The following is a 57,671-nucleotide window of genomic DNA, read 5'->3' on the forward strand; positions in this document are numbered from 1 at the left end:
GTACCCTATATCTTTACGAGGGAATACTCGTGATGTAAACACAGTTTCTCCGTCACATAGGAAGATTTCAACAATGCTTTGATCTACGAAAATACGCATTTCCATTGTATCTTGGATCGGAATTTGTTTACAGCGTTTGTAACCATATTCTCCTCCAAAGCGGTGATGAAAGCTTCCGCGCTCAATAGAAACGATCCCTTGATCGCGCTGAAAAGTAATCGAAAATGACTCTTCATGATAATGGAATAAGGAAATACCAAAAACATTTGCCTTTTCAGATTGTAATCGTACTTCTAATTCGTAGGAGTGTTCTTTGAAAAGGTCAGTTAATACATATGTTTCATTCTGTAAACAACCTGACACTGTTTTAGAAGATGTACGTAATTTTTTTAATTCACAAATAGGACGTTGTTTTAACACGTTATTTTCAAGAGTTAACTCGCGTGGAATCGTCAAACAATGTGCCCACATAAAATCATCTGAAGGATACGTAATTTCACTTGATCCCGCCCACGCAAACATAATGCGGCGTCCAGCGGGATCTTGCAATGTTTGCGGTGCGTAAAAATCAAACCCTTTATCTAACTCATAATAAGAATCAACGTGGAAGTATAAATTTTCTAAATCTAATGTCCCAATGGCGTAAATAACATTATAAACATTTTGATAGCTATCCTTTGTTGCTTGAATACCTTGCGGAGAAAAAATAAGAATATCTTTTCCATCTAAATGAAAATAGTCCGGACACTCCCACATAAAGCCGAAATCTTTTAAATTTGTTTGTAGTTCTCCTTGTAACTTCCAATCATACAAGTCTTCTGATTTATAGATAAGAAGTGTACCTGTTTCGTTTTCCCGTTGTGCGCCGAGCAACATATAATAAAAATCATCAAAATTCCAAATTTTAGGATCACGAACATGTCCCGTATATCCAGCAGGAACACTCCGAATAATTGGATTATATTCTGCTTTTTCAACCTCATATTGTTTATTCATAAAAGCAACACATTGATTAGCGTCACGCGAGCCATCGGTATGTTTTACATTTCCTGTATAAAACAAGTGAAGTATATCATCTTTTACGAAAGCTCCTCCAGAATACGCACCGTGGGATTCATAACTTTCAGTAGGAGTAATTGCCACAGGCATACGTTCCCAGTGAATCAAGTCTTTAGATTTTACATGCGCCCAATGTTTCATTCCATGAATAGGAGCAAATGGGTACCACTGATAAAACACGTGATACTCATTATTATAATAAGATACACCATTTGGATCATTCATTAATCCATATGGCGGATGAATGTGATAAGTGGGCTTCCAAGAGTCTTGATTTGCAATTTTCTCTAGCGAAGTCAATTCACACCCTTTTGCCTCTCGTATTGTTCTATATTTATCCATAGGGAGTTCACCTCAAAACATTAGTTCTTTTCTTTATATAGAAGCATTGTTGCAATAAACGCTGTAATAATAGCAATAGCAAACCCAATTACATAATGAACTACATTCATCATTCCTAACGGGGCCACAATCGTAAGCATCGGAATCCCTGTTAAGCCATAGGCATTTGCCACAACATTCGTAAACACAACGTATGCCCCGCCTAAAGCTCCGCCAATCCCTGCGGCAATAAAAGGTTTTCCTAGCTTTAAATTCACACCAAAGATTGCAGGTTCTGTAATTCCTAAGAAAGCTGAAACAGCAGAAGGAATTGCAATACTTTTTGTTTTTGCATTTTTTGTTTTAAAATAAACTGCTAAAGCTGCCCCGCCTTGTGCAACATTTGCCATAGACCATATCGGTAGTAAAAAGTTTACACCAATATCTTTATTTGCAAGTAACCCGGCTTCAATAGCGTGGAAACTATGGTGCAGACCTGTTAAAACGATAGTCGAATATAGCCCGCCAAAAATAAATCCAGCAATTGGCCCAGCAACTTCATATACATTATTTAAAATGTACGTAATACCATCACCAAATTTATAACCGATCGGACCGATAATAATTAATGATAGAAAACCTGTAATCATAACAGTTAAAAAAGGTGTAATTAATAAATCTAAAGAATTTGGTACATGTTTTCGTAACTTTTTTTCTATTAAACTCATTACATATACACATAATAAAACAGGAAGAACTGTTCCTTGGTAGCCAATCATATCAATGTCCATACCAAGAAAATGTAATACTGTCGGTTTGGCATTCGCAAGTGTCCAAGGATTCGTTAATGCAGGGTGAGTTAAAATACCCCCGATTACTGCTCCTAAGAAAATATTACCGCCAAACTCTTTTGCAGCACTAACACCAAGTAAAATCGGTAAAATAATAAACGCTGTACTTGAAAATATATCAAGCAATTGAATGAGAGCATGATCAGTCGGTACTAATTTAAACGCCTTCAACATCCCGAGTAAGCCCATTAATAAACCGCTGGCAACAATGGCCGGAATGATTGGCACGAAAATATTTGATAATACTTTTGCTAACCGAGCAATCGGATTCATTTTTTTCTTTACAGCTTCTGTATGTGTTTGAGGATCGATTTCAGATAAGCCGATAAGATTTGCAAATTGTTCATATACTTTGTTAACAATTCCCGTTCCAAAAATAATTTGATACTGCTCACCTGTAGAAAAAGCACCTTTCACGCCTTCTATGTTTTCAATTTCTGTTTGTGTTACTTTTGATTCATCTTTTAAAACAAGACGAAGACGTGTTGCACAATGAGTTGCACTTATAACATTTTCTTTTCCGCCGATATGCTGTAATACACTAGCGGCAGTCTCTTTCATATCCATTCAAATTCCCCCTAATTCATTTTTACGGAACCGGTTCCGTAGATGGTTAAAATAAAAGACAGGTATTTCATATACAAAAGAAATCCTGTCTTCATTTTTCAAAACACGGAACCGGTTCTACAAAGAATTATAAAACGCTTTCACATTTTGTCAATACTTTCTCGAATTTTTAATGCATATCTTGAACTTACTATTTTTGGAATATCTTGATTTCCAACTAACTGTATGATAGATGTAGCAGCAACCGTTCCAGCGTAATGGTAATCAAATGAAACAGTTGTTAAACTAGGATGAATCATTTCAGAAATATCATAACCTCCAAATCCTGTAACAGAAATATCTGCTGGTACAGAAAGGTTGCTTTCATGAATGACCTTTATTGCACCAATAGCAATGTTATCTGTTGCACAAACAATAATAGTAGGACGGTTATTTTCCAAAATACATGCTACTTGCTCTATTGCATCTTTGACATGAAAAGTTGTTTCATAATACGTAACATTGCACGATGGAGCGAAAGTTTGAACTGCCTTTTGAAAACCTTGTTTTCTCTTAACCCCAACTGAGACATCTTCTTCCGTTACGCCTAAATAAGCAATATGACGGTGACCTTGTGATAAAATGTATGATCCTAATTCAAACGCTGCCTCAAAATCATTGTGAATGAGACAATAATGACCTTCGTATTGTTGACCAACGAATAAAACAGGAATTTTTAATGTATTCAAAATTTTATTATGTTGCTCTGTTAATTTTGTTGTTAATAAAATAATCCCAGCTACTTTTTGTTTTGCAAAGTTTTGAATTGCTTCAATCTCTATTTTTTGCCTTTGATTTGCGTTTGCAACAAGCATTTGATAACCCTGATCACGAAGTGAATTGTCTATTCCAATAAGAGTTTTTGTCGTAGCAAAAGAGTCTAAACGCGGAACGATAACTCCAATTAAATTTGTTGTTTTTGCTTTTAAACTTCTCGCGAATGTATTAGGAGAAAAATTTGTTTCTTGAATAATCGCTTCAATTTTTTCTCTTGTTTTATCACTAACATACCCACCATTCAAATAACGAGAAACGGTACTTTTTGCGACACCTGCTAATTTAGCAATGTCTGATATATTTTTTGCCATTATTTTCTCCTCTTTAATTAAATTAATGAATGTATGAAACTGTTGCATACTATTCATTCATATTAACTCATACGAGACAAATTTTCATTTGTTATTACTTATTTTGGGTATTTTCAAAACTGAAAATGTGTTGTTATTTTACAATTCCCACTACATATTTTTAGTAAAAGTATATATAAGGGGTCACCATACATCGCTATCAAGCTAAGAAATACAAATACCCCCAAAGCGAGAAAATTGACATCTTCATGTGGAAATGTACAATTTTTTGTTTTTGGGGGTTATAAAATTCTTAAGTTGATGGATGTGTGGCGAGACCTCAATACCAACTATGTTTTATTTGATACAGTCTGAAAGCCCCGCATCATCTTTATATTATGTAGCCTTGGCAGATATCCATAGCAGGAGGGAGATTCAATCAACGATTCGCACTAGTTGTAAAATGAAGGAATGAAGTTTATCAGAATTTTCCATCAATATATTAGGTATGCCTCTTCTTATATCCTCTTTTTCATTTGATTAAACAAACGTTTGTTTAAAACAGAATAGATATAGAAATTATCTTGGATGGCCCCTCATCCCCTATATTGTCTTCACATTTTAATTGGAAAAGTTCTCACGGGATTTTTAAAAAGTCTTTAAAATTAGTTGTATTATAATTTTTGCATTGAATCTGTTAACTTTGAATACCCTCTAATAATAGTGTAACGTTTTTTCTTAAGTAACTCCGCCTCAATAGATTCCTCATTTTATTAAAAAAAGCCAAGATATTTTATCCCAGCTTCTTTTAGTAAAATCAATTTATTTTATAACATACTTCGATCCCTATTTTACTTCATTGGCAACAAAGAAATGCTCACATACACTTGAAATACGCTTTAAGTCCACATTCCCACCTGAAATAACTGCTACTACCTTTTTACCATGTACATATTTATCAACTTTTCCAGCAAGAAGAGCAGCTGTGGCTAACGCTCCAGCACCTTCTACGACAGCTTTTCCACGTTGCAGTAAGTCTTTCATCGCTACTTCTAATTCTTCTTCCGATACAGTTACAACGTCATCTACTAATTCTTTCACAATTTCAAAAGTTAAATTCCCTGGTATTTTAACTGCACAACCATCTGCTATAGTTGGGGCTTTATAATGTGATACAATTTCTCCGGCATCGTAAGAAGCTTTCATCCCGTGTACATTTTCAGCTTGAACTCCAATAATATTAATGGAAGGATTAAATGATTTCAGTGCAACAGAAATCCCAGAAATAATACCTCCCCCACCAACAGGCACAATTACAGTATCAACATCCCACATATCATCCAAAATATCTAAACCAATTGTCCCTTGACCAGCCATTACCTCTACATCATCATATGGATGTAGGTATGTTTCGCCTGTTTCTTGTATAATTTCTTCACATTTTGCTTTTGCATCATCAAAGGTATCACCATATAAAATAACCTCAGAACCATATCCTCTCGTCGCATCCACTTTAGCTTGCGGTGCAGAGGTCGGCATCACAATTTTGCTTTTAATTTTGAGTAAATGAGAAGATAATGCAACACCTTGTGCATGATTTCCAGCTGAACAAGCGATCACACCACGTTCTTTTTCTTCATTTGTTAGTTGGGAAATTTTATTAAATGCACCACGAAATTTGAATGACCCTGTTAACTGCATGTTTTCTAACTTCAAATAAATTTCTCCACCGGTTTTACTGGTTAAATAGAAAGATTTAACCAAAGGCGTTTTTCTAGCATTTCCATCTAAAATTTTTTGTGCTTTTTTTATATTCCCAATGTTCAGTGGTAAAATCTCATTACTCATATTAACACTTCTTTCAATGGCTTATAATCTAATTCTAGTGTTGTACCTAAATTCTCATAAGTTATTGTACCCTTGTAAATATTTATCCCCGTCACCAAAGCCGGTTTATTTTGGATTGCATTCTCTAATCCATTTTTAGCTATTTCTAGTAAATACTCAATATTTCCATTTGCTAAGGCCATGGTAGAAGTACGTGGAGTAGCACCAGGCATATTTGGTACTGCATAATGAATTACATCATGTTTAACAAATATAGGATTATCATGAGTTGTATAATGATCGACTGTCTCTACTGTACCACCCTGATCTATTGCAATATCCACAATAACACTTCCAGGCTTCATGGATTGAACCATATATTCTTTTACAATTTTCGGTGGTTTAGATCCTGGTATTAAGATTGTTGAAATAAATAAGTCAGCTATTTGTATATGTTTTTCTAAGTTTTGAGTATTAGATTCAATAACTTCAACAGGATCATTTATATATCTCTCTTTTAAATATGTTATTTGTGTTTGGTTCAGTTCTAAGATAGTTACACTACACCCAATTCCAATAGCCATATCACATGCATTAATCGCAGCATTTCCTCCACCTAAAATGACTACATTTCCGGCAGGGATTCCCTCAATACCTGGTAATAAAATCCCTTCTCCTTGATGTTGTTTTTCTAAATAATATGCTCCCATAAATACTGCACGACGACCAGCAATCGCACTCATAGGCTTTAATAGCGTCAAAATACCATCTTCACTAATTGTTTCTCCTGCAATTGCAGTAGTTCCTGCGTTTCTCATCGCCTCCACACATTCTTTAGAGGCAGCTAAATGTAAAAACCCCCAGACTATAAGGTCTTTTTTAAAGTAATGATACTCTTCAGGTAATGGTTCTTTTACTTTTACTACCATATCAACTTCCCAAGCTTCTCCTTGTGCTACCAAATTTGCTCCTGCATTTATATATTCATCATTTGTATATCCAGAACCTACACCGGCATCTTTTTCTACTAAGATTTGGTGCCCTCCTCCAACTAACTTCCGAACATTTTCAGGGGTCATTCCTACACGTGCTTCTCCTTTTTTTATCTCTTTTACTACTCCAATTCTCATTTCTAGCACATCCTTTTACAAACGATTTGATTTACATAGACTTACCTGCGAGTGAAAATAGGTAATGGCTGAATACACCAAACTTATTATGTCCATTTATACTATTCTTATCGCCTGTTTGCCCTTATAAGATAGAAACATTCAAAATCACATGAATTCATATCTGTTTGTAATTATTTTCATTCATTATAAATTTTTAAAACAATATTAATGTAGCTTCCTTTTATATAAAAATACTCCTTAGGTAAAAATCAGATTAAAACAAGAAATAATATTCTATACAAGGTAGGAGATACTATCTAATTATCAACAGAAAAAGCTTAAATTTATTACAAATTGTGTTTATTTGTTTATAACAGGAGTGATTGTTTTGTCAAAACAACAATTAAAAAAAGAAATTGGCTTCTTTGCTGCTCTAACTACTGTTATTGGTACTGTAATCGGAGCTGGAGTTTTCTTCAAACCGACTGCAGTATATGGTGTTACTGGAACAGCAAGTTTAGGGCTACTTGCATGGGTAATAGGTGGAATATTAACCATTTGTGCAGGTTTAACAGCAGCTGAACTATCTGCTGCTATTCCTGAAACGGGTGGAATGATGGCATATCTAAAACGGACTTATGGTAGCTTAACTGCTTTCCTTCTTGGATGGGCACAAACTGTCATATACTTCCCTGCAAATATTGCAGCACTTGCTATTATTTTCGGGACCCAAACTGTTAGTTTGTTTGGACTAAATGCTAATGATAACAAAATGATGATTGTAGGAATCGCAGTCGGTATTGCAACCTTTGTAACCCTTATGAACTTTTTAGGTGCGAAAGCAGCTGGAGGCATTCAGATGGTCTCCACCATATGTAAACTACTTCCTTTAGCCCTTATTATTATTTTCGGTTTGCTACACAAAGGGGATGTACCTTTTCAATTGTTCCCAATTGAAGCTGGAGCAAATAAACCTTTTATATCTGCTCTTGGTTCTGGTTTACTAGCAACAATGTTTGCCTATGATGGATGGATTCACGTTGGGAATATTGCTGGAGAAATGAAAAATCCTAAAAAAGATTTACCTAAAGCAATCGTATCGGGATTATCAATTGTTATGGTCGTTTATTTATTAATTAATATTGCATTTCTAATGGTGATGTCTGCAACAGCACTTGCAGGAACTGATACTCCTGCATCCGAGGTAGCAACGATTATTTTTGGTACTTTAGGTGGAAAATTAGTTAGTATAGGTATCTTAATCTCTGTATTTGGAACAATTAATGGATATATTATGACGGGGATGCGAATTCCTTATGCAATGGCAATAGAAAATAAATTACCTTTTAGCAAATGGTTTGCTACATTATCTAATAGAAGCATCCCTTATAATTCTGGGGTATTTATCCTATTTATTTCTGTTATTATGATGCTCGTAGGTGGGTTTAATACATTAACAGATATGTTAGTGTTTGTTATATGGATTTTCTATACCATGACTTTTTTAGCTGTTTTTATTTTGCGTAAAAGAGAACCTGAGCTCCTACGTCCTTACAAAGTACCTCTATATCCATTTATACCGACGATAGCTTTAGTAGGTGGATTATTTATTGTTTTTAACACCCTGTTTACTCAACCGTTACTAGCATTGTATGGAATAGGATTAACTGCTTTAGGTCTCCCTATTTACTTTATAATGCGTGATAAGCACATCAATATACAGAAAGAAAAGGCGTGATCCATTTATCATTTTAGCCAATTGATCTCCCTCCTCAAAAAACGTGAAGGATATATCTCCGTGAGTAGGAGGGAGATCAATTGGGCTTTTTTCGTTAGCAAAAAAATGTGGTGTTTCGGTTCATACAATAAACATCATGCGCTGGGTTCATGAACTATCAAATGTGAAAAAGAAAAAATAAACACGTACAACTGTCTTAGAAATTGGATAAGACCTATAAGAATCAAAGGAAAATGGCGTTACCTAAATCGTACGATTGATAAATAGGGTTACACATTGGATAATTAACTCCGTAAAAAACATTGCTTTTATGGTTGGGATTCATCTTGAATCGAGAGATTCACAAGAAAACGTCATCCTTTCTAATCTAGCTTTTTTAGAAAGAAAAACGTTTTTTTGTACTTAAGGGTATTAAAATTTCTTAAGTTGATGGGCATGGGCCATTTCATCTAATGGATTAAAAACTACAAATTAGACAAAAATAGCCACAGTCTATTGATAAATAGGCTGTGGCTATTTTGAGTAATCTCCAAAAGAAGTAATCGTTGCCGTGCTCCTTATATAGCTAACAGATAAATTGTAATTATTTGTAAAAATAATTACAATTTATCTTAATTTCAGGAATATATCATAATATTCCTATTAAAAATCAAGAGATTTTAATACATCTATGTGTTACTTTGTATTAAAAATTACATTTCATTATAGTAAATACTAGTTATTAATGTATACATTTTATAAAATTGCCTAAAATTGTGTCATTATATACTATGAAGCTATGAGTTATATGTTTTCCGTACCATTAAATTCGTTATATCGTATGTTTAGGTGAGCATAACATTTACCGTTTTGGATGATGAAGAAAATCTAAAGCTAGTCTTTGTATTTTCAGCATCTACTAATGGAATCTCTGTCTATTGCATATTTATTTTTGCAATACCTTCTTTATGAAAAATCTTATAAGAATAGGAGCTATACCATGAAAAAAAATAAAAATATAAAAAAAGAATAGCCGCTACGTCTTCTATTATTACTTTAGCTACATCATTTGCATTCACATCACCTGAATTAGCAAATGCAGATTCCATTAATATTAATAGTTTTGAAAAGCAACAGCATTCTATAGTCCCTGAATATGTTATACCTGAACGTGAAGATGTTAAAGGGTTTGAAGATTATCTCACAGAAACAGATACGTTATTATCAACTTTACAAGGTCTTACCAATTGGAATGTAAAGAAAATCACTGCTTACCAATTTATATATTCTAAATTTCCTAGTTATTCTGTTGAAGTAGTTCCAAATACAAAAAAAGATGAATTACTTTCTCCTGAATTTGTAGGAACGAGTGAATTATCCCATACTGGGGGAACAAATGAACAAACATTATATTCATCATCGTTTTCTAAAGCAATTACATCTACAGTGACCTCTACTACCACTCACGGTGGAAAAGTAGGATCAAAAGCTGGCGGAAAACTTAAGCTCCCTCTTGTTGCAGAAGGATCTGTAGAATTAACTGCAGAGTATAATTTTGCACAAGCAGGTTCTAAGACTGATACAGAAACTATAACATATACGGTCCCTGCACAACCTGTAAAACTTAAGCCTAATGAAAAAGCAGTAGTAACCGCAACTTTAAAGATGATGGAAAGTACAGGAGATGTAAAACTTCGTACAGCATACAGTGGAGAAATAAACACAAATTATATAAATTATGCAGACCAAAAGATGGAACATAGTGAATTAATGGGCAATTGGGTAAAAACGCTATTAGCTCAAAGAGAAAATCAAGGATTAAATGGGGTTCTAGATTATTCTCGAACAGAGCCAAATGTTGCATACCAAGATGGTAAAGGAACATATCAAGCGAAATATGGATCTAAAATGACTATAGAAGTAAATATTTTACCCAAAAATACAAAAACTGCAGATAGCACACCAATTAGGAGTTACTCATATGAAGTAACTCCAGAAATCATAGAAAATAATTAGTCTTTTTAGAGAGTGTTGCAAAATTGTTTTAGTACAAGAATTGAACTTACCCCTATCTCTCCTCTAATCGAGCTTGAGGTGGGGTGTTCTAGTGTTTCTGTCGAAACAAAAACCTTCCTCTCGATAAATTTTTTGTTTTATCCTGGTTAACATACTGTATAAGCAGAGCTATAGGTTTTTGCTTCTTCAGGTGTATCTTTATCACGTGGGTGAACATAGAATTTACCTTTTGCTGTACCAACTCTCTCTAGGTCATTACTATTTCGAGATAACCCATCTAAACATTGATTTAGCGAGTCTATACACTCCATTAAATATCCTTCAACTCTGAGCGGGACCCCTAATACAATTACTGTACCAGAGCTCCTTTCAGTATTTCAAACTATAAACGATTTTTCCACGCCACTTGTTAATTCAATACTGACATAACTTCTTATCTTTTCAGTTTTATAATTCAAATACTTTTATTCTTGTAGATACTGTATAGCATGTTTTGTCTTTTCTAATTGCTCCACTGTGAATTCATATTGCGAAGAAGAGTATGTAAAGAAGACAACATCGATTACTAATAGTTGAGCAAATCGAGAACTTGTTGCTGCACTACGAATTTCCGCTTCAGGTGCACGTGCTGTAAATAAAGATACATCTGCTAAATCAGAAATTTGACTATTCCCTAAACGAGAAAGACTAATTGTTTTCAGCCCAAGCTCTTTTGCTGTTTTCATTAGTTCTATTACATCTCTTGTTTCTCCACTATAAGAAATTCCCCAAAATAATGCATTTCCTGATTGAGTAGCCATCGCTACTGCTAACAAATGGCGATCTGAAATTGCATAAGCTTTTTTACCTAGACGAATCCATTTCTGCGCTACATCCTCTGCAATAAGAAAAGACGCCCCTATTCCATAAATATAAATAACTTCTGTAACTCTTAGAAATCCAACTGCTTCTTCAATAGACTTTGTTTCTAATTGCCCGACTGTATCATGAAGAGTTTGAACTGTATTAGATAACGTCTTATCAATAATTGATTGCACTTTTTCATTAGGTTCAATATCAAAATATCCTACATGATGTATATGCTCTACTTCAGCGTATAGACGCGCTTTCAAATCTGGAAAACCAGTTACTCCTAATGATCGACAAAAGCGAACAACAGCCGCACTACTTGTTTCTGCTTCTTTTGCTAATTTATGTATTGTCATCTGGGTTACTTCTTTTTTGTGAGAAAGAATATATTCTCCTATCTTTTTCTCTGAGACAGGTAACCCATCTAAAACTAATTCTATTTGTGTTCGAATACTATGTATCGCCAATTATTTCAGCTTCTTTCTATTTATACTTTTCCTCTTGAACTTTAGCGTTTCGCTTCCTTTATAAAAAATTTATACCGTTTTTCGCGGACGTTCATACTCCCACCTCAAATTTCGGCGAAGAAGTTAAGTGGAGATAATGAAGAACCTCCATTGACTAAAGATTGACTTTATCTATTACTTGTACCTAAATTATTAACAACTTTCTATGTTTATTATATAAAAAAAGTACGACTATCCAAAGGATTAATCGTACTTTCACAAAATTCCGCACTATTATTCTTGTTCCACCATTGCTTCTTTTGGTACACCAAAGAAATATGTGAGAATAAATCCAGCAGCATACCCAGCAAATAATCCAATGACATAGTTCAACCATGCTCCATTTGAAATTAATGGAACTAAAGCCATACCCGATGGTCCAATTGCAATTGCTCCAACTTGACCCAATAAACCAATAACTGCTCCGCCAATACCTCCGCCAATGCAAGCGGTAATAAACGGACGTCCTAGTGGTAATGTCACACCATAAATAAGCGGTTCACCAATCCCGAGGATACCAACTGGAAGCGCACCTTTTATCATATTTGTTAATGACTTATTCTTTTTACAGCGAACCCATAACGCAATTGCTGCTCCAACTTGCCCGGCACCTGCCATTGAAAGAATGGGAAGTAATTGTGTCGCACCTGTTGAATTAATCATTTCAATATGAATTGGTATTAATACTTGATGTAGACCTAACATAACAAGTGGTAAAAACGCCGCTCCAAGCACAAACCCTGAGAATACACTACCATGTACTAATACCCAGTTAATTGCACCAATTAAATTATTTGATATAAACCCAGCGAATGGCATGATTAAGAAAATTGTAATCAATCCTACTACTAGCAATACAATTGTTGGTGTTACAATAATATCTATTGCATCAGGAACAAATTTACGTAATTGCTTTTCAACAATTGATAAAATCCAAACAGCTAATAGAACTCCAAGTACCCCACCTTGGCCTGGTGATAATGGCTCACCGTTGAATATATTGTTTATTTGAAGGTCAGCTGTTACTCCCGTTAAAAGGGTTACACCACCGATGACCCCACCAAGAGATGGTGTTGCTCCAAATTCTTTTGCCGCATTAATCCCTACATAAATAACCAAATAACTAAATATTGCATTTTTAATAACATTAAAAATAGTTACATACTCCTGCCAAGTAGCACTGTCTAAATTCCCTGCAGTAATATTATTTGACAAAATCGATGCAATACCCGCGATTAAACCGGCTCCAACAAAAGCCGGAATTAAAGGGATGAATATATTCCCGATTTTTCTTAGAAATGTTTTAAAAGGTGTATTATTTTTTTTCTTTTGTTCAGCCTTCATTTCTGCACCTTTAGCTTGTAGATCTTCAGCGGAAGGTGTTGTTGAGCTAACAGACTTTTCTTTCCCTTGTGCTAAAACAATATCGAACTGTTCAGCTACTTTTGTAACAACACCTGGCCCAAGAATAATTTGATAGGTTTCATCATCAACAACTCCAAGAACTCCGTTAATTTTTTTTACAGTTTCTTCTTTAATGTGGTCTCGATTTACCGGTGTTATCCGAAGACGTGTCATACAATTTGTATAAGATGATACATTATTACTTCCACCAATAGCTTCTAATATTTCTGATGCAATATTATGATATTTACTCATGATAAACACCTCGCTCGTTTTTGGTTATTTAACTGCTTGACGAATAAAACCTTGAGTCTCTTTTAATCGCTGTATAGCTTCTTCTTTGGAAAAACCTGCTAAGATCATTACAATTGCAATCTTAGGTTTATTATCAGCCTTTGATAAATATAATTCAGCTGTTTCATAGTCACAAGACGTAGCTTCCATTACAATATGTTTTGCACGTTCTACAAGCTTTTCGTTTGTTAATTGTAAGTCTACCATTAAATTTCCATATACCTTTCCTAACCCAACCATAGATGCTGTTGAAAGCATATTACATATTAATTTTTGAGATGTTCCCGCTTTCAATCGAGTAGACCCAGTTAATACCTCAGGTCCATTATTAACTTCAATCGCAATATTTGCTTCTCTTCCAATTGCCGAACCTTTGTTACAACTTACTGCCACTGTTTGTGTTCCAATAGAATTCGCATACTCTAAACCACCAATCACATAGGGAGTACGTCCACTAGCAGCAATTCCTACTACAATGTCTTTATTTGTTAGATTGATGTCCTTTAGATCTTGAATTCCCAATCCCTTATTGTCTTCTGCACCTTCTACTGCTTTAATGAACGCTTTCTTGCCACCAGCAATTAATCCAATCACCTCTTCAGACTCTGTACCAAAAGTTGGCGGACATTCAACAGCATCTAGTAAACCAATGCGCCCGCTTGTTCCAGCACCAATATAAATTAAACGGCCACCTTTTCTTTTTGCTTCTACAATTGCCTCTACTGCTTTTGCGATTTGTGGAATTGCTAATCTTACTCCGGCTGCTACTTTTGCATCCTCATCGTTCATTACTTTAAGAAATTCTATTGTTGACATTTCATCTAAGTTCATCGTTTTTTCATTACGAGTTTCTGTTGTTAAATTTTCTAACATATATACCACCCTTTTTTATCGGAATTTTTTATTTGTATCATTTCGCGAAAACGTTTTCTTAATTACAAATATAGAATAGCATTTATGAAATAAAGTTTCAACATTTTTATATTTTTTATGAAATTAAATTTCGGAATTGAACACAGCTATAATATTCCAAACAAAAAAATGTGGATTTATCATGCTATATAGTAAATCATCAGTTTCTAACGCTGATTAATAAATTATTCTCCTAATAATGAGGCAATTTACATTGGGGACTCTATATACGATATGCAATGTGCAAAAAGTGCTAGTGTAAAATTCGCACTCGCTTTATGGGGTTCAAAGACAAAGGAAGGTTTTGAAAAAGCTGACTATGTATTAAATACACCAAAAGATATTTTGGTGTATTTAACCAGGCTCAATTCTAATAAAAAAATTAAATTACTCATTCAAAAGCTATGCTTAACGTACAAAATTCTTGTCTTGTTGGTGCTATCTTTTTGGTAAAGTTTTTTTAATATTCTTGGTTTTTTAAAACATAAAAACACCTTAACTCTTGGCAACTTTATGCTTCTTATTAAAAATTCCCGGCAAGTTTACGGGTTACTAATTAACTTACGGCCAATTTATAGGTAAAGTGACATGGAGAAATTGCAATACCTCTTGGATTGTTCCATATATATGGCAAAATTATATATGAGATAATTTGGTCAATTGCAACCTCATAAACGCAGATGTACTTGTATTGCTTGTTAAGAAATCCCTTCAAAGAAAAAAGCCCTGATTAGGGACTCTTATTCTGCTTTTACAGCAAGGCTATCCAAGAAATTGCTAATTGAAGAAGCTTGAAAGATACGTAAATTAGAAGAATTAATATCATAATGCTTATCAGTAATAATAAGGATTGACGGAAAGAATTTAGATCCTTTAGGCTGCCACAATTCTTTATGCCATTCCTGACTGTAAAAGTATAATTCATACCTGTTGATTTTATCTTGCATAACTTTTTTACTGTAAACTGACTTCTGGACCTCAATGAAGAATGGAGACCTGCGCCAGATTGTAAATGCATCAGGTTCCATATAGTCCTTGCCATACTTTGGCTCAACTTTAAATAGTTTTGGTTTTTCATACTGAATGAGTTGCTTGTATACGTCCACAATGCCGAGAAAGTGGGGAATCTTTTGGCTAGTTTTCCGAAGTGTGCTAGGTTGAGGAAAATAAATGTATGGTTGCTGCGAAATATTTGCATCCACATGGCCATCTCTTCTTAATCGTTTCATTACCGTATTACAGCAAGTAACTGCATTCTTTAATCCTTGGAAATGCAAATCTATAATATTATCACGGGACATGCATCTAAAACGTTTCAAATCATTCAAAATGGTTTTATCTCTACTCATCATAATCTAATACCCCGAATAATTGATTCTCTTCTTGTGGAGGATTATGAAGCCTCATATCATCTTTCGGAACGCGGTAAGGTTCAACAATTTGTTTCGCTTTGCTTAATTCTAAATAAGGAGCCTGAACTTTTTTTAATCCATTTAACTTTACTATCATTTGTCCAGATTGTTTCAAGTGTTCCGATCCAGGTGTACCCATGATATTACTGTTAATCGTACTATCACATTTAAAGCCCATTCTTACTGTCATGTTGAGTTTCAACTTACCATCTAATACTTTTGCATCAGGTCTCTGCATACTAAGCATCAAAAAGACTCCAAGGGCCCTACCGACTGCCGATATCTTTTCGACTGTAGTCATACATTCCTTTTCGTCTTGCAACATGGCTACCTCATCAATCGCAAGTAAGATATACGGTTTCTGATTGCCTGAGTTCAGTTTGTTGTATTCATCAATGTGATCCACTTCATATTCTTCCATCAGTTTTCTACGTTCGCGTATTTCCTTCCACACTTTCTGCAGCATGATCTTCATTTCGATTTCTTCCATACAAACCTCTTTTACGTGTTTCACTCTTCGTAAAAAGTGAAATTCAGAGTTTTTCAAGTCACCAAGGTACAAATGTAATGTATCAGGGGACATGTATTGAATGAGTGTAGACAGCACAACGCGAACCATGCTACTTTTTCCGCTCCCTGTTTCTCCTGCGATTAATAAATGTGGTGTATTTGAATCAACCATGTCATAGACAATCATATTTCCGAATTGATCTCGACCTACTACGACAGGAAGACGATATTTTTTCAATAGTGACTCCCATTTCTTATAACTGTAATTGTAGGGCTTCAGTCCTGCATCCGAATGAAATACATTAAGTACAAATCGTTTAATGTCACCTTCAATCGCTACATTGCACCCTAATATTTGTTGAAAGCAAAACCACTTCTTTTCGATAGTCTTCGGATCCAAACCGTTTGGAATGGTAAATATATATCGAACTTTTTCTTTCGAGGAAGTAATGTCATGTATCTTCGGATAAATTGGCACTTTCCCACCTCGTGTTTGATGATCCACATATAAACCTGCTTTTCCAAATACCTCTATAAGTCGATTCTTCAAACTTTGTTTGTGAAGCCAATCCTTTACAATCCCCATGCGCTTCCCTCCTTAAAACATCATTACAATTCGGATAAATACATAACCAATAAAACAAACTCCGCCTATTCTCATTCCGTGATACATTCCATCGCTTACAAATTTAGCTGCCGCAACGTGATCATTTTTTACAAGATGCTTTTCTAATATCACCCCTCCAATTGTAGTTACACCTAAAGCTCCTAATGAAATAAATGTAGTTAACATGTAAAACGCCCCTTTATTAACATAATTTGAAATGCTTATGATACATGGGTTTACAACATCAAAACCTTGGTAGTGTTACTTTGGTAGCTACTTTGGTAGCGACCTTGATACATCATATTGAGGACGGCTTGTACAATATGCAAAATCTTTTGTGCAATTGCGTATAGTTTTTTGCGTTTTGGACAAGGATGGTTAAAAAGGATTATGGAGGAGATTCACGTGTGGGGTAGAGGTATTGGGAGACATAAAACAAAGCTAGCTAAATTTTTAGCTAGCTACGATTACTCAATTCAAGATTTTTCAAAAGCTAGTAAGGTAAACAGAAATACATTAGGTCAACTGTGTAATGACAAGCATTATGTGCCGTCACCAAATACAATGCAGAAAATAATGAAGATAGTTAGAAAACATGATCCACGAAAACAAGTAACTGACTTTTGGCATATGTAGAGATAATAATCTCACTATTCAATAATGTAATACAACGAGAAAAAGAAATTAACTAAAGTAATGGATGAAATGCGCACTAAGTTCGCCAAGAACAGCATATTAAGAGGAATTTCATATACAAATAGCGCAACAGCAAGATACAGAAACACATTGTTAGGAGGACATAAAGCATGAACAACGTTAATATGCCAAAAGGAAGAGGAATGGTGAAGTGGCAACCGTTCGCCAGAACAGTTTGTGGAGATTATAGACATACTAAGTGATTTACATAAAACAACAAAACCGATGGTTTCTGAATATATGAAAGAATAAATTGGACGAATCTTCATCCACTCAATACAAACTCATGAAGAAAAATCAATTTCATATTATTGTGATGGAATAATTCAAGACATGTATATCAATGTATTACATATAGAACCGATGCTACAAACCTTGTATTGTACGGATGCATTTGGATTAAATAGAGAATTTAAATTTGAAGAGTTAGCGAGTATAAAATAAAAAGCGTTCAATTAAGGACGGTTCTTAATTTTCAGATTGAGAGAACATTTCGTCATAAATATTCTCATCAAGATTTTTCCAAATGTCTTCTAGTCGAGCACGCAGGCCTGCCGCTTCAACAATCAATACCTCAACTACCATGAGAGTATATTTTTGCATATCTTTCTAAATCCGTTTAAGTCTTTGTATTTCCTTTTTCACTCAGTCCTCTTTTGCTAACACTTTTTTTATCGCCATCAATGGCACCTCATTTCTTGCGTTTTTGAGTAGGCTGGGTCACGCGAAATGACCTGTGTGTTACATGAAGATCCCCTCTTGTTCTTCCTATGAGCCTTTAATTTTTTTTTGAAAGTGGAGGATTGTTTTCTTCAATTAAATCATTAATAAATTTGTCTAGTACACTTCCTGCTGCTTCTCTCATTTGATTTGTTGTTGAATTATTAAACACCTTTTCTATCTCCTCAAGTAGTTGTTTTAAAGAATGATTGTCTTTGCTATTTTCTAGGAATTCCTCACCTAATCCTTGAACAAATGTACTAATAACAATTACCTTTTCCAATTTAGTTAGTTCCATCTCTATTCCTCCTAATCAGATCACCATTCTCATCAAACATGACATCTTCTCTAATTAATACAAACGTACCAAACGTCTTTGTGTTATGACAATGTAGATTTTCATGAATCAATGTGGTATCTCGGCTGTATATATTCTGTGGTCTACAATCAATGGTATCTTTTCCATTATCTTTCTTCTGTTCTTTATCATAAATATGTGAGATGTCATTAAGAAAAACTACAGAACCTCATTAAAAATTTACTCATAAAAACTTGATTACAATTTTTGATTTATTCCTATTTCATGAGACATTTACCTATCTTATTAAGATTGCATATGCAAATATACTCTTTTTAATTATTATTAAATACGGATTTTGTTTAATTTCTATTCATCTTTTTGATTCCTTTGAATACATAGTTATCACAAGGGATTTCACCGGCTTCTCTGGTCAAGTTACCTTGAATTTCTTGCACACTTTTTGGAAATAACCCGTTTTAAATAGCGGGTTATTTTACTTTTAATCATACAATGGTTATTTTGTTAAAAATAGTTATTGTATACAATGTCCCTACGCTTATACAAAATCCAAAATATAATTTTTTTACCTAAGAGTACCATAATCTCTAAAGGTATTCTTTTAAATTCAAATCACACCTTTGTTAGGATCTATAAATCCATTTTTTTGGACAAATTTACCGGATGAATTAGCAGAAATTTTGTGTTATTCTGAACTTGTTGAATATCCCAATACATTCAACAATGCTCAAGATTGCATAATTATTATGCAACCATCCATCCAGATACCTTAGCTAATACTTCTCCCTAATTGTCGTTATTGCTAAGGTATCTTTTTAGATGCCCTGTGTGCAGGGCTTTTTTATCCCAGTGATATAGCTATTTTCCTCATCATATTATCAATACTTTTAGTACACCTTTTTAACAAAATTCAAATTTGGTATTTTTACTAACCTTTACTTTATATATAGATTTTACGTTTTCAAGTTTGGTCCTTACCATTTTGAAATCCTATGCTAAAATCTAAGCATATTTTTGCGGCTACTAGACTAATGTATAAAGTTTAAGTAACAGACTTTTATATCATTTTAAATGGTTGCCATAAAGATAAGGCAAATATCCAAGTAGGATCTCCATTTCCTTGATAGCTTTGAACCGCTTCATAAAATTTCCCTTGATATTCTACTTTGTCTCCTTTTGTATATGCCTTTTTCGGATCCCATTTTTCATAAGTTACATTTTGACTCTTTGTTGTTACTGTAAGGATGTTGCTTTGAACCGAGATATTTCCAGCCGCATCTACAGCCTTTACAGTATATTTATATTCTTTATTAACTGTAAGGTTTTGATCAGTAAACATTGTTCCTTGTACAGTTTGAATCAATTGTCCATCGCGTAACACCTGATATTCCTTTACACCCACATTGTCTGTAGAAGGATTCCATTTTAGCTCTACACTGTTTGATGCAACATTGCTTGCATATAATCCTAGTGGCTGTGTTGGAGCTTCTGTGTCCGGTTTCGGATTAACAATTTGACTTACTTTCTTCAGACCATCCTTTGTAACTTCATATATTACTTTTTTATCAAAGCTTTCGCGTTTATTGTTATCTAAATTTGTTAATGTTGCTCTCTCTCCACCTTCTAGGTGTGTAAGTTCAATAAAATTGCCCACTTTTACTGGGACTGTTTTCGATTCAGCATTTTGTCGGTTATTCCCATAAACCTCTTTGTTATATACCACTTTACCTGATGTATCCTGTACTTTAATACTTGCATACGTACTATCAAAATAATTGTGTGGTGTCCCTGCTATTAAATTAACGTGCAATTCTTCTGTTGATTTATTTAAATTGACTTTTGCAAATTCAAAATCTCCTATACCTTTCATCGACCATGCAAACTTATCCCCTTCTAAAATGTTTGGAGATTGATTTTTGATTTGTACCTTTTTTTCCACAGTTTGATCAAATATATCCGTTAATACAATTTTTGCATAAGCATTTGTTGGTAATGATATAGATTGACTGATTCCATTTTGATAAGATTTAATATCATCAATTACGTTAATAGGTTGGCCCGTCATATTTTCATTATTATAAATTTCAATTTTCCCCTTAAATTGAGGTGTACTACTCTCTTTTAGTTGCCAAGATATATTTAATTTTTCATTTTCATAATACATAGACTTTATATCATAATCTAGTTTTCCTATTTCAGGTTGGCTAGGTTGATTTAAAGTGAATGTTTTTCCTGTACCAATAGTTGATTGAGAGTTCCCCCCAGCCTTAAACCAAAGATATTCTGAAGTAGCTCCCCCATCCCAATTATTATTCAATGGCTCTTGCCCATCTATTGATTGAGTATTCCAAGATATCCATTTTTTATCTGAGATATTTCTTCCATATCCATTTTTTACACGTGCCTCTCTTACATCTTGTCCATTACCAGCCCAATCTTCCTGAAACAGCGTTTGTCCGTAGTTGAATGTAACGTTTGGAACTGGAAAGTCCATAATCCCAATAAGCTTCCATTGATTTTTTGAAACATCTTTTAACCACTGTCCAAATTTTGTATGTCCATTCTCTTGCCAAGAACGCATTGTCATGCGATACCAATTATAATTCTTCCAATCATATGTCGTCTGAATTTTAAGACCCGTTCCTTCCCCACCAAAATTACTTGCAACTGATGTAGGGGATACATATTCTGCTTTTATTGCTTCCTTAGTGGAAATAGGATCCCAAACTGCAAAGTGTAAAGTACGCTTTCCATTTTCATCAAAACCGCTTTGTTGTTGGAATCCAGCATACCCACCAGCTTCTCCTCCCTGGTTCCAGTTATGTACAGCCCAATATGTATAAGGTGCTGTTTGAACAGGAGACCAGTCTATACTAATAATATCTGAGGAAACACTGTTTTTAGGTGTAACATAAACTCCTGGAGCGTTCGTATGAGACGCCGCCTCTATGCTAGAAATTGATGATCCAAACATCGAAAACATTGTGCTAGCAGCTGTAATTGTTAGGATTTTTTTGACGCCTTTTCTTGTTCTTTGACTGAACATAATTTTTCCTCTCCTCCTTCATTATTAATAACCTTTTAAAATAATAACTCTGTATATACAATTAAACAAATTTCTTAAAAATATAACACTCTCTAAATAAAATGAATATGTTTAATGTTATTTTCACTGTTATTCAATAAGTAATTGTAGTATTTCATTATAATTTTAAGTTATATATCGCTGAATTTATCCTATTAACAACCGAAAGATTCATAAAAATAAAAATATTTCAGAACTTTTCAAGCACTTATTAATTAAAAACCCCCATTTTTTACAAATGAGGGCGTAACGAGTTAAAAATCTTATAGTTTAATTTCTACATCTTACTTGTCTACAAAATATTGAATTTATTTTTAAGTATTTGATGATATTGCTTCTCTGTTATTTCTTTTTTAGTTTTCTTTCCATGCCGGGTTTCTGTAAAACTTTGCTTAGTAAGTGCAATATGCCCGTGTTCAATTAATTTGCAAATAATATTCCCCTTATTTACTGGCGATTCTGGATGCTCTATAACCATGTTTTGTATAGCATTCACTTTCTTTTCATTAATTGCATTTAAATAAAAAGCATAACCGATAGACCAGGTATCACTAAGATCCGAATCAAAAAAATGTGAAGTTTCTCCATTTTTTCCTTTCTTCATTTCTAATACATGGGTTCCTTTCTCCGTATTTTGTTTACGAACACGGTATTCGCCCGTTACAGAAGTCACGCTTTCACCATGAAAAGGAACAGGATGTAAAGGAAGATAGGATGCGAAACCGGCGTCTATTATATAGTTTTCATATTTGTGTTGTAAAACGATAAGTGCGTGGCCATCATCAGGGTTCCACTTTCTTGTTTTCGGATCATAAAGTGTTCCAGCTATTCGATACACATTGAATCCACAATCACACAAAAAATAATATAATAAAGAATTAATTTCATAACATAATCCGCCACGATTCTTTAAAAGCAGCTTTTCTTCAATATTTTCTCTAGAAAATTCTTTCGTATTTCCTTCCATGATGTCTATGTTTTCATAAGGTAATAAGTACCCCATCTGTAAAAGAATTGTGTGTAAATCCTCAAATTTTAAATTTTCTCTTGGTGTAATTTTTAATTTTGAGAAAAACTTTTTTTGTAATTCAGTTAACATTATATATGTCCTCCATTTACTGAAATTATATGCATTTAACAATATATTAAGACTATTAATTATACTTGACGTACAGCTTGACTAATACCTTTCAGAAGAGTGTGTAGCACTAAACATAAGCTACCATTAAGGAGCAAGTGCTCAAAAATCACTTAATAGTTATTCAAATTTATGTTTTTGATATTTTGGTATCTTTGCTGATCCCCCAAAGCTTAGTTGATAAGAATTTTATATGCGCTCTCCAAAAATATACTTTGTGATAAATCAAAAAATAGAGAATCTTAGATACAGTTATTATTCAGATAAATAACTATATAGCCGCTAATCCTTCTATTTGTACATATAATACTCTTTATATCGTTCAAACTTCGATTTCTTTGTTTTTTCTGGTATTATGGACGACCTTACTGATTTAGAGGGTGCTACTTGCTTTGGCATTTGTAATACTCCACGTTTCTTGAGTTCTCTATACAAACTACTCACTTTGCACCCTACTATTTTCGCAATATCTGGATATTCTGTCCCTTGATTAAATAATTGAGCTGCTTGTTTACATCTTTCATTCCATTTTTCTTCTGTCGCTCGATTTTTAACTAATTTGCTGTCTAGCTTGATACACTCCCTTTCTATATTACACCGCTCGGCACTATACTGTTCTGCGTCTGCTTGAAGATTACAATGCTCCTCCCCTTGTAAGGGTATCATTTGTACTTCTTTCGCAACTGCTTTCATATTTCATTCACCTCATTGTGTTTGATAAATTCTCGCGTCCTACTGCGTTATCTGCAATTCTTGCTAGTTTCTCAGATAATTCTTTTAAGCAGGCCATTAATGCTTTTATTCCTTATCCCAACTATCACAACTTTTAATTTATTATTTTCAAGCCACATTGATTTAGCTGTTTACGCAAACTACTTACGTGACATCCAAATTGGTATACATTTTTTATATGTAAATATCCTTTTCTTCTTAACACAAGCGCTTGCTAGCAAATGTAATCCCACTTCAATTTTATTTTTCTTTTAGCGTCCTTTTCATCAAAAATCAATTCCGTTCCTAATTGATATACTTCTTTTCCAATTTTACAATCATCAATACAATATTTATGTACATTACTAGTATGATGATCTTGCAAATCTTAAATACAAATTCTCATTTCTCTATTATTCATAATTCCAATCTCTTCGATATAATAGTTTCCTATATTAAACTCCTAATGATAGCGCTTTCTAATGTTAGTAGATTTGATTCATCTCATTTAAACCAGTCTATCTATTTTTGAACCTAAACCCAAACAATCCTACAATTCCTTTCATATAAAAAGGTGCTTTAGTCTGAATTTTCAAATTGAATTTCCGTACAAATGTTGATGATGTGATAAAATTATAAATGAAAAAGAGTATGGATTTAAAAGAAGCCAATGAATATAAAAATTGGCTTCCTTCTTGATGGCATTTGAAGCCAAAATCTATTTAAATCTTTATTAGGGATAAGTTTTAAAGAAAAATCCACCTTGGTTATAGTTTTACATAATTGTAAACTATAGTAAATTGATATTATTAATATTGAATATTCTTAACATTAATTCCGTTTATACACATCAACAAACAAAACATTAATATTAATTTCTACTAGTTTTTTGTAAACATAATAAATTATAACTTTTCTAATGTGTTTTTTTCATTATTAAATTTATATATTCTCTTTTAATAAAATTAATACCGTTTTACATTAAATATTTAATATTTCTTTTACGAATAAAGGTAATCTATCAAATATAATGAATCTGAAAAAGGGGTATGGAGTTTACACAGTCATCTTCTTCTATTTCTATAATCACTAATTTAGAAAACTTATAAGGAAATACCTATTTATCAATATGTAGTACAACTATTGCCCGCTGTCTTTTTGATACTTTTAAATCTAAATATCCCTAGATAAAAATTTAGATTTAAAAATCTCGAAAATTGGAGCACTATAAGAAAAAAGACACCTCTCAGGCGCCTTCCTCTGACTTGAACCACGTTCATTTAATATAAAATTTACCCGTATTATATCCCTTTGTTATATGTGTAAACACACCCTGTAAAACAGAATCATCTATATACACCAGATTGTTAGTACACAAAATACAAGAAAATTGAGATTAGTATTAGAGTGACGCTATATGCTCTAAAATGATTGGTATGTTACGCCTTTCAAAAGAACCTGCTTTATAGAATGTATCCACATTCATTATTTTACCATATTTATAATTTGCTAAATTTATATTTCTAATCGTTATGCATGATTAAATTAAAGTTTCTTTGCCAATTATCTTCGAAAATATTGTTATGAAAAAATAGCACCAATGCAAATAAATTAAGTGCATTATAAATAAATTTAGTAAAAAGATTTACAACATTACTAACAGGTTTCTTAATTCTTAAGAAATATTTAAGCATACAACATTCTTTTTTCAGTCGTCTAAGTCCTGTAATAAAAAAAGAACCCTTATAAAAAGGATTCTACAACAGGAAAGAACAAACATATAATAATAAAAAGAATTATTTATATTATAATTTAATATTAAACCAAAAAATATTGAGAAAATTCACAATGAATTGAATTCTTTTCGTGTACTTAGTTATAATTAATTAAGAGTTGGAGTAGTACTCTTTAATCTGTCATCTGTTCCTTTTTTAAAGAAGATTGATCTCAATCTTCTTTTTTTGGTGTTTTTGCCTCTTCCCTCGAAAAATGAAATAAAATTACTTAAGAATTGTGGAAATTGCTTGCTTGTAGACTAGTTGTTGCTTACCATGAGCCATCATAAGAACAGTAAATTTATCCATTGCAAGGATCTGCCCACGTACTGGAACGCCATTCTTTAAAAATACAGTGACTTCCCCTTTTCTCTCTTTCAATTGTTCATACATATCTTCTTGTAAGTTATACATGAAATACGCCCCCTATTTGTATATACTTTTCTTTTAATACTTGCTGTCTCTCATTATTGTCTATTTGCATTTCCCATTCACCTTCTACTTTTCTAAACCATTTTCCTATTTTGCTTACATAGTATTTTTTTACTTCATCATACGGAATCGAAATTTCACGTTCCTGTATTTGATACATCACTTCATAAAGAATCTCATCATGCTCGTATTTTCTAGGCTTTCGATAATGAGTTTTTACAAACTGTATGTATTCCCTACGTAACCAATTAGAAATATGATCTTTTTGTTTTTGCCGGAGATGTGACCACTTTTTATTTGTCTGAAGGAGTTTTCCATTTAATTTTATATGGTTTTTCATCAACACTCATCCCCTTTTACCTTCTACATGCATATATACAACTATCGTATCACATTTAAATTAAAATGCCGCTCTAAGTACATATTTCGCAAGTAATCTATCAATAATAAAAAATTACATGTTGACTATAAATTTATTATTTTGTTTTTTATTTTACATTACAGTACGTGAAATTCCCCTTTTTATAAAAAGGCCCCAAAGATTATATACTTATGAGAGCTTTCTATAGAACTTTCGCTTTTTGACTTAATTCTACAAGTTCTTTTTTGCTACATCTTTTATATGAGATCTCGTCACATGCCCATCAACTTAAGATTTTAAAGTGTCCTTAGAAAATAATATTAATATATACAAGTATCGGCTAAAAAGTAACCCTCTTGCTTTTACAAGAGGGTCTCACTTCACACTATTTTATTTCGGTATAAAGATATATAAAAAACTGTCATTTGAATAAAGAAAACACTAAACACAATGTATAAGGGATATCCTGGAATAAATATATTGAAGATAGGAGAAAGAACTAAAAATCCAACTGCGAAAATTAACACATACCAGAGTGATACAAATGCTGTACGACAAGCTCTTTCAGTAATTAACTTTTCACGTTCGTCTTCTAGGGGAAATAATAGTGGATACATCAAATATGATAGGGCCTTATATTTCTTCTTCTGCATTTTATAAAAAACTGTTATTACAATGCCTATCACTAATAAAAATAAGACTGGTGTGATATTTAACGATACTTCAAATGATACTTTCTTAGCTTCAATAATATTGGCAAGTTCTATAATTCCGTAATAAAGTTCAATGAATACCCAGCATGCTAATGCCATAATAAGTACATTAATCACATAAGAAATCATCAATCTATTCATCCTCTTCTTCCTCCTTCTTTAATACAAACACTTCTTCCATCTTCAAATCAAACGCATCACAAATTGACAATGCTAGTAATAATGAAGGGACGTAATCCCCTTTTTCAATTGCTGCGATCGTTTGTCTTGTCACTCCAACCTTTTCAGCTAATACACTTTGTGTGAAATTAAAACGAGCTCTAATTTCCTTTACTTTGTTACAAATAGTCAAGTTCACCACCTCTTACCTTCAATATATAGTATACTTAACAAAATGTAAAATCAACTTAACATTCATTCCACTAAAAATCCAACTTTATAATAAGCGGTACCACCACACATTCATCAATTTAAAAATTTTATAGTGCTCCTAAAACAATACACAGATTCGATGCTCTAAGGCTGAATTACTTGATATAGCAGTAAGCATCCAACACTCCCCACCTTCCAATAGGATTAATCAATAACGTGGAAAAATTAAGTGAACTCTTGCTGTTCGATTCTTTTATACACACGAAGCTTATAAGAAAAAGAAAGATGCATATTTAAGTCTTAGGAAAGAGATAAACATTAGAAAAACTGTCAATAAGAATTCAAGTACAATCTCTAAAAAAGTTTTACAATCAAAGCAGTGAGACTTTGAAACAGGAGGCACCAGCCTATGAATCGAATTGAACGTGAAGAGAAAACAATTAGCTTAATGATTGATATGTATTGTAAAAACGAACATAAGCAAGATACTATATGTGAAAAATGTCAAAGATTAAAAGATTATGCTTATTTTCGTTTATCAAAATGTCCATTTCAAGAAAAGAAACCAGCATGTCAAAATTGCAAAATTCACTGTTATAAACCAGGTATGAAAGGTTTAGTTAAGGATGTTATGAGGAAGAGCGGACCAAAAATGATTTTAAAACATCCATATTTCGCGGTCATGCATGCTGTTGACATAATGAAGAAGTCTCCTGACTTACCAAAAAGAAAAAAACATCCTATTTAGATGTTTTTTGAGGAGGGTTATCTTATAGTAGTAGGTTAGCTTTTATTTGCTACTTTCTCCTCGACGACTTTATCGATAATATCATCAATAACTTCCGTGCATCTTATAATAAAATCAGCATCCTCACGAGTAGTATCACTATTGCTAATACGTTTAATCACTTCTGTTCCATATTCTCTATCTTTATCTGTTTTTGCTAAATACCTTTTGTAAGCCCTTACAACTAGTATTGCTTCTTTTTGATTCATATCGATTTGGCGTAGCTCATCATCAAAGTCTTCCAATGAAATCCCTCCTGTTTGTAAATAACGAAGTGTATTTAATTATATTATAATATAAAAATTTATTATTGTATTGTTTTTGTGAACTTGTGTAAAAGAGGAAATAACGTGTGAGAATATGAAGTTGGATATGAAGATCGATATTCATGTGAATCTTGTGGAGAAGGATTTATGGAAGGTGTATATATTGTGATAACTGTGCGATAGAACAGGTGCTTTTAGATTAAACAATACATATTAAATGTCGAGTAGATACTATAGCTCGATGCTGCTGAAAACGGGATATAGTATTTAAATCAAAGGAGTGGGGAAATGAGTACGCAATATCAATAAGGGAACTAAAATATCTAATGGATCTCAAAAATAGTATAGTAAATGTATATAAAAAGATCACTTGTCTTGGAAATAAGTGATCTTTTCATTAGATAAATTGCTACTTGCCAACAGCAGGTAGTTGTTATCCTATTCATATGTTCAATAGATATTATATCACATTTTTTAGTTATACAGTCGGAATTGTTTCTAATGAAATGAAACCAAAAATATTTCAAAAGGTACCATAAATTATTTAGTACTTTAAAAATGCATTTTTGAACCTTTCGAAGCACTAAATCAGGTAGATTTTAATAAACTTCAAAAGGTGTACCTTTTGATAGTGTTATAGTTAAATCGAGTAGAGGCTCCCAGTTATGTTTAAATTCAATTCGAAAAGCAAAAAGAACTTGTAGAAAACACTACAAGTTCTTTTTTAGATAATGTAAAAAAGTTGAAACAAACTATCTCATTATTTGTAACCGGGAAACGATATTAATCACGGGTTTATTCTATTAAATAACAAATGCCGACAATTGGAGGTACGGTTCACTTAAGCGATTGAGTATTCATCTATACTCTATAGTTTAAGTTACATCCACTATACTAATTTAATATTATATTCCTGAAGCCAACTATTAACTTGAAGTAGATAATCTATTATACCTCGTGCATCATTACCAGAAATTACTTTGTCTTTTCCTTGTGCAATAGCACGAACTCTTTCTACATTAATTAGCGGCAAAATAGGTGATTGAGAATCGTTCAACACATTTAGCATCAAATTACTAATCCCTTGTAAATAAGAAGCATCCTTTGTACTTGGATATGCACTTTTTTTACGATAGCATACATCCTCTGGAAGTACAGTTTGAAAAGCTCGACGTAAAATGCCTTTTTCAATATTGTCTATACTTTTCATTTCGAATGGGACATTCCATAAGTATTCTACAAGCCGATAGTCGCAAAATGGAACTCGTACTTCAAAACCATTCATCATACTTGTACGGTCCTTACGTTCTAGCATAAATGGCAAGAAACGTGTAATAAACATATAGGACATTCGACGTTGCTTCATTTGCAGATCATTTTCACCTTCTAAAAAGGCAATCTCACTAACTGCCTCTTGGAATTTTTGTTTTTGATATTTTTCAGGGTTAATCTTCGCTTTAAAATCTTCTGATAAAATGTCCGTACTATACCATAAATTAACACTCCAAGGGAACACTTCTGCATCTAAAAACTGTTCTTGATGGAACCATGGGTAACCTGAGAAAATTTCATCCGCTGATTCCCCTGAGAGCGCGACTGTTGCGTCTTTTTTCATTTCCTTAAATAACAAATAAAGAGACGTTTCTAGTTCTCCAACTCCAGGTAAATCACGTGCTCGCATTGGAGTTAATAAATGCTCTATTAACTTGTCTGATCCCAGCTCTACAGAGTGATGTTTTGTTCCAACATATTCAGCCACTCGTTTCACCCAAGGTTCATCACGATCAAAACGAAGGAAATCTTGTTCAAAATCTTTTTCATCATTCGTAAAGGTAAGAGAATATGTATGAAGGCGTTTCCCTTTATTCTCAAATTCATTTCCTGCTAAACCTGTTAGACCACTTGAATCTAGCCCTCCGGAAAGCATAGATACCACTGGTTTATCAGCAATTAACTGTCGTTTAACCGTATCTTGTAAAATGGAGCGGATTGTTTCGACTGTCGTATCAATATCATCTATATGTCTTTTACTTTCAAGTTTCCAATACTGTTTTGAATTCGAATCGTTGGACGTAAACGTCATATAATGACCAGCACGCACTTCATGTATGTCTTTGAAAATAGCATGGCCAGGAGTACGTGTTGGTCCAAGACAAAATATTTCAGAAAGTCCTTCTTTATCTACTTCTGCTTCTACAAGTGGATGCGAAAGTAAAACTTTTAGTTCTGAACCAAAGAGAATTGCACTTCCACGTTGCGCGAAGAATAAAGGCTTCACACCTAGGTGATCACGACCAAGCATCAATTTCCCAAATCTTTCATCCCAAATACCAAAAGCAAAAATTCCATTCAAGTGTTGAACACAATCTTCTTGCCATTCTAAGTAAGCATGTAGTAATACTTCTGTATCTGACTTGGTCTGAAATTTATGACCTTTCTCCTCAAGTTCTTTACGTAATTCTTGATAGTTATAGATTTCTCCATTGAATGTAAGGCCAATCGTATCATTTCCATCTTTATACAGCATAGGTTGAAGGCCACCTTCAGGATCAATGACGATGAGACGTCGATGACCTAATGCCGCTCGTTTTGAAAACCAAAATCCTTCTGCATCAGGTCCTCGGTGAATAATAGCATCTGTCATGTTTTTTAACGTTTCTTGTTGATCTGAAAGGTCTTTAGACCAGTCTATCCATCCTGCAATTCCACACATAGTGTCTACCTTCTCTCAAATAGTATAGAAATCGACTAAAACCAAACTTTGGTCGAGTTTACACAAAAAAATCCGACTAAATATATATTTTAGTCATGTTTGTATAATAAAATGAATTTTAAAAAAAATCAAATTATTCATCGGAAAATGAATTTACTGACTCCTTTTACTTGAATTCTGAACATTCGTTCAAAAAAATACTATTCCAAGCTTTCATTTTTATCTTCAGCATATAAAATTCTATTTCTTCATGGGGCACTCTGACTATACTTAAGTGAATAGCATAGGAATAGTGTATGATATTCTATAACAAGCAAATAGAGGATTTTTTATTAGAGTTACAAGTAGAATGATAGCGAATTTAATTCAAGAAAACTTTGCTAAATATTTCAAGGATAGGGTGTAGACAATGATAAAATTAGAAAAAGAAAATAAAAAAATAAAAATTATTCAATCAGCCACAATACTGTTCTCTACGCGTGGTGTCCGTAGCACGACGGTTGACGAAATTGCGAAAAAAGCCAAAATTGGTAAAGGTACTATTTATTATTATTATACAGATAAAACTGAAATATTGTGTGACTGCTATATGCGTTATATTCAGCTTAAACGCTCACAATTATTTAATTTATATAAAGAAGAAAAAGATGTTTTAATTCGAATACAAAGGGTCCTTCATCATATTAGTACAGAATATCATCAAGATCCTTTTGTTTCTACACTCTTTCAAGAATATAAAGAATACCGTTCGCCTGAAATTACAGCTTGTTTTAAAGAATCTGAAGAAGAGGCAATTAAAATGATAAGTCATTTACTTGAAAAAGGTTATCAGCAAGGAGTTCTGCATAACCTACCGTTACCGCTGACAGCTTTTATGTTAGTACGAATGATTTTTGACTATGAACAGGATTATATTAAAAGTGAGAAAAGCGATAAAGAATTTTTACAATTACTAAAGCATATGCTTCTTAAAAACTAGTTTAACAACATGATAAAACAACAAAATTTACTTTATGTAGAAAATATTAATTTAGCCAAGTGATTGATAATGTGTGTGATTCTAGTTTTAAAAGAGTGTTGATAATTGTATTGTGGGCAATAAGAATAGGATATGTGAACTCCCCCTTTTTAGTAGCTCTTACGTGCTTACTTGAAGCAGGACTTCTCGGTTTGTCGTTACTTTTGATAGCTAACGAATTCGCCCTAAGATGTCTGAGTTATGTTCAAGATTTATTTGTGGATTTAATACAATAAAGGAATTCTTATAATAAGGTTTCTGGTGCAAAAATTCCAAAACGCTTGTAAGTAACCTCCTAAAATTGGACATACTAGTACTCTAAATAAGGATGCGATTGATATGGAAAGCAAAAAGAACTTGTAGGAATCCCTACAAGTTCTTTTTCAGATAATGTATAAAAGGTGAATCAAACTATCTCATTACTCGTAACGGGGAAACCATCTTACATATGGCTTGATTTCATTATATAACAAATCTCACCATACTCAATTTTAATATTTGAAAATTATGTGAATTTAGAAAGGGAGAACAAACAACCTCCTTGACTCCATAAAAACTCCAATTATACATTTCGAATAAAACACTTTAAATAAATATATATTTCATAATAAATTGTGAAATATATAAGTATAGGTAAATAGAGAAGAATGTGGGATTCTTATAGAAGAACATATATTTATATTCAGGATTAATTAACTATAAGAAAATGAATTTTATATTATAACTAACTATAATTCTTAAATATATGTAAATGGGCTTTTCTTACCTTTTTTTATTTATGTGATGAAGAAATCAGGTATAGGAAAATTCAACAAGCGTTTGTTTAAAATATTTTAGTTATGAATCAACGTGTGAGGTATGATGAGTTACAGTGTTCTATTGTCCTCTTATTTAATTTCTCATTTATTATATAAATTTTATATAGTAAAGAAAAAAGCATCCGCTATGGATGCTTCCTCTAAAAATTTATAGCTACAAGTTCTTTTTAATGGTTTTGCTAAGTAATTTTTTACATAGTAGCCCCTTATACCCAGAATCGTTTCCGTACCCAATAAGATATGCAAAAAGAAACTGTAATTTATATATATCTAATATTTATTTATGGTAAAATTTCCTATAAAAGGAGTTGTCATTAATGTTCGAATATGACCATAGCCTCCCTTTAGACTTTCAAGAAGTTTCATCTGTTGTTTATGACAGTCATACAGTTAAAGATATAAATTATTTAAGTCCATGTGGCGGGAAAGTTTCAGCTTATTTAGTGGCTCCAAAAACAAGTACTCCTTCACCAGCTGTAATCTTTATGCACCCAGGACAAGGTAATAGAAAAACCTTTTTACCAGAAGCTGAGAAATTAGCTTTAAATGGTGTTTTTTCTCTTTTAATTGATGCACCTATAGTGCGTGGTGCATCTCCACTCCCCCCTTCCACAGAGCAAGAATTGCATTACATGGTAGAAGCAATGACAGATATTCAAAAATATATTCAAACAATACTCGACATTAGAAGAGGAATAGATTTGCTATCTACTTTTAATAATGTTGATTCAAAACAAATTGCGTATATTGGGCATAGCTTAGGTGCTACTTGGGGAGGTGTCCTTGCAGGAGTTGAAAAACGTATTAAAACATATATTTTGATGGCAGGTTTTTCAAGTGTATCTATGTGGCATAAAACAAGTGACCACCCTCTAGCAGTATTAATTCGAAATATGTTATCAGAAGAAAAATTCCATTCATTTATCTCAGCACTCGAACCCTTAGATGCTATTCACTACATAGACAAAACTGTACCAGCATCTTTATTCTTTCAATTTGCTTATAATGACGAATTTGTATCAAAAAATCAAGCGAATAGTTTTTATACAAATGCAAATCTACCTAAAGAAATTATCTGGTACGAGACAGATCATCTCTTTACAGCATGTGATACTGCTTCTGAAGATAGAATCAAATGGCTTTTCAAAAATTTAAGTTTAAAACTAAATAAACAATAATTTTTACTTCTGCTTTCAAATTTTATGTAAATACGAAACCCCTTCAGCAAATAAACTGAAGGGGTTTTTTCTAGATACATTGAATACAGATAAGTGGGGTTATGTAAACTTTTAATATGGTTTTTAATCTTTGGACAGGATTAAAATTGTTAAATAAAAATTATTTATACAAACTAATCCCTTATCTATTATAGATAAGGGATTAGTTTAATTTTGTTGTATGGTATAAACAAAATTGAGTGTCATAATATATGGTAACATGAATATTTATGTGTTTTTTAAATTTTATTTATTCTAAATAAACAAAAAGAACTAGTATGATACTAGTTCTTTTTGTTTGTAGATCCATATTTAAGTAGTAGGGTACTACATATAAATCAATACAATATTAGAAGTAAAAGGATACCAACCTTTGTACAGATTAATTATAGCATAAATTTTCAGAAAAAATATATTTATTAGTTGGTTATTTATCCCTTGTTTTATCGTGTTTTGAATGTATACTTTTGGCAGTGGTTTTGGGGAAAATGAGTAAGTTGTAATGAAGTTAATAAAACCAAAGATTTGAATGTAAACTAATGGCTAAAAGTTTACTTTGGAGTTTCGAATCATTTATAATTAAATTGGTAATAAATTTCTCAATATAGATATAGTTGTTAATTATGGTTCTAATATTCAAAATTAACAAAAAATAAATTATAATAACAATATGATAGTTATCCTTTTGTTTACTCCTTGTGCTAAAGATAAGATTGTGTTCCCGATCTTATCTTTTTTCTTTGTAGATTTTTGATACAAAAAAAGAATCCTTATAATAAGGATTCTGCAACAGGAATATTCTTTATTTTCTTCGATATTATCTGGTATTAAATATTTAAAATCTGCACCCTGTGATGGAAGGTTGTTCTTTTCACCTTTCATCCTTACAAAGAGCAAAACCTCTCCTGACCATAATTTGTAGATTTATTATTCTCCTCCCTCTGTCTATTAACAATAATTGATTATAGCTCTGTAACCTTTTTTATTCATCTCGTGTTATTCTACGAATAGTTAAGGTATAAGCACTTTTTATTTGATATTTAGTGCTGATTCACTGAAAACATATATTCTTTGTATGTTTTTCGTGTGGATAGAATAAGCCCCATCATTAGCATGTTCGAAAATAAAGAGCTTCCGCCATATGATAAAAATGGAAGTGCAATACCTTTGACAGGCATTAATCCCACAATCATACCGATATTTTGAAAAAATTGTAACATTAGAACGCCTACAATTCCTGCGCATAGTAAGGTGCCGAATAAATTATTTGCGGAATTACCAATTATAAGTATTCGGGAAAGCAGTAAGAAGAATATGCATATTATAAAAGTAGCAACTATAAAACCGCCTTCTTCGGCAATTGTGGCAAAAATGAAATCAGTATGTTTTTCTGGAATATAAACATTTCCAGAACCGAAGCCTTTTCCTTCTATCCCTCCACTACCAACAGCTAAAAGTGATTGTTGAGTTTGATATCCCTGATCTGTATGCTGAAATGGATCTAACCAGCCTAAAATTCGCGATTGTTGGTGAGGCTTTAATAAAGTAACTAACTTATTGAAGAAAATATCTGGATATTTTACGTATATAAATATTAAAGCAGACAATACAGTCATCGGAATTCCTGCACATAGTATGATTAACTTTTTTTGAATTCCTGACATAAATATAATACATGCAATGGCTGCTATATATAGGAACACCATTCCCGTATCAGGTTGACTATAAACAAGTAACGCTGGTGGAATAGATATCAAAGATATTTTACCAATCAAAAGTAAATCAGTTTGAAATGTCCGTGCCATATACTGTGCATTATGTTTTACGACTAAACTAGCGACCAGAAGAAGTAAGGCAAGCTTAAAAAATTCAGCTGGTTGAGTAGCACCAATAATTGGAAATCTAAACCATCTTTTTGCCCCTGATATTTCAGGTGTAAAACTTGATACTGGTAATACCTTTAAGATGATAATTGAGATGAACCCCACAATATAAATCGGCCAAGCTAATTTTTGTAATTGATCTAAATCGATACTGGCAACAATTAATAATAAAACAAAACCGATGGCGTAATTTACCATTTGTTTCATAGCAAAATTTTGGTTACCATATTGCCCGGTTTGCTGACTACTGTATATTGCAACAATACTGGTGACACATAATATGAATAAAATGAATATTAGTTTCTTATCTAATTTTTTTAAAAAAACTATTTTTTCCACCATTTCCCCCCCTAGACATTGTGGTATTTACTTTTTATAGGAACTATCCTGTTTTTTATGTGTACATTAACATTTATTAATATTTTACAATAATAAGGATAGATTGAACATTCTCAAAATTATCCATACTGATTAGACTACTTTAAAAAGGTGTATGATTAGTATGGATAAGGAAAGTTTATTTAAATGGAGACATTATCAACCTAATATTATTTTGTTGAACGTGAAATGATACCTAAGGTAAAACCTAAATTCTCGTGACTTAGTGGAGTGCTTTTTAAATCCTGCCTACTTTGCATGAGTCACTCCAAACTTATCTGAACCAGATATGTAGTCAGACTATTTTTAGAATACGAGTATCACTATAATTAATTTAATAGATCTCTCACATGAATCTTAAAGTTCATACATTAAAAATTTTTTGAATTATATTTTGAATTTTTTCGGAGAATTTCTTCAATAAGTTTTGCTTTTTCATTCACCTTTGTTGCATATGTGAAATCACCATAACAATATGGATACCTAAAATTATTTTTATTTCCACCACAAGTGTACATCTCTGGATTTTGATCAACTTTCATCTTAGAAAAATTTTTGGCCGAATCTTCCGAGTGTTGTTTAACTTCTTGACTAGCAATAAAATCAATATACCCTGGTCCCATATTATAGCTTTGAATAATTGTATCCATGCTAACATCTTTTTCCGTTCCATATTTGTACATTTGAGCAAAGTGTTTTACCCCTTGTTTAATGCTCAAGCTTGTCTCTTGAATTTCATTAGGCTTTAATCCAAGTGATTCAGAAGACTGCATAGGGTCGTTACCCTCACCTCTACTCTCTTGGTACATAATTCCTAATAAAACTGCTGTTTTGCCTCCTAAATTATATGTTTCTAATTCTTTTTTCAAGGTGGGCTCGTATTGCAATAAACGTTTTTCGGTAGCAATCACTTTATTTCTTTGAATATTGGTTTTATGCTTAACATAAAATATTCCAAGCATGGTTCCTAAACCTAAAATACTAATATAGAATACTATAATAAATCGTGTTTTAATCGTATCCTTCATATAATACTCCTCCTCGTATAAAAAATTCGTACCTTTTTGGTCTCAAAATTATTTCTTTTAGGTGTAAAGTTTAATATAGAAATTTAAAGAAAAACAACCGCCTGAATTGGAGGATTTTTCAAGGCGGGTTATTCTTTGAATCGTTTCCGTACCCCTACAAGTGTCACACTTTTTTTGTGAACTTTGTTGTTCTTTGTTTTGCCCAATTGATACATTTCTTTTCAATTAAATGATACGATAATATAGAACAAAGTATTGTCGTTGTAATACATAAGATAAGAAGAAAAAGGGTGGGTATCTTTGCATACAAAAGTTTAAAGAGTACCATCGTGATTGGAAAATGACATAAATAGATACTATATGAAATTTCCCCTAAGTATACAAATACACCCTTATTTAAAATAGCTTTTACCTTTAGGTTATTCATTGCCATAATGATTATTATACTAACACCAATTACGACACCCCAATCTTTTAATAAGAAAGTAGCATCATTACTAGAAAGCCCATAAATCATAATGGAATATAGATATAGAAAGACCCCTAATGCGATAAGAAGTTTTCTGTTTAAGTTTTTCATACTTCTATATAATTGAGTAAGTTCTTCCTGATGTTTAAAAAGTAGCATTCCAACCATAAACATAGATGTGAAATGCAGTGTATCGGCATAACCATTATAAAACCCCTCAGCTTTCCCAATATGCAACATATTAAGGAAAATACCAATTAAAGAAAAGCTCATAGCAAACAGTATCGTTTTCTTCCAACTCTGTTTATAAAACAGAAGGAATAGCAAGGGAAACACGATAGATATACGCATTTCTTGAGCTAATGACCAGATAACCGGATTATAATTATCCGTAAAAAAGTTATTAAGAAGTACAAAGTGATTCATAATATCTAATTTTGTTATAGGCCCTTGCCACTTATCATAGAACCAATCTCGTAGTCCCGTAACTTCATATGGTGAAAACAAAATAAATAAAGCAAAGGTAATGATTATCCAAAAATAATAAGGAATATAGATTCTTACAAATCTCTTAATTAAATATCCCCAATAATTTGTTTTTGAATGATAAAGTGCCATAGATAACACAAAACCACTTAGTACATAAAAAACGATTACGGCTTCTCCACCCGCCCATAAAAACCTAAGCGGGGAAAATTTAATAGAATTAGGCAACGATGGTAGCATTAAACAAAAGTGTCCAAATACCACTGTGATAGCCGCTAGTCCTCGTATTGAGTCTAATTCGTTTATTCTCTTACTCATAAAGTGTTCTCCTTGTCAATTGTAGTTTTTGCTGTTTATACAGGTCATTTAACCCCTCGATACTACAAAAAAAGTTGTGTATCTTTTAAAGAGATTTTTCATATTCATGCATAAATTATAGAATAATTATAGAAAGAAAAAATAAAATATATCTAAAGTTTTTTTTAAGATGGTATTCCAATTTATTGAAACGCATAAACATATTTATTTATTTATTTATTTATTTTAAATGTTAAAGTCTGTGTTTGTTCACAGCGTTTTTGTTGTAACAATAAAGAAAAATATGTTGTAAAAACAAAACTGCCTTTGTATTTAAGCGTTTATTTAAGCCCTCAAGGCTGAGTTAGGTACCAGTGGCTGCATGAAGTTTACTACATAATTGTACTAAGGGAGCACTTGCTACTCGTTGACTGATTAAATTCTGTCTGTTTCTCTGCCCATTGAACACCCTTATTTCCAGTCCAACCCGAGGTATTAGTAACATGCTTTAATAGATCTGGTCCTTTTAAACTTTTCTGTAAACCACGGTTATATGCACGTGTCATATTAGTTATTGCAATTCGAGTATTGGTTTCTGCATTTTTCAAATCTTCGTTCGTTAAATCTCTGGGTGCTAATCCACCTCGATGGATTTGAAGCAGTCCAAGGGATGTACCCTGATCTCCAACTGCATTTGGATCAAACTTGCTTTCAAGGTGCATATCCAACCATAATTAGTGATTGAGTATGCCCCTTCAATTTTTTGGTTATTTTTTTATGAATATATTTTTGTACATATGCGTTTTATATAGTGATTTCTAATAATAAGGAAGTAAATAATTTGCATACAAATAAAGCTTACTAATACAACAATTGAGCTTTGAATAACGGATATTTCCCTACTTACTGCTTGTCCTAATTGGTGAAAAGTTAGAAATGCAAAACTGCTGTGAACCATAGCTACTACAATCGGTAAGAAAAATAGAATCATCATTTGTCTTGTCACAATTTGCTTTAACTCTTTTTGGCTTAAACCTAATTTTGAAAGCATCTGATATTGCTCTTGATCACGTTCTAAATCAGTAAATAGACGGAAATATAAAAAGCTTAACGTAAATACGAAAAATACAATCCCCACCAATACACTTGAAATAGAAAGTAATCCATTTTGTTGTTTCAGTTCAAGCCATTTTAAATACAAAGATGAAAAGTCATAAAAATCATCTTGACTCGTACCAATGAGCTTAATAAGTTTTGTAGAAATTTCACTTGTTTCAGACCAATTTTTTATGATAAAACCGTATATGGTGTAATCCCGGAGTACACTTTCTTGTTGAACATTTAGAACCTTACTGTAAACAGCATCAGAGACAATAACAGGTTTAAAAATCTTGGCGAATTCTGGGATATAAATTGTTTTTTGAACAGAAAGTGGTACTTCTAGTTCACCATGTTTTAATTCAAATGTTTTTCGACCCTCTTCACTTGTGTGATTTTTCTTTGGTAGTATAGCGATACTTTCATTTTCATTTGTTAATTTTTCTATTTCATACCCTAATTTTTTAGCGTATTCATTATACGTAGAAAGATTAATTAACACCTCGTTTTGTGCCATTTTAAATTCTGTTGCTACAAGTTTATAAGAAAATCCAGATTCTTCTAATTGCTTTTTTATCTCTTCAATATGGGATTTTTCTTGTGTATTCCCCTTATCCGATTGATAGGTAAATGCATATGGGGTCTCATTTTTTGCCAATTCAGGATTTGCGATTGCCGTACAAACTCCAATTGCTGTAAAAGATACAGCTGATATAATTGTAACTATAAAGAACGTTCTCACATTATCTTTCATTCGAAACATTAATTCTGAAATAACAAGGAGATTGGTTCTTTTAAAGAATGTAATTTCTCTATTTTTTAAAGTGTATATCACATATACACACAATTGAGTAAAGAAAAAATAGGTTCCAAATACAATTAATAAGACACCTACTCCTACGAGTAGGAATACTTGATTCAAAGTACTCATGTAATTCACCGCGACGATACAGTGGTGAACGGCGGAGTAACCTGCTCCAATTAAGATAATTGCCAACAAGGAGATCCAAACGGACGCTTTCGGCTCAGTTTTTGGTTTTTCCTCTGATTTTATGAGTTCTACAAGCTCATTCATTTTCACCATTTTTGCTGTAAACAATGAAATGAGTAGGAATAAAACAAAAAAGGAAATAGCTGTTACTCCCATAGACTTTAATGGAAAGTAAAATGATAACGTATGCTCTACTCCTAATAAAGACCCACTAACTAGTAAAAATAATTTAGAAAAAACCATCCCAAGCCCAATACCTGCTAGTATAGAAGGGATTCCAATCAACATGTTTTCGAAAAAAATTAATCGATGAAGCTGTTGATGAGACATTCCATGTAACATTAATAATCCAAACTCTTTTTTTCTATTTTTTAAAAATGCGCTAACAGAATAGAAAATAAATAAGAAAGAGAAAACAAAGATTAAGTAATACGATAGTTGAAATCCTATTTTCCCAAATGTATTCATTATGGTACTTGCATGAGTCAGTTCGCCTTGTAGATTCGGATGAAAGACAAGTAGCCCATAAGTAAAGAAAATCATTACCGCAAATGTACTACTAAAAAAATGCCCAAGATATATTCGTTTATTCCGTATAACATTATTAAATGCGAGCTGTCGAAAAATCATTTTTTTTCCCTCCTAACATAGAAAGACTGTCCATAATATTTTGATAAAATAACGAACGATTGTCATTGTAGAAAATTTCATTATATAACTGTCCATCTTTAATAAAAATAACGCGGTCACAGTAACTTGCAGCAACCGGATCGTGCGTTACTAACATCATTGTTGCCTTTTCTTCTTTATTTAATTGTGTTAATATCTCCATTACATCTTGGGAAGCTTTAGAATCTAAGTTTCCTGTTGGTTCATCGGCAAGGACCAATTTAGGAGAATGAATGAGTGCACGGGCAATCGCTGTTCGCTGTGCTTGTCCTCCTGATATTTCATATGTTCGTTTATTTAAAATTTCACTGATTCCTAATTTTTTTGAAATAGATTCTACTCGTTTATTTATTCTTTTCACATTCATGCCATCTAATACGAGCGGAAGAACCATATTCTCTTTTACTGTTAATGTATGCAACAGGTTAAAGGATTGAAAGACGAATCCTAATTCCTGTCTGCGAAATACGGCCAAATCATTGGGTGAAAGTTGATAAGGATTTTTATTATTAATGAATACACTGCCTGATGTTGGCGAGTCAATAGTAGAAATCATATTCAATAACGTTGTTTTCCCACTACCAGAAGGACCCATAATCCCAACAAATTCTCCTTCTGTAATTGTTAAATTAATATTTGAAAGTGCTGTATGTGAAACCTTTCCTGTGTATTCTTTACTAAGATCTTTTACTTTTACTATTTTCATATGAGAAATTCCCTCCAAATTTACACACTAAGAATGAGCGTTGATAGATGATGCCTGCCAACATTTTTACTTTTTTTAAGATACGAGTAATTTACCATTAATTGTTGGTCTAGTTTCGTATTTCCTTATTTAAGCTGTAATACTTGGTCGAATGTTTTAAGCACTAAAATAACTTGATATTGCATCACAGGTATTTCATGAATGTTTCTGTTATTCATTGTAGTAGTAAAATTGTTTTTCTCATATTGAATTGCCTTACATTCTACTTACATGCTTGTCATGTTTCTGAAAATACAGTTTATAAGATCCTCGGCAATGATTCTTTTTTGGGGAGATAACAAAGAGGGATTTTTTATATGCACTTTAATATACCGAACTAGATTTCGGTATAGTTTTTATTTGCAATTCATTGTGTCTTCTTTACCAAACACGTATAAAAATCAATAGTATGAAAGTAAACTACTGGGTAAAAGTTTACATTCGTTTTTCAAACCATTTACAACAAAATTTGTAATAAATTTCTCAATATAGATATACTTATGAATTATGGTTTTAATATTCAAAATTAACAAAAATTAAAGTATAATAAAAATATGATGGTTATCACTTATGTTTACTCCTTGTGCTAAAGATAAGATCGTATTCTCCGATCTTATCTTTTTTTATTTTTAGAAATTTAATGCAAAAAAAAGAATCCTTATTATAAGGATTCTGTAACAAGAAATGACAGATATATAACAATAAAAAGAATTACTTATATTATAGTTTATATAGTAATAGTATAATATCGGGATGTATTTACATAAATCCAGTATGTATTACGTAGCAATTGTAGAAATGGCTTGTTTATAGACTAGCTGTTGCTTACTATAAATTGTGTCTAAACGTACAATTTTCTTTTTTTGATATGGTGACCCCTACTAGACTATGATAACTTATTACAGTAAAGTTTCTTTTCCGTAATCTTTTAGTTTCCGGTCTAGGTACTTATTAAATTCCATTAGTTCAGTTATAACGTGCGTTTCGAGAAAATTTAAGTGGGTCTGTAAGAATTCTGATACCTCTGTATAATCTTCCCTTTCCCACTCTTTAAAGCATATTAAATCCCACATCTTTTTATCTATGCTTTCAAATATACCCTTTACTTTTTCATAAACTTCTATATCAACCTGTGATGCTAACTCCACAATTTTTATTTCTTCCTCGTATAAACTCATACGATAATCATTAAGTTTAGATGATATAAAAGGGGTCACCATACATGCCCATCAACTTAAGAACGAAAAAAAATGAACTTTCGTTCAAGTAAACTAAAAAACTCTTAAAATACTTTTTATCCTTAAAAATGAGCATGCCAAATAAACCTCAATTAACCAAATTTCAAAAATTATGCAGCTTTCTTTTGTTTTTTAAATCCACTATACTCATAGACGACACCCATAATATCAAAGACTGTTTTCTTCTCATATCTGTGAGATTTCCGCCCGTTTTTCTGTAGTAGGTGGAATAGGCGGATTAGAATCTTTGTTATTTCCTGGGTGTCTTTCTGTATCGCTTGATACAACAGTGATAAATGATCTTGGATCATCCCAATCGCTTTATATTCGCTTAATTCTTTTTTCCTCTTTTGCAAAAGAAGTTGGCGCATTTTAAACATAGTAGAAGAGCACAAGAAAATAGCAATCAACTTTCCATATAATTGGCACTCTAATCGTTCCTGTTTTACATTACGATAATGGTCTATTTTGAAGAGTGATTTCCACGTTTTAAAGACAACTTCTATTTGCCAACGTAAAGTATATAGCTCATGTACCTGTTCCATTGGAACCCATTCCCAAGGTGTATTCGTCACGTATACGTTTAATCCCGCTACCATTTTACTTTTTTCTGAGTATGTTCTATTTTGGGATTTTTCTTTTTTCGCGATTTTCGATCGTCGTTTTTGAAGTTGTTCTTCTGTTAATCGATTAAAAATAACGCGTGCAAACAGTTGTTGTTTATCACCAATATAAGCATGTTTTAATTCAAATGTTTCTCCAGGCTGTAGTTGTTTCAAAATCTGTTTCACATCAATCTGTATGTATTCCGATTGTTTCTTAATTGCACCATTTTTAAAGTATTCTGGGTTTGGATTTTTCACATATACATTCGTATTTAATTTTAAACGAGAAATATAGTATGTACCTCGTTGATCCATTTGATCTAAGTCTTCCAATGAAAAATAACCCAAATCACGAATGCATAAATCTCCCGGTCGTAAGGTATCTAAACACTCCGTACCAAATGTTTTGTCATTATTTTTTCCTGGTCCAACTTGAAAATTAAGAAACTCTCCACTGTGTAGATCATATTCTAATTGAATTTTGATTCCGGCTGTTTGGGCACATCCTCCAGAGCCTGGATATACATTCTCTAAAGCATTGGGCACCTGAAATACGGTAGCATCTAGGATGCGAATTCGCCCAAAATAAGAGAAGAGATGGTTAGAAATTTGTGTTTGTTCGCATACTTTTTGTTGTAACAGTAAAGAAAAAATATGTTTTAAAAACAGAACTGCTTTATCATTTAAACGTTTATTTAAGCCCTCAGGGCTGAGTAAAGTACCAGTAGCTGCATGAAGCCTACTACATAATCGGACTAAGGGATCACTTGCCACTCGTTGACTAATCCAAATACAAATATTAGCTAAATCTGAGCCGGAAAACTTACGTTGTCGCTTTATAAATCCGATTTCTCGTGCAAGTTCTTCTAAAAATACAGGTTTAACATATCGCTGTAATTCTTTCGCAAATGGTTGTAGATCATCTTGAATCGAGAGATTCATAAGAAAACGTCATCCTTTCTAATCTAGCTTGTTTAGAAAGAATAACGTTTTTTGGTACTTAAGAGTATTAAAATTTCTTAATTTTATGGGCATGGGACTAAAAAAAGATTAATCAAAATGGATTCCTCTCTTTTGGGAGGAACTTTCCCCTTTTATAAAAAGTTTGATTAAAAATCCCTTGGAATTCTTTAATTGAAAGAAGCAAAGTAACAAACATCGTATCTTTTTTTACACGTCGTAATTTTATTTTAAAGCCACAGATAGTAATTGTATAAATGTAAAAATGTCGCCACAAAACACCCGAAATGGTATAATTAGTTTATAATAACATTTTATGGAGATGATTAAAATGATATACAGTCTTGTGAATATAGGAGTAAGTCTGTTAATTGGCATTATCTTTATATCAATTTCATTGCTATTGAAAAAAAGACCACCAACAGATATTAATGCAATATATGGCTATCGAACAACTAGGTCTATGAAAAACATGAAACTTTGGGAAGCTGGAAATAGGTATAGTGCTGAAATCATGATACAAAATGGATTTATAATTATTATACTAGGAAGTATTATCAGCCTATTTTTAAATAACCCTTCCACTGCAATACTTTTAATTATGGGATCTATGCTATTACTAATAATCAGTATGATTATTAGAGTGGAGAATAAGCTAAAAAAACTGGAAGAACCATGTAGCTAAAATTTTTGTATGGATTATTTGTGAATCTTTATAAAAAAGTTCGATCAAAAATACTTTACAAACTTATATTGTACGATAAAAAAACGAATCTATTTTGAAAAATGATTCATTTTTTTGAATAGACATTAGAAAGAAATATGTTTTTTGTACTTAGGGGTAGTGAAAATTCTTAAGTTGATGGGCATGGGGTCACCATATCATTTCGGGAAAATTGTACGTTTAGACACAATTTGGACGCATTTAAGTGATTCTTGTACGTTATCATTTAGTAATCTTGTTTATATGGATTAGAAGAAATTGTGTTAGGAAGTGCAAAATAAATAAGAAAAGTGAAATTTTCATCAATATAGACTCTTCATATATCTATAAACTAAAAAAGAATCCCCTTCAGTAAGCTTTCCAAAGGAAATTCTTTTTCATATTACATTTCTTTACTGCCCCACAGAGCTACTTATTCCAACTAATTTTCTCCCTTGTTCTAAAAGAATCTCATAATTGTTGCTCTCTTTAATTTCCTTTATTCTGCTTTCATTTATAGAAGGATCATTTATTTTAAAGTATTCATTTAAAATTTCATATTGTGTTTTCCCTCGTTTAGTTGAACTATCCTCAATGGCTTCTTTCCATGGAACATTCGCTTTATCCATAATTAATTCTAGAGCTGAGCCAGTCTCATATCGAATATCCCTTTCTAAGAAGCTTGGAGATTCCGCCTGTCCATTGGCAATAAAATTGAATGCCTCCATAAAAGTAACATGATAAGGCTTTTCTTTCTTTGCAAGTACCATAAGGGTTCCACCAGTTAATTTGCTATAACGATATTCTAAGTACCGTGCTGAGCCTTCTATCGCTTCTGCCTTTGTTTCACCAACTAGTTGTGGCCATTTTTTATAGCGGTAATTACGTACAATAGTCCAGTCATATAAAACTTGTTTTAATGTTTCTGGATTATTATCCATCATAGCTCTATCTAATAGCTTAAATTCCAATCCCATTAACGCATAATTTTCTTTTTTTACAGGATAATCATCAATATATTCTCCACCATTTGCATCATATGTCCAATCTTTTTGTTTATAAGCATGAAAAGATTCATGTAATAAAAAGGAAGGGAAATCAAAATATAAATCTGGATTACTAAACATTTTAGGATAATATTTCAAATAAAAGATCTGATTATTTGAAATATCTACTGCTCCAAAATTTGAAGGAAACCATGTAGAAAGCGTTCCAAGATCAAAACGACTTAAACGATATACCTTAGGTAAATGTAAGGATTTAGGGACTTGTATCTCCTTTGCGAATACACTGTCTTCGATTTGCTTCACATTTATAGCATAAGCTTCTTTACGTATCATTCCTCCATCTTTATTAGTACGTATTAGAATTAACGGTTTTTTTTCAAAATGATACTTGCCATCCCAAAGTTTATCACTAGATTCTTCAAAGTTTTTATATATAGTTGATAATTCTTGCAACATTCGTTGGTCAGTTTCATTCAACGATTCAAACTTTGTATGATAATTCTTATTGAAGACGATGGCTACTAAAATAATCACTACAAATGTTATGAATAAAACCGCAAATATTTTTAAAAATCTTTTCATGCTACTCTCCTTTATGAATATACATTATTTAACTATTTCAATGGGTGAAATTTAATTATTATCGTTAATATATGGAAACATAATATTACCTTTAGTGATACCCTAAATTTATATAGTAACTCAAAAAACAGTTATGTTGCTATTTTATTCCGTAAGATTATCAAACTATTAGGAAGGAAGTTGTCACATAAAAAATAGTCAAGATTATTTTCAAAGCATTATTTAGTTAAAAAACATAAAATAATGTAAGTTTCCTCGTATTATTTTTCTTATCCCATCCATTAAATTGGTTCTTTATCATGTCCTCGATAAAATTACCTATGTAGGGGTCTCGCCACACATCCATCAACCTAAACTTCTGAAGTATCCCCAAAACGAAAATTTCATCCTTTCATAGTTGTCCATAGGAGCTCAGCTCGATTTTTCATTTTAGAGAAAAATACATTTCTTAAATTGATGGCAATATGGCAGGTTGTGTATTAAAAATAATGTTACGATGTTTATAAAAAAGATGCGATGAAATATGTTGATAGATTTTTTAATAATATTCATATAAAATACTATTTTGACTTTGATTAAACTTTGTTTCAAACTAACATTAAAATCTATTTTAAAGAAAGGGAAATAGGGTAGCAAATGAAAGCAAACATTAAAATTATTCAAAACCTTAAAGGGGTCACCATATCATTCTGGGAAAATTGTACGCTAAGGACTACAAAACCTTATCCTTACAGTATTTTTAAAGATAAATATATGTTCAGAAAGATAAAAACCTAAGCTTAATTGAACATTGATTTGTTTACACATTTTATGAACATGATTATAGTCAGAAAACGTTGATATTATTGAGTTTTACCCTCTGTTCATAAATATAGGATTTTCTGGACAGATGTCTCTTAAGGTACAGGAAACACCTGAAATATGTCCAAATTGTGTCTAAACGTACAATTTTCCCGAAATGGTATCGTGAGGCCTGAGATGTGACCATTTTTTATTTGTTTGAAGGATTTTTCCATTTACTTTTATGTGGTTTTTCATCGACACTCATCTTCTTTACTAGCAAAACGAATATATAACTATCGTATCACATTTAAATTGAAACATTGCTTTAAGGACATATTTCGCAAGAAATCTATCCTAAACAAACACTACAGTATCTATTTAGCGGATTAATTCAACATAAGATTCAATGTAGACTATTGATTATGTATCTTTTTTTTATTAAATATTACAGTACGTGAAATTTTAAATATTTTTACTAAAAAAGCCCCTTGAAAGGAGCACTTATTTTACAAGATACTTTTCTATTTCTTTTATTAATAGTTCAGCACCTTCTGAACTTAATGTTATCTTACCCTTTGCTAATGCTATGTTACGATTTGACACTTCTCCTGTTAATAGACAAACAGCACCAGGCTGATATTTCTGTAAAACAATGTCTTCACCTTCTACAAAAATCTCTAATGGTGATTTTTCTTTAATCCCAAGCGTATTTCTAAGTTCCTTTGGTATTACTACACGCCCTAATTCATCTACTTTTCTAGTCACTCCGGTTGCTTTCATCTAGTCTCTTTCCCCATTTCATTATCAATTTGTACCCAAGTTATTCTTGACTATTGTAACAGGCTTTCGCCATACATGAGAAACATAATAAACCAAAAACAGACGATCATAACAAGAAATTCTTTAAAGGGTTTCTTTGCCCATCCCCGAAAAGGGGTGTTAATACAAAATATTCCATATAATTTATGTACGAATTTATGCTTCATCCTTAGTTATTCGATTTGGAACATAAACGCGTTCGTTTTTGTTACATTTTTTCGTCTTAAATTCTAATCTAGATTGTATTGAATTTAGATGTAACTAAAATCTGTCTCAAAAATAATTTAACACAATATAAAACTTCTACCTTTTTGTTACATCGATTGTTTATTAATTGGTGTTTTCTATCTTATTCCTCTTTTTCGGGAGATGGGCAAAAACACCCAGAAAACAAAAAAAGTATTATATAATCAACAAAATGCAATATATATTTGACAAAAAGTTAATTATTTTATACATTATCATTGTAAGGAGGATTGTATGAAAAATAAACGTATGAAAATGGCTCGTATTGAATGTGATATGAAACAAGCAGATTTAGCTAAAGCTGTTGGTGTTACACGCCAAACCATAGGTATGATTGAATCTGGGAATTATAATCCTACCCTTAACCTTTGTATCTCAATATGTAAAGTATTAGGGAAAACTTTGGATGAATTATTTTGGGAGGAAGAAAAATGAAAAATAACATAGTTATAGATGAGAGAGTTCAAGCACTAAAACGAAAAATAACAAATGAAGCTTTTCAGCTTTTGATGTTGTTTCTTTTAGGCTCGATATTAGTAAAGCAGTTTGTACTTAGAATTGACTTTTTAGGGTATTCTACTGAATTTATAGCTTTTTTCGGAGCATCTTTTTACATTTTAATTAGGAATATTTTTGTTGGGAATAAAATATTCTTAAATGAAGAAAAGAAAAATAAGAGTATCATCATAAATAGTCTTATAAATGGGGTTGTTATTACAGCAGTAATAGCAATTATTCAATATTCTAATTCGGAAATCAGTGAAGGGTATGGAGTTACATTAATTGTTGGTTTCTTAGTTTCTACATTATCAACTTTCCTGATATATATGATTATCAGTTGGGTAAATCAAAAAAGAATAAAAAAAATCGAGGAACAATTTGAAGATGATGATGAAGTATAATGAAATAAACGTTTGTGAATAAATACACTTAAATAAACAGGTGCTTTAGCGAAAGAAGAAGTAATTGATTTTATGATTGAGATCATATTTTAGTTATACCATTATGGGGCAAGGTAATGATTCTTTCTTTTTCGGGCCACTCATTAAAAATTAGTTCCGTAAACTTATTTTCATAATGATTTATCCGTGCTCTGTAAACAAATGTTGTCAAAATCAATATAAAAAGTTAACGGAATTCCAATTCTGTTAACTTAAACTTGCGAATGGTCCCTAAGAATAGTAAGCGTTGCCGTGCCCCTTCTAACAAATGAATTGTAGGAAGGGTTTTATTTTTATAAAGAGAAAATTTAACAACATTTTTATCTCTATACAAAAGGAGCCTGGTTCCTTATAGAAATAGGCTCTTAATGTCCGCTAATGCTTGTTGCGTGATTTTGTTCCATTGCTACACAGACCACAGTAACCCTTTCTGGTGTGAGAGCCTTTAGAATATCACAGATTTGCTGATTGGGTTATTTTTTCTATGCGAACATTTTTTAACGAGAACTTTTCAATGTCCAGATTACAAAAATGCCCCATTTATCCCTTTCGTTGTCCACATCTTGACAGAAACTCCGAAAACATGCTTTCCCATGAATCAGCAGTACTTGCCAATGAACGTTGGCTTCGCTTCATCCCTCTATTTCTCGCATACTATCCTTGAACCGAATCAATTCTCGATCTCGACTTCATTCTCCACCCGCTCTTTCAGATACGCTTCATTAACTTGTGGCAATACCGTTACAATCTGAATGGCCAAGCCAAGCCCAATATAGAAAAGATGGACAATTGCAACTGCATTCAAGATATAATTCTCCACCGAGATCCAAATAATTAAAATAATCGAAATATACAAGGAATAAGCCCAGGACCAATGCAATTTTTTGAATACATTTAAGTGATCAGCCCATTTACATTCCCGTCTCGTAATTAATCCCCAGGCGACGATTAACGGAAAGATCCCCATGAACACCAAGAGAATGATTCCAGGAATAAGATAGTCGGGAAATAGCTCAATTTGCATAATGTCGGTGGGCATCCCTAGCAAGCTTCCGCTCGGTTCAATCACCAGTACCGCCCCCCCCAAAACTGCGCCTATTCCCAAAAATAAATGAAGACCAATCAACAGCCAGACTGAAAAAGTACGCCTTGGTGCAGCTTTCACATCCATCATCCCTTCGAATAAATTTTTTTGTGTGAGCTTACCAGATTTCCGAATAAAATGTGATAATTTTCACTTATCAGGCTGCCATGTATGAAGCAAGCGGTATACCTTAACAATGATCCCGATGATGTTTATTTCAATTTATCATATGTTCTAGTCAGTGAAAAGTTTCTCGTCGAAAAAAGGCACAGTAAAATAACCCAATCAAGCGAATCCATGATACCCTAAGGTTTCCACACCAGAAAGGAGATCAGATCGCAAGAAAGGGTTACGTTGTAAGTTTACCCTATTTCAGTACGATCGAACAAGCCCATGTTGAAATTTATAGATGAAGACTTGTCTGCCTTCCGTCCCTGCTTTTCCCGAAAAGCCACCTACAAGTAGTGGTTTGTGGTAATCGTCGTCGGCCTCATGATCCAAGCGGATCATTTGGGCCTCAGAGCCATCATTCGCAGTCTGGCTATATCTCCCGCGTCACTATGAATCGATAGTCCACTTCTTTCTTTCCGACGCTTGGTCGCTCGAAGCGCTTCGGCTCGCTATACCCAGAATGGGGTACAGCCAAGATATGTGTAAAAATAGGTCATAACCTTACTTTTATTTCCAGAATCGATTTATTGAGTTTATAAATATCGTTTTGTTTATTTTTATTAAGTAATTTGTCTATTATGGGTTAACCTTAATCATCCATTCGTTAGCTACTGAAAACAATTTGTTTCGATTGTATGATCAGGGTGTGTGATAATAGGTTAAAAAATAATAGAGAAACCTCCGATTTAAGTATGTTTGGAAATAAAGACAAGTACACTCAAATCTTAGTTACTTTTACAAAAGAACAAGTTAAGCAAATAGAAAATTATTGGCATGAAAATAAGCTAAAGAATCGAAATGAAGCAATTCGTCAGATCGTAGACAAAGGGTTAAGTCGTAAATAATGACTACCCTTTTTATTTTCCTCAAAAAACCTAAAAATGCATTTAAAGTCCGTTTCTCCCTTTACATGCGTTTTTAGGATAAATACGACTTATTAACGATTACACCAAAACCCTATAAAACCAAATCTGAAGAGTCATTTTTGATTTAAACTGATTTTTTTTCATGTATTCTTTAAACAAATGAAAAAAGAGCCAGATATTCATCACAGCTCATGTATTAATTGGTTCTGTATGTGTACATGTAGGATATTGAGAGCAACCAAAAAACTTATTTCCGGTTTTATTTGAATTACGGATCACTAAATCATGTTTACATGTTGGACATTTCCGTTCTGCAGGCTTTACCCCTTGATATACATCTTCAGCCGAATATTCGGGATTAATTTTATTAATCAGTTTCTGAAGTTCTACACGATCTATTAGTTTTACATGACAAGCTTCCGCTAATTCCTTTGCTTGTCTTGTATATACACTGTTTGTTACAACCCAGCCCTCATGTGCTTTGTAATAGGCTTGTGCTGCATATATCTCTTGTACGGCACTGATGCCGACTCTATTTTTCATCCCGTAGCGTTTCGCCTGGATGACAATACGATTTTTCCCCTTCAATACCAGATCCGCTCCGAAATCATTTGACTGCTTTGTGACTGTTGGAGAATAACCCAACTCTCGAAAGAGAGCTTTTAGGTATACTTCGAATTGATGTCCGTCCATTTTATCTATATAACGAATACCAGACTTAGCCATTCGCTGTAATATTCTTCGCTCTTGGATCTTCCGGTACATAAATTTACAAATACGAAAAAGAACATAAAGGATAAAACCATACATCAAAATTTGTAATATGTTTTGCATTTTTGGTAGATTAGACACTTCTTTCCACCTCTTTAATTGGTTTTATTTTCTTTGGTTGAGCTGTTTCTTTTGCCTGTTGCTCACTCACTTGTTTCTTCCGGACATCGTTCCAATCTTTTTCATTCGTTGGAATCTCCTCTTTAAGATCTACAAAGCATTTCATTGTCTGAATGAAGTCTTTCCCAGCCTTATCATTATCAACTGCCATGATGACTTCTTTAATATCGTGCCCTTCTTTTTTCGCATCCATTAAAGATTGAATCACTGTTTTTGACTTCAATCCATGCATAGAAACCAGGCGAGCATTTTGGATATTATTTTGTTTAATGCTCCAATGAGATAACATGTCGATTGGATCTTCATAAAAATAGATCTTATCCGGCTTACCCACATCAACCGTAAAACCTGCATTGATTTTTTCATAATTCGGGACGATTTGTTTAAAGCTGCCTCTTTTATTCTCCATTTTTACAGTGCCTTGACGGTTCATTCCAATTACTTGCCCTTTGCCACCTTCTTCTCTCCATTTGAACACGACATTGTTTTTCTTATCCTGGACGATAAGATCCCTTTTAATCAGCCAGTTCACCAGGCGAGGATCTATTTTCCGCTCATCAATTAAGTATTGCTTGATTTCTGTTTGTTTCGGCACCTCTAAGTGTTTTGGATAACTAAAAGGCTGCTGCTCTTTTTTGCGTTCCTCTTCAGCTTTTGAACGATCAAACTCTTTGTAATCCCCTTTATTGATTTCTAATACAGCTTGCGGAAATGTCATTTCATAGTACATCATCGCAAAGCTAATCGCTCCATAGCCCTTTTCGCCACGACTATTCCAGGCGTATTGATTCCCTTTAACGATGAGACTGTCATGTTCCGTATGACGGTAATAGTTTCCCTCTTTCTTAAACGTTTCTCCCTTTGCTTCCAGATATGGATGTTTTTGCCCATCGCCCCGAAATGGGGGATTAAGCCTGGTTAATTAAAAAATAATACGTTGTGTCAAAAAGTACACTTTATGACATAGCTGAAAAACTAGAATTTTCCGTTTCAAAAATACAACTTAATAACATTTGAAACGTGTCAATGCAATTGTACATATTTTGAAATGTATATTTTTTAAAAGTAACCTTAAAACCCTTATTTATAAGGAATTTTCACGATATATTTTTCTTATCCCCCCATTTCAAGGGGATGGGAAAAATACCCAATTCTTAACTGTTATGCTTCTTTCTTCAATTGTGTTCCATAAACTTAATGTATCATCGATTTTAAATGTGTTCCGTAAACAGTATCTATTATATTAAGTTTAATAAGTGGAGATATATTCATTTGTAAAATAATTATTACATACACAGGAGGTTATGAAATGGATATGGAATGTACAATTTTTTGTTTTGGGAGTGTTATAAAATTCTTAAGTTGATGGGCGTGTGGGGGTACCCCTTGTATCAAAAATATATTTAACAATTATTGCCTTATTGGGAGCTGATATGTTATACAATTAGATGATAGGAGGGGGATATATAAAATGAAAAGGGGCAGAAAGAGTACTATTAGAATTCTTATTATTGTTGCACTGGTTTCAGCTATTGGATATGCAATATACGAAGGGATAATAAAAGAACGATATCCTAACGTTGTAGAAGGTGATAAGGCTCCGTATTTTGCACTAAAATCCATTGATAATGAAAAGGTTGAAATAAATAATATAACAAAAGATGGTGTCATCATTAACTTTTGGGCAACTTGGTGTGACTACTGTCAAAGAGAGATGCCTGCCTTTGAAAATATATATAAGCAATACAAAGATAAAAACATAGAAATCATTTCAATTAACCTACAAGAGCCAGAAACTGATGTGAAGAAATATATAAAAGAAAAAGAGTTATCATTTCCGGTTGTTATAGATACTGAAGGTGAAGTGAGTAAAAAATATCAAGTTACAACAGTACCAACAACCTATTTATTAGATTCAAAGGGAAAAGTCATCAAAAAGAATGTTGGCGAAATGGATGAGAAGATGTTAGAGGGATGGATGAAACAAATCACACATTAATAAAACAAGCATAATTATTAAAAAGAGTAATTAACAAGGAATTGTTTGATATATGCACAGCTCCTTTTTTATTTTATATCAAATTTTACTTGTAATCTTCTTTGCTCCATTTTTTATAAAGATCCATCATTGTTTTGATTTCAGTGTTATTCATTTTTTACCACCTCGTAAATTTGTTTTTAAATCGGAAAGTTCATAAAGGAGTATCGCCATCAAGCTAAGATTTTAAAGTATCCCCTAAACGGAAATTCTATATTTTTTATAGTACAAAAGTTTAATTTTAACGTTTTGGGGAAAAATGTGTTTCTTAAGTTGATAGCGATGGGGACGGCCCTCTAACCCTTTAACTGAAAGAAAACTTGTTCAATATTGCCTCAGTACCAAGTATGACCGTGTTAAGCTCATTCCCTCGGCTATCTTCTCCCCTTCTGAAATAGAGACTGCGTAAAAAATTCTTGCTGTTCACGCGAGCAATCACCTGACTGCGACTTCTCGGTAAATTGCAGCATTGCGCTAAGCCGCTAATCCAATCAGCGATTTCTTGATGTGGAAGTAACTCTTTGTCAATCATCGTATCCACGATGTTTACCAACCGCTCATCATCCTCATCGCTAAAAATGTGTCTAACATTATGAAGCATGCCAGAAATAGCGACAAGAACCTCACGCAGCATTGCGACGCTGCTCTCCTCGCACTGCACCAGCTCAACAAAAACATCCGCACCATGAGACGCGCTGTGAGCCCAGCCTCCTACTGAAAGGTAACCTCTCAGATCCTTCTCCTCTTTATAATAACGGAGCATCGCATGCATTAATTGCTCAATTTCCGCTTGATTAAAAAATGGATTCTGTCTGTGGCGTTGTACAATCAAAGCGATAGGTAAGGCAGAGAACGTCCTTGTAAAAACTGACTGATCATCCTCGCTACCAATATTATAGAACAAATGGTTCTCATCAGTCAGAACAGTTAAGAGGCTTCGTAACTCCTCTTCACTGAATCTATTCTCTTCCTTAATCCACATATAAAACATCGAATAAATCAGGTTATCCCGTAATTCTGGCTGAGGATCGCCAATATATTGAAGTAACAAAGGTAAGAAATCTTGATGCTGCTCACCTTCGCGTAACTGATACTCATCCTTCTCAATTCTTTGTAAATCCAGCATCAATTTAATCCTTGTATCGCTCATTTCCCCATCTCCTTCAACATTAACATAATCTCCTCTATAACAACTTCTGGTTCATCATGATGAATATAATGTCCACTTCGACTAGCAATCCGGTACTTGCTCGACGTTGATAGCCATTGGAATTCTGCTTGGAGTCTTTGCTCAATTTCCAATATTTCTTGAGATGGCCATCCCTCTTCAACATTGTCAGGTAAACCTCTTGTAATAATTGCAAGAGGGAGGTTACTTTGCTTTGAATGATCAACGATTTGCTTATAACTTTGTATTTTATCAATCTTCTCACTATTCAACATAGGATTCTCGTAATATTTCCTATTTCTTGCAAGCAGATTTTCGGGTAGAACCTTTTCATAGGCAAGTTCTTTATATTCCGGTGCAGCGTCAACCAAAACCATACCACAGATGTTTAGTGGATAAAGGCTGGCATATAATCTAGCGACCAAACCACCAAAAGAATGCCCCACCAATATATAGGGCTTCTCCACTTCAAGCGCTAGCAACAATTCGTTGAGCTCCTCGACTAGATCATAGCAAGTCGTCGGGACGGATGCGACTTGACTCCTGCCAATACCAGACCTGTTATAGGAAAAGGTTGATGTTTTTTGCGATATTCGGTCTTGGACTTTTTTCCATGTCTCATAGCTATCGCCTAACCCTGCTATGAAGATTACGCTTGGAATACTGTTACGTGAATATTTATTGAATAGTCTGCGGTTATCACAGATATCAATTATCTTTTCATTTTGTATAGTCACTTTTAATCACCCAGTTCAATTATAAGCTTCACACTATCAATATTTCCATAATAATTTGATTATTGTATTTTTTTGCGAACTTTCCCGTTTTTTATTTTGTAACTTCAGCTGAAACCACTCCAAAAAAAATCTGTGGAATACCAATTGATAATTTGCTTACTTCCAAGTTTTTTGTCGTTTTAAACATTTCACACTGAATCGCCGAAATCTATTTGATGTTCTGTACATAAAAATAAACCATCGAAATGAAGCAATTCATCAGATCGTAGACAAAGGGTTAAGTCGTAAATAATGACTCCCCTTTTTATTTTCCCTAAAAAACCTAAAAACGCATTTAAATTCCCTCTCTCCCTTTACATGCGTTTCTATAACAAATACGACTTATTATATTAATACCTCCTTCAAAAACCCTTACAAATAAATCTGAAAGGTCATTTTTTAGTTAAACTGATTTTTTCATTTATTCTTTATGCAAATAAAAAAAGAGCCGGATTTTCATCACAGCTCATGTATTGATTGGTTCTGTATGTGTACATGTAGGGTATTGAGAACAACCAAAAAACTTATTTCCGGTTTT

Annotated in this window: 50 protein-coding genes and 6 pseudogenes (2 of these 56 running past the window's edge); 14 read left to right on the forward strand and 42 right to left on the reverse strand. The window is 32.8% G+C overall.

Translation table 11 applies throughout. The annotated features are described in order from the left end of the window. The 5 genes from SJY24_RS01890 to ald all read right to left on the reverse strand — a co-directional run. Positions 1-1,401 carry the 5' portion of a glycoside hydrolase family 32 protein gene (locus SJY24_RS01890; protein ID WP_377863550.1) on the reverse strand. The gene continues 75 nt to the left of window position 1, outside the view, so 1,401 of the gene's 1,476 nt are visible here — the first part of the coding sequence; the start codon lies at positions 1,399-1,401; its stop codon lies beyond the left edge, outside the window. A 20-nt stretch (positions 1,402-1,421) separates the two neighbouring features. Beyond that, on the reverse strand, positions 1,422-2,798 hold the full coding sequence (locus SJY24_RS01895; RefSeq protein ID WP_377863551.1) for a sucrose-specific PTS transporter subunit IIBC: 1,377 nt from the start codon (positions 2,796-2,798) through the stop codon (positions 1,422-1,424). A gap of 140 nt (positions 2,799-2,938) precedes the next feature. Then, complete coding sequence (locus tag SJY24_RS01900) at positions 2,939-3,925, reverse strand: LacI family DNA-binding transcriptional regulator (protein WP_377863552.1); 987 nt, start codon at positions 3,923-3,925, stop codon at positions 2,939-2,941. 825 nt (positions 3,926-4,750) lie between these two features. Further along, positions 4,751-5,752, reverse strand: coding sequence for a bifunctional threonine ammonia-lyase/L-serine ammonia-lyase TdcB (gene tdcB, locus SJY24_RS01905; protein ID WP_377863553.1), 1,002 nt, complete (start codon positions 5,750-5,752; stop codon positions 4,751-4,753). After that, the gene (ald, locus tag SJY24_RS01910; protein ID WP_377863554.1) at positions 5,749-6,861 is read right to left on the reverse strand and encodes an alanine dehydrogenase; all 1,113 of its coding nucleotides are present in this window, start codon (positions 6,859-6,861) and stop codon (positions 5,749-5,751) included. Before ald ends, tdcB begins: the two co-directional genes overlap by 4 nt. 370 nt (positions 6,862-7,231) lie before the next feature. Between ald and SJY24_RS01915 the strand changes: the two genes are divergently transcribed. Together SJY24_RS01915 and SJY24_RS01920 are read left to right on the forward strand one after the other, a co-directional pair. Beyond that, entirely contained in the window at positions 7,232-8,581 is a 1,350-nt protein-coding gene (locus SJY24_RS01915) for an APC family permease (RefSeq protein ID WP_377863555.1), read from the forward strand. 1,260 nt (positions 8,582-9,841) lie between these two features. Continuing rightward, entirely contained in the window at positions 9,842-10,576 is a 735-nt protein-coding gene (locus SJY24_RS01920; protein ID WP_377863634.1) for an ETX/MTX2 family pore-forming toxin, read from the forward strand. A 146-nt stretch (positions 10,577-10,722) separates the two neighbouring features. On the opposite strand, the gene SJY24_RS01925 is transcribed toward SJY24_RS01920, so the two are convergent. The 4 genes from SJY24_RS01925 to murQ all read right to left on the reverse strand — a co-directional run bounded on the left by SJY24_RS01925 (position 10,723) and on the right by murQ (position 14,502). Then, positions 10,723-10,887: a hypothetical protein gene (locus SJY24_RS01925; protein ID WP_175495702.1), complete on the reverse strand. Its 165-nt coding sequence runs from the start codon at positions 10,885-10,887 to the stop codon at positions 10,723-10,725. Positions 10,888-11,040: 153 nt separating this feature from the next. Then, complete coding sequence (locus SJY24_RS01930) at positions 11,041-11,892, reverse strand: MurR/RpiR family transcriptional regulator (protein ID WP_377863556.1); 852 nt, start codon at positions 11,890-11,892, stop codon at positions 11,041-11,043. Between the two features lie 273 nt (positions 11,893-12,165). Next, positions 12,166-13,590 (reverse strand): PTS transporter subunit EIIC, encoded by a 1,425-nt coding sequence (locus SJY24_RS01935; protein WP_377863557.1) that lies wholly within the window; start codon positions 13,588-13,590, stop codon positions 12,166-12,168. A gap of 24 nt (positions 13,591-13,614) precedes the next feature. Beyond that, positions 13,615-14,502 (reverse strand): N-acetylmuramic acid 6-phosphate etherase, encoded by an 888-nt coding sequence (murQ, locus tag SJY24_RS01940; RefSeq protein ID WP_377863558.1) that lies wholly within the window; start codon positions 14,500-14,502, stop codon positions 13,615-13,617. A 231-nt stretch (positions 14,503-14,733) separates the two neighbouring features. Here murQ and SJY24_RS01945 point away from each other — a divergent pair. Continuing rightward, a pseudogene (locus tag SJY24_RS01945) lies at positions 14,734-14,994 on the forward strand (HAD family hydrolase); the annotation flags it as partial. Positions 14,995-15,281: 287 nt separating this feature from the next. Here the strand turns inward: SJY24_RS01945 and SJY24_RS01950 are convergent. Genes SJY24_RS01950 through SJY24_RS01960 form a run of 3 tightly spaced genes read right to left on the reverse strand, consistent with a single transcriptional unit; the run spans position 15,282 to position 17,256 of the window. Beyond that, positions 15,282-15,893, reverse strand: coding sequence for a replication-relaxation family protein (locus SJY24_RS01950; RefSeq protein ID WP_377863559.1), 612 nt, complete (start codon positions 15,891-15,893; stop codon positions 15,282-15,284). Next, entirely contained in the window at positions 15,883-17,049 is a 1,167-nt protein-coding gene (locus tag SJY24_RS01955) for an FtsK/SpoIIIE domain-containing protein (RefSeq protein ID WP_377863560.1), read from the reverse strand. The genes SJY24_RS01950 and SJY24_RS01955 overlap by 11 nt, the downstream gene beginning before the upstream one ends. A gap of 12 nt (positions 17,050-17,061) precedes the next feature. Then, a complete protein-coding gene (locus SJY24_RS01960; protein ID WP_377863561.1) occupies positions 17,062-17,256 on the reverse strand; it encodes a hypothetical protein in 195 nt (64 codons plus the stop codon). Between the two features lie 219 nt (positions 17,257-17,475). Between SJY24_RS01960 and SJY24_RS01965 the strand changes: the two genes are divergently transcribed. Together SJY24_RS01965 and SJY24_RS01970 are read left to right on the forward strand one after the other, a co-directional pair. Further along, positions 17,476-17,706 (forward strand): helix-turn-helix domain-containing protein, encoded by a 231-nt coding sequence (locus SJY24_RS01965; protein ID WP_377863562.1) that lies wholly within the window; start codon positions 17,476-17,478, stop codon positions 17,704-17,706. A 203-nt stretch (positions 17,707-17,909) separates the two neighbouring features. Beyond that, positions 17,910-18,210 (forward strand): annotated as a pseudogene (locus SJY24_RS01970) (YolD-like family protein). Between the two features lie 24 nt (positions 18,211-18,234). Here SJY24_RS01970 and SJY24_RS01975 read toward each other — a convergent pair. From SJY24_RS01975 to SJY24_RS02020, 10 genes are all read right to left on the reverse strand, one after another. After that, positions 18,235-18,369: a hypothetical protein gene (locus SJY24_RS01975; protein ID WP_377863639.1), complete on the reverse strand. Its 135-nt coding sequence runs from the start codon at positions 18,367-18,369 to the stop codon at positions 18,235-18,237. A 175-nt stretch (positions 18,370-18,544) separates the two neighbouring features. Beyond that, entirely contained in the window at positions 18,545-18,784 is a 240-nt protein-coding gene (locus SJY24_RS01980; protein ID WP_377863563.1) for a hypothetical protein, read from the reverse strand. 1,078 nt (positions 18,785-19,862) lie between these two features. Then, positions 19,863-21,851, reverse strand: coding sequence for a DUF3472 domain-containing protein (locus SJY24_RS01985; protein ID WP_377863564.1), 1,989 nt, complete (start codon positions 21,849-21,851; stop codon positions 19,863-19,865). Between the two features lie 331 nt (positions 21,852-22,182). Beyond that, the gene (locus tag SJY24_RS01990) at positions 22,183-22,989 is read right to left on the reverse strand and encodes an arylamine N-acetyltransferase family protein (protein ID WP_377863566.1); all 807 of its coding nucleotides are present in this window, start codon (positions 22,987-22,989) and stop codon (positions 22,183-22,185) included. A gap of 330 nt (positions 22,990-23,319) precedes the next feature. Then, positions 23,320-23,721 (reverse strand): hypothetical protein, encoded by a 402-nt coding sequence (locus SJY24_RS01995; RefSeq protein ID WP_377863568.1) that lies wholly within the window; start codon positions 23,719-23,721, stop codon positions 23,320-23,322. Between the two features lie 253 nt (positions 23,722-23,974). After that, complete coding sequence (locus SJY24_RS02000; protein ID WP_377863569.1) at positions 23,975-24,124, reverse strand: zinc-finger domain-containing protein; 150 nt, start codon at positions 24,122-24,124, stop codon at positions 23,975-23,977. 1,615 nt (positions 24,125-25,739) lie between these two features. After that, complete coding sequence (gene hfq, locus SJY24_RS02005; RefSeq protein WP_377863570.1) at positions 25,740-25,928, reverse strand: RNA chaperone Hfq; 189 nt, start codon at positions 25,926-25,928, stop codon at positions 25,740-25,742. Further along, complete coding sequence (locus SJY24_RS02010) at positions 25,921-26,286, reverse strand: transposase (RefSeq protein ID WP_377863571.1); 366 nt, start codon at positions 26,284-26,286, stop codon at positions 25,921-25,923. Before SJY24_RS02010 ends, hfq begins: the two co-directional genes overlap by 8 nt. A 401-nt stretch (positions 26,287-26,687) precedes the next feature. Then, the gene (locus SJY24_RS02015; protein ID WP_377863572.1) at positions 26,688-27,161 is read right to left on the reverse strand and encodes a DUF2178 domain-containing protein; all 474 of its coding nucleotides are present in this window, start codon (positions 27,159-27,161) and stop codon (positions 26,688-26,690) included. After that, positions 27,154-27,372: a helix-turn-helix transcriptional regulator gene (locus SJY24_RS02020; RefSeq protein ID WP_377863573.1), complete on the reverse strand. Its 219-nt coding sequence runs from the start codon at positions 27,370-27,372 to the stop codon at positions 27,154-27,156. The genes SJY24_RS02015 and SJY24_RS02020 overlap by 8 nt, the downstream gene beginning before the upstream one ends. A 429-nt stretch (positions 27,373-27,801) precedes the next feature. On the opposite strand from SJY24_RS02020, the gene SJY24_RS02025 reads away from it, so the two are divergent. After that, entirely contained in the window at positions 27,802-28,140 is a 339-nt protein-coding gene (locus SJY24_RS02025; protein WP_377863574.1) for a nitrous oxide-stimulated promoter family protein, read from the forward strand. Between the two features lie 35 nt (positions 28,141-28,175). Here SJY24_RS02025 and SJY24_RS02030 read toward each other — a convergent pair whose 3' ends face one another. Together SJY24_RS02030 and asnB are read right to left on the reverse strand one after the other, a co-directional pair. Then, positions 28,176-28,424: a hypothetical protein gene (locus SJY24_RS02030; RefSeq protein WP_377863575.1), complete on the reverse strand. Its 249-nt coding sequence runs from the start codon at positions 28,422-28,424 to the stop codon at positions 28,176-28,178. A 910-nt stretch (positions 28,425-29,334) separates the two neighbouring features. Further along, entirely contained in the window at positions 29,335-31,158 is a 1,824-nt protein-coding gene (gene asnB / locus SJY24_RS02035; RefSeq protein ID WP_377863576.1) for an asparagine synthase (glutamine-hydrolyzing), read from the reverse strand. A 409-nt stretch (positions 31,159-31,567) separates the two neighbouring features. Here asnB and SJY24_RS02040 point away from each other — a divergent pair, with 409 nt between their 5' ends. Together SJY24_RS02040 and SJY24_RS02045 are read left to right on the forward strand one after the other, a co-directional pair. Further along, positions 31,568-32,137, forward strand: coding sequence for a TetR/AcrR family transcriptional regulator (locus SJY24_RS02040; protein ID WP_377863577.1), 570 nt, complete (start codon positions 31,568-31,570; stop codon positions 32,135-32,137). A 1,174-nt stretch (positions 32,138-33,311) separates the two neighbouring features. Then, a complete protein-coding gene (locus tag SJY24_RS02045; RefSeq protein ID WP_377863578.1) occupies positions 33,312-34,172 on the forward strand; it encodes an alpha/beta hydrolase in 861 nt (286 codons plus the stop codon). Positions 34,173-35,251: 1,079 nt separating this feature from the next. Here the strand turns inward: SJY24_RS02045 and SJY24_RS02050 are convergent. Further along, positions 35,252-36,436, reverse strand: a complete 1,185-nt coding sequence (locus SJY24_RS02050; protein ID WP_377863579.1) for an FtsW/RodA/SpoVE family cell cycle protein — start codon at positions 36,434-36,436, stop codon at positions 35,252-35,254. Positions 36,437-36,587: 151 nt separating this feature from the next. Between SJY24_RS02050 and SJY24_RS02055 the strand changes: the two are divergent. After that, a pseudogene (locus tag SJY24_RS02055) lies at positions 36,588-36,662 on the forward strand (IS6 family transposase); the annotation flags it as partial. A gap of 181 nt (positions 36,663-36,843) precedes the next feature. Here SJY24_RS02055 and SJY24_RS02060 read toward each other — a convergent pair. The 8 genes and pseudogenes from SJY24_RS02060 to SJY24_RS02095 form a co-directional block, all read right to left on the reverse strand. After that, positions 36,844-37,500, reverse strand: coding sequence for a lysozyme family protein (locus tag SJY24_RS02060; RefSeq protein ID WP_098270707.1), 657 nt, complete (start codon positions 37,498-37,500; stop codon positions 36,844-36,846). 163 nt (positions 37,501-37,663) lie between these two features. Beyond that, the gene (locus tag SJY24_RS02065; protein ID WP_377863580.1) at positions 37,664-38,773 is read right to left on the reverse strand and encodes an acyltransferase family protein; all 1,110 of its coding nucleotides are present in this window, start codon (positions 38,771-38,773) and stop codon (positions 37,664-37,666) included. A gap of 242 nt (positions 38,774-39,015) precedes the next feature. After that, a pseudogene (locus SJY24_RS02070) lies at positions 39,016-39,188 on the reverse strand (IS4 family transposase); the annotation flags it as partial. Further along, positions 39,145-39,465: pseudogene (locus tag SJY24_RS02075) on the reverse strand (transglycosylase SLT domain-containing protein); the annotation flags it as partial. The pseudogenes SJY24_RS02075 and SJY24_RS02070, both read right to left, overlap by 44 nt. Positions 39,466-39,527: 62 nt before the next feature. Beyond that, a complete protein-coding gene (locus tag SJY24_RS02080) occupies positions 39,528-41,471 on the reverse strand; it encodes an FtsX-like permease family protein (protein WP_097872441.1) in 1,944 nt (647 codons plus the stop codon). Next, complete coding sequence (locus SJY24_RS02085) at positions 41,446-42,216, reverse strand: ABC transporter ATP-binding protein (protein WP_097872442.1); 771 nt, start codon at positions 42,214-42,216, stop codon at positions 41,446-41,448. Before SJY24_RS02085 ends, SJY24_RS02080 begins: the two co-directional genes overlap by 26 nt. A 938-nt stretch (positions 42,217-43,154) precedes the next feature. Next, positions 43,155-43,403: a hypothetical protein gene (locus SJY24_RS02090; protein ID WP_377863581.1), complete on the reverse strand. Its 249-nt coding sequence runs from the start codon at positions 43,401-43,403 to the stop codon at positions 43,155-43,157. A gap of 200 nt (positions 43,404-43,603) precedes the next feature. Further along, positions 43,604-45,040, reverse strand: a complete 1,437-nt coding sequence (locus SJY24_RS02095) for an IS4 family transposase (RefSeq protein ID WP_377863582.1) — start codon at positions 45,038-45,040, stop codon at positions 43,604-43,606. Positions 45,041-45,389: 349 nt separating this feature from the next. On the opposite strand from SJY24_RS02095, the gene SJY24_RS02100 reads away from it, so the two are divergent. Beyond that, entirely contained in the window at positions 45,390-45,743 is a 354-nt protein-coding gene (locus tag SJY24_RS02100; protein ID WP_377863356.1) for an SdpI family protein, read from the forward strand. Positions 45,744-46,174: 431 nt separating this feature from the next. Here the strand turns inward: SJY24_RS02100 and SJY24_RS02105 are convergent, their stop codons facing one another. From SJY24_RS02105 to SJY24_RS02115, 3 genes and pseudogenes are all read right to left on the reverse strand, one after another. Then, the gene (locus SJY24_RS02105; RefSeq protein ID WP_088010093.1) at positions 46,175-47,350 is read right to left on the reverse strand and encodes a hypothetical protein; all 1,176 of its coding nucleotides are present in this window, start codon (positions 47,348-47,350) and stop codon (positions 46,175-46,177) included. A 972-nt stretch (positions 47,351-48,322) separates the two neighbouring features. Continuing rightward, a pseudogene (locus SJY24_RS02110) lies at positions 48,323-48,388 on the reverse strand (transposase); the annotation flags it as partial. Positions 48,389-48,634: 246 nt separating this feature from the next. Beyond that, positions 48,635-48,913 carry an AbrB/MazE/SpoVT family DNA-binding domain-containing protein gene (locus SJY24_RS02115; RefSeq protein ID WP_377863583.1) on the reverse strand — a complete coding sequence of 93 codons (279 nt, stop codon included), beginning with the start codon at positions 48,911-48,913 and terminating at the stop codon, positions 48,635-48,637. 519 nt (positions 48,914-49,432) lie between these two features. On the opposite strand from SJY24_RS02115, the gene SJY24_RS02120 reads away from it, so the two are divergent. Both SJY24_RS02120 and SJY24_RS02125 read left to right on the forward strand, forming a co-directional pair. Next, a complete protein-coding gene (locus SJY24_RS02120; RefSeq protein ID WP_262720430.1) occupies positions 49,433-49,633 on the forward strand; it encodes a helix-turn-helix transcriptional regulator in 201 nt (66 codons plus the stop codon). After that, on the forward strand, positions 49,630-50,100 hold the full coding sequence (locus tag SJY24_RS02125) for a DUF6773 family protein (RefSeq protein WP_262720432.1): 471 nt from the start codon (positions 49,630-49,632) through the stop codon (positions 50,098-50,100). The genes SJY24_RS02120 and SJY24_RS02125 overlap by 4 nt, the downstream gene beginning before the upstream one ends. Positions 50,101-50,809: 709 nt before the next feature. Here SJY24_RS02125 and SJY24_RS02130 read toward each other — a convergent pair. Continuing rightward, a complete protein-coding gene (locus tag SJY24_RS02130; protein WP_377863584.1) occupies positions 50,810-51,304 on the reverse strand; it encodes a hypothetical protein in 495 nt (164 codons plus the stop codon). Positions 51,305-52,086: 782 nt separating this feature from the next. Between SJY24_RS02130 and SJY24_RS02135 the strand changes: the two genes are divergently transcribed. Continuing rightward, entirely contained in the window at positions 52,087-52,239 is a 153-nt protein-coding gene (locus SJY24_RS02135) for a ribbon-helix-helix domain-containing protein (protein ID WP_262720434.1), read from the forward strand. Between the two features lie 210 nt (positions 52,240-52,449). Here SJY24_RS02135 and SJY24_RS02140 read toward each other — a convergent pair whose 3' ends face one another. Continuing rightward, complete coding sequence (locus tag SJY24_RS02140; RefSeq protein ID WP_377863585.1) at positions 52,450-53,112, reverse strand: restriction endonuclease; 663 nt, start codon at positions 53,110-53,112, stop codon at positions 52,450-52,452. Beyond that, positions 53,105-54,022 (reverse strand): DUF3991 domain-containing protein, encoded by a 918-nt coding sequence (locus SJY24_RS02145; protein WP_377863635.1) that lies wholly within the window; start codon positions 54,020-54,022, stop codon positions 53,105-53,107. The genes SJY24_RS02140 and SJY24_RS02145 overlap by 8 nt, the downstream gene beginning before the upstream one ends. A gap of 600 nt (positions 54,023-54,622) precedes the next feature. On the opposite strand from SJY24_RS02145, the gene resA reads away from it, so the two are divergent. Next, positions 54,623-55,150 carry a thiol-disulfide oxidoreductase ResA gene (gene resA / locus SJY24_RS02150; RefSeq protein ID WP_377863586.1) on the forward strand — a complete coding sequence of 176 codons (528 nt, stop codon included), beginning with the start codon at positions 54,623-54,625 and terminating at the stop codon, positions 55,148-55,150. A gap of 343 nt (positions 55,151-55,493) precedes the next feature. Here resA and SJY24_RS02155 read toward each other — a convergent pair whose 3' ends face one another. The 3 genes from SJY24_RS02155 to SJY24_RS02165 all read right to left on the reverse strand — a co-directional run. Then, positions 55,494-56,339 carry a DUF2785 domain-containing protein gene (locus tag SJY24_RS02155; protein ID WP_377863587.1) on the reverse strand — a complete coding sequence of 282 codons (846 nt, stop codon included), beginning with the start codon at positions 56,337-56,339 and terminating at the stop codon, positions 55,494-55,496. Next, on the reverse strand, positions 56,336-57,094 hold the full coding sequence (locus SJY24_RS02160) for an alpha/beta fold hydrolase (RefSeq protein ID WP_377863588.1): 759 nt from the start codon (positions 57,092-57,094) through the stop codon (positions 56,336-56,338). Before SJY24_RS02160 ends, SJY24_RS02155 begins: the two co-directional genes overlap by 4 nt. Before the next feature lie 505 nt (positions 57,095-57,599). Beyond that, positions 57,600-57,671 carry the 3' end of a restriction endonuclease gene (locus SJY24_RS02165; RefSeq protein ID WP_377863589.1) on the reverse strand. The gene runs 591 nt beyond the window's last position, so only the last 72 of its 663 coding nucleotides appear in the window; its start codon lies beyond the right edge, outside the window; it ends in the stop codon at positions 57,600-57,602.

The sequence above is a fragment of the Bacillus sp. R86525 genome, assembly GCF_042466195.1.
Lineage (GTDB): Bacteria > Bacillota > Bacilli > Bacillales > Bacillaceae_G > Bacillus_A > Bacillus_A nitratireducens.

Excerpts from the sequence above, each read along its gene's own strand:
- SJY24_RS02095 (WP_377863582.1), bottom strand. The coding sequence starts at position 45,040 with ATGAATCTCTCGATTCAAGATGATCTACAACCATTTGCGAAAGAATTA.
- SJY24_RS02105 (WP_088010093.1), bottom strand. The coding sequence starts at position 47,350 with ATGAAAAGATTTTTAAAAATATTTGCGGTTTTATTCATAACATTTGTA.
- SJY24_RS01990 (WP_377863566.1), bottom strand. The coding sequence starts at position 22,989 with ATGTTAACTGAATTACAAAAAAAGTTTTTCTCAAAATTAAAAATTACA.
- SJY24_RS02065 (WP_377863580.1), bottom strand. The coding sequence starts at position 38,773 with ATGAGTAAGAGAATAAACGAATTAGACTCAATACGAGGACTAGCGGCT.
- SJY24_RS01975 (WP_377863639.1), bottom strand. The coding sequence starts at position 18,369 with ATGCAAAAATATACTCTCATGGTAGTTGAGGTATTGATTGTTGAAGCG.
- SJY24_RS02155 (WP_377863587.1), bottom strand. The coding sequence starts at position 56,339 with ATGAGCGATACAAGGATTAAATTGATGCTGGATTTACAAAGAATTGAG.
- ald (WP_377863554.1), bottom strand. The coding sequence starts at position 6,861 with ATGAGAATTGGAGTAGTAAAAGAGATAAAAAAAGGAGAAGCACGTGTA.
- SJY24_RS02060 (WP_098270707.1), bottom strand. The coding sequence starts at position 37,500 with ATGAAGGATACGATTAAAACACGATTTATTATAGTATTCTATATTAGT.
- SJY24_RS02100 (WP_377863356.1), top strand. The coding sequence starts at position 45,390 with ATGATATACAGTCTTGTGAATATAGGAGTAAGTCTGTTAATTGGCATT.
- SJY24_RS01960 (WP_377863561.1), bottom strand. The coding sequence starts at position 17,256 with ATGTTAACTACATTTATTTCATTAGGAGCTTTAGGTGTAACTACAATT.
- SJY24_RS02015 (WP_377863572.1), bottom strand. The coding sequence starts at position 27,161 with ATGAATAGATTGATGATTTCTTATGTGATTAATGTACTTATTATGGCA.
- SJY24_RS02115 (WP_377863583.1), bottom strand. The coding sequence starts at position 48,913 with ATGAAAGCAACCGGAGTGACTAGAAAAGTAGATGAATTAGGGCGTGTA.
- SJY24_RS01995 (WP_377863568.1), bottom strand. The coding sequence starts at position 23,721 with ATGAAAGCAGTTGCGAAAGAAGTACAAATGATACCCTTACAAGGGGAG.
- SJY24_RS01980 (WP_377863563.1), bottom strand. The coding sequence starts at position 18,784 with ATGGAACTAACTAAATTGGAAAAGGTAATTGTTATTAGTACATTTGTT.
- SJY24_RS01895 (WP_377863551.1), bottom strand. The coding sequence starts at position 2,798 with ATGGATATGAAAGAGACTGCCGCTAGTGTATTACAGCATATCGGCGGA.
- SJY24_RS02045 (WP_377863578.1), top strand. The coding sequence starts at position 33,312 with ATGTTCGAATATGACCATAGCCTCCCTTTAGACTTTCAAGAAGTTTCA.
- hfq (WP_377863570.1), bottom strand. The coding sequence starts at position 25,928 with ATGTATAACTTACAAGAAGATATGTATGAACAATTGAAAGAGAGAAAA.
- SJY24_RS02080 (WP_097872441.1), bottom strand. The coding sequence starts at position 41,471 with ATGATTTTTCGACAGCTCGCATTTAATAATGTTATACGGAATAAACGA.
- SJY24_RS02120 (WP_262720430.1), top strand. The coding sequence starts at position 49,433 with ATGAAAAATAAACGTATGAAAATGGCTCGTATTGAATGTGATATGAAA.
- SJY24_RS01900 (WP_377863552.1), bottom strand. The coding sequence starts at position 3,925 with ATGGCAAAAAATATATCAGACATTGCTAAATTAGCAGGTGTCGCAAAA.
- SJY24_RS01955 (WP_377863560.1), bottom strand. The coding sequence starts at position 17,049 with ATGGGGATTGTAAAGGATTGGCTTCACAAACAAAGTTTGAAGAATCGA.
- SJY24_RS02050 (WP_377863579.1), bottom strand. The coding sequence starts at position 36,436 with ATGGTGGAAAAAATAGTTTTTTTAAAAAAATTAGATAAGAAACTAATA.
- SJY24_RS02085 (WP_097872442.1), bottom strand. The coding sequence starts at position 42,216 with ATGAAAATAGTAAAAGTAAAAGATCTTAGTAAAGAATACACAGGAAAG.
- asnB (WP_377863576.1), bottom strand. The coding sequence starts at position 31,158 with ATGTGTGGAATTGCAGGATGGATAGACTGGTCTAAAGACCTTTCAGAT.
- resA (WP_377863586.1), top strand. The coding sequence starts at position 54,623 with ATGAAAAGGGGCAGAAAGAGTACTATTAGAATTCTTATTATTGTTGCA.
- murQ (WP_377863558.1), bottom strand. The coding sequence starts at position 14,502 with ATGTTAGAAAATTTAACAACAGAAACTCGTAATGAAAAAACGATGAAC.
- SJY24_RS02135 (WP_262720434.1), top strand. The coding sequence starts at position 52,087 with ATGTTTGGAAATAAAGACAAGTACACTCAAATCTTAGTTACTTTTACA.
- SJY24_RS02025 (WP_377863574.1), top strand. The coding sequence starts at position 27,802 with ATGAATCGAATTGAACGTGAAGAGAAAACAATTAGCTTAATGATTGAT.
- SJY24_RS01935 (WP_377863557.1), bottom strand. The coding sequence starts at position 13,590 with ATGAGTAAATATCATAATATTGCATCAGAAATATTAGAAGCTATTGGT.
- SJY24_RS02125 (WP_262720432.1), top strand. The coding sequence starts at position 49,630 with ATGAAAAATAACATAGTTATAGATGAGAGAGTTCAAGCACTAAAACGA.
- SJY24_RS01925 (WP_175495702.1), bottom strand. The coding sequence starts at position 10,887 with ATGGAGTGTATAGACTCGCTAAATCAATGTTTAGATGGGTTATCTCGA.
- SJY24_RS01985 (WP_377863564.1), bottom strand. The coding sequence starts at position 21,851 with ATGTTCAGTCAAAGAACAAGAAAAGGCGTCAAAAAAATCCTAACAATT.
- SJY24_RS01950 (WP_377863559.1), bottom strand. The coding sequence starts at position 15,893 with ATGATGAGTAGAGATAAAACCATTTTGAATGATTTGAAACGTTTTAGA.
- tdcB (WP_377863553.1), bottom strand. The coding sequence starts at position 5,752 with ATGAGTAATGAGATTTTACCACTGAACATTGGGAATATAAAAAAAGCA.
- SJY24_RS02010 (WP_377863571.1), bottom strand. The coding sequence starts at position 26,286 with ATGAAAAACCATATAAAATTAAATGGAAAACTCCTTCAGACAAATAAA.
- SJY24_RS02040 (WP_377863577.1), top strand. The coding sequence starts at position 31,568 with ATGATAAAATTAGAAAAAGAAAATAAAAAAATAAAAATTATTCAATCA.